50 protein-coding genes and 1 pseudogene (2 of these 51 running past the window's edge) are annotated in these 57,671 nt (G+C 61.4%); 20 read left to right on the top strand and 31 right to left on the bottom strand.

Features of this window, described 5'->3' with window-relative positions; all coding sequences use genetic code 11:
- Window positions 1-191, top strand: the 3' end of a protein-coding gene (locus ACYVNQ_RS31665) for a DSD1 family PLP-dependent enzyme (protein WP_460908451.1). It extends 952 nt beyond the left edge of the window; 191 of the gene's 1,143 nt are visible here — the last part of the coding sequence; the start codon falls outside the window, past its left edge; it ends in the stop codon at window positions 189-191.
- A 40-nt stretch (window positions 192-231) separates the two neighbouring features.
- Here the strand turns inward: ACYVNQ_RS31665 and ACYVNQ_RS31660 are convergent, their stop codons facing one another.
- A complete protein-coding gene (locus tag ACYVNQ_RS31660) occupies window positions 232-1,722 on the bottom strand; it encodes a hypothetical protein (protein WP_460908449.1) in 1,491 nt (496 codons plus the stop codon).
- A gap of 206 nt (window positions 1,723-1,928) precedes the next feature.
- Between ACYVNQ_RS31660 and ACYVNQ_RS31655 the strand changes: the two genes are divergently transcribed.
- From ACYVNQ_RS31655 to ACYVNQ_RS31620, 8 genes and pseudogenes are all read left to right on the top strand, one after another.
- The gene (locus ACYVNQ_RS31655) at window positions 1,929-2,528 is read left to right on the top strand and encodes a TMEM175 family protein (protein WP_460908447.1); all 600 of its coding nucleotides are present in this window, start codon (window positions 1,929-1,931) and stop codon (window positions 2,526-2,528) included.
- 316 nt (window positions 2,529-2,844) lie between these two features.
- Window positions 2,845-3,972: a sugar ABC transporter substrate-binding protein gene (locus ACYVNQ_RS31650; protein WP_460908445.1), complete on the top strand. Its 1,128-nt coding sequence runs from the start codon at window positions 2,845-2,847 to the stop codon at window positions 3,970-3,972.
- A 36-nt stretch (window positions 3,973-4,008) separates the two neighbouring features.
- Window positions 4,009-5,583 (top strand): sugar ABC transporter ATP-binding protein, encoded by a 1,575-nt coding sequence (locus ACYVNQ_RS31645; protein ID WP_460908443.1) that lies wholly within the window; start codon window positions 4,009-4,011, stop codon window positions 5,581-5,583.
- Window positions 5,580-6,560 (top strand): ABC transporter permease, encoded by a 981-nt coding sequence (locus tag ACYVNQ_RS31640; protein ID WP_460908441.1) that lies wholly within the window; start codon window positions 5,580-5,582, stop codon window positions 6,558-6,560. Before ACYVNQ_RS31645 ends, ACYVNQ_RS31640 begins: the two co-directional genes overlap by 4 nt.
- The gene (locus ACYVNQ_RS31635) at window positions 6,557-7,543 is read left to right on the top strand and encodes an ABC transporter permease (protein ID WP_460908439.1); all 987 of its coding nucleotides are present in this window, start codon (window positions 6,557-6,559) and stop codon (window positions 7,541-7,543) included. Before ACYVNQ_RS31640 ends, ACYVNQ_RS31635 begins: the two co-directional genes overlap by 4 nt.
- Before the next feature lie 299 nt (window positions 7,544-7,842).
- A pseudogene (gene cysC, locus ACYVNQ_RS31630) lies at window positions 7,843-8,400 on the top strand (adenylyl-sulfate kinase); the annotation flags it as partial.
- 26 nt (window positions 8,401-8,426) lie between these two features.
- Window positions 8,427-9,329: a sulfotransferase domain-containing protein gene (locus tag ACYVNQ_RS31625; RefSeq protein WP_460908437.1), complete on the top strand. Its 903-nt coding sequence runs from the start codon at window positions 8,427-8,429 to the stop codon at window positions 9,327-9,329.
- Window positions 9,330-9,412: 83 nt separating this feature from the next.
- Window positions 9,413-10,720 (top strand): glycosyltransferase, encoded by a 1,308-nt coding sequence (locus ACYVNQ_RS31620; RefSeq protein WP_460908435.1) that lies wholly within the window; start codon window positions 9,413-9,415, stop codon window positions 10,718-10,720.
- A gap of 54 nt (window positions 10,721-10,774) precedes the next feature.
- Here the strand turns inward: ACYVNQ_RS31620 and acpA are convergent, their stop codons facing one another.
- The 7 genes from acpA to ACYVNQ_RS31585 form a co-directional block, all read right to left on the bottom strand.
- Window positions 10,775-12,424, bottom strand: coding sequence for an acid phosphatase (gene acpA, locus ACYVNQ_RS31615; RefSeq protein WP_460908524.1), 1,650 nt, complete (start codon window positions 12,422-12,424; stop codon window positions 10,775-10,777).
- A gap of 280 nt (window positions 12,425-12,704) precedes the next feature.
- Window positions 12,705-13,835, bottom strand: coding sequence for a phosphatidylinositol-specific phospholipase C1-like protein (locus ACYVNQ_RS31610; RefSeq protein WP_460908433.1), 1,131 nt, complete (start codon window positions 13,833-13,835; stop codon window positions 12,705-12,707).
- Between the two features lie 91 nt (window positions 13,836-13,926).
- Window positions 13,927-16,230 (bottom strand): GH92 family glycosyl hydrolase, encoded by a 2,304-nt coding sequence (locus ACYVNQ_RS31605; protein ID WP_460908430.1) that lies wholly within the window; start codon window positions 16,228-16,230, stop codon window positions 13,927-13,929.
- Between the two features lie 98 nt (window positions 16,231-16,328).
- Window positions 16,329-18,533: a TonB-dependent receptor gene (locus ACYVNQ_RS31600; protein WP_460908428.1), complete on the bottom strand. Its 2,205-nt coding sequence runs from the start codon at window positions 18,531-18,533 to the stop codon at window positions 16,329-16,331.
- 94 nt (window positions 18,534-18,627) lie between these two features.
- Window positions 18,628-19,380, bottom strand: a complete 753-nt coding sequence (locus tag ACYVNQ_RS31595; RefSeq protein WP_460908426.1) for an energy transducer TonB — start codon at window positions 19,378-19,380, stop codon at window positions 18,628-18,630.
- 25 nt (window positions 19,381-19,405) lie between these two features.
- Window positions 19,406-19,801, bottom strand: coding sequence for an ExbD/TolR family protein (locus ACYVNQ_RS31590; RefSeq protein ID WP_460908425.1), 396 nt, complete (start codon window positions 19,799-19,801; stop codon window positions 19,406-19,408).
- Window positions 19,798-20,433, bottom strand: coding sequence for a MotA/TolQ/ExbB proton channel family protein (locus tag ACYVNQ_RS31585; protein ID WP_460908423.1), 636 nt, complete (start codon window positions 20,431-20,433; stop codon window positions 19,798-19,800). Before ACYVNQ_RS31585 ends, ACYVNQ_RS31590 begins: the two co-directional genes overlap by 4 nt.
- A 500-nt stretch (window positions 20,434-20,933) precedes the next feature.
- On the opposite strand from ACYVNQ_RS31585, the gene ACYVNQ_RS31580 reads away from it, so the two are divergent.
- Window positions 20,934-21,182: a hypothetical protein gene (locus tag ACYVNQ_RS31580; RefSeq protein WP_460908421.1), complete on the top strand. Its 249-nt coding sequence runs from the start codon at window positions 20,934-20,936 to the stop codon at window positions 21,180-21,182.
- A gap of 88 nt (window positions 21,183-21,270) precedes the next feature.
- On the opposite strand, the gene ACYVNQ_RS31575 is transcribed toward ACYVNQ_RS31580, so the two are convergent.
- The 3 genes from ACYVNQ_RS31575 to ACYVNQ_RS31565 all read right to left on the bottom strand — a co-directional run bounded on the left by ACYVNQ_RS31575 (window position 21,271) and on the right by ACYVNQ_RS31565 (window position 24,833).
- On the bottom strand, window positions 21,271-21,759 hold the full coding sequence (locus ACYVNQ_RS31575) for an NUDIX domain-containing protein (RefSeq protein WP_460908419.1): 489 nt from the start codon (window positions 21,757-21,759) through the stop codon (window positions 21,271-21,273).
- A gap of 196 nt (window positions 21,760-21,955) precedes the next feature.
- Window positions 21,956-24,331, bottom strand: a complete 2,376-nt coding sequence (locus tag ACYVNQ_RS31570) for a DNA polymerase II (protein ID WP_460908417.1) — start codon at window positions 24,329-24,331, stop codon at window positions 21,956-21,958.
- A gap of 106 nt (window positions 24,332-24,437) precedes the next feature.
- Window positions 24,438-24,833, bottom strand: coding sequence for an aldo/keto reductase (locus ACYVNQ_RS31565; protein WP_460908415.1), 396 nt, complete (start codon window positions 24,831-24,833; stop codon window positions 24,438-24,440).
- A 91-nt stretch (window positions 24,834-24,924) separates the two neighbouring features.
- Here ACYVNQ_RS31565 and ACYVNQ_RS31560 point away from each other — a divergent pair, with 91 nt between their 5' ends.
- The 7 genes from ACYVNQ_RS31560 to ACYVNQ_RS31530 all read left to right on the top strand — a co-directional run bounded on the left by ACYVNQ_RS31560 (window position 24,925) and on the right by ACYVNQ_RS31530 (window position 38,658).
- Window positions 24,925-32,514: a two-partner secretion domain-containing protein gene (locus ACYVNQ_RS31560; RefSeq protein ID WP_460908412.1), complete on the top strand. Its 7,590-nt coding sequence runs from the start codon at window positions 24,925-24,927 to the stop codon at window positions 32,512-32,514.
- Window positions 32,515-32,531: 17 nt separating this feature from the next.
- A complete protein-coding gene (locus ACYVNQ_RS31555; protein ID WP_460908410.1) occupies window positions 32,532-32,981 on the top strand; it encodes a hypothetical protein in 450 nt (149 codons plus the stop codon).
- Window positions 32,982-33,016: 35 nt separating this feature from the next.
- A complete protein-coding gene (locus ACYVNQ_RS31550; protein WP_460908407.1) occupies window positions 33,017-33,376 on the top strand; it encodes a colicin immunity protein in 360 nt (119 codons plus the stop codon).
- Window positions 33,377-33,589 carry a DUF6572 domain-containing protein gene (locus tag ACYVNQ_RS31545; RefSeq protein WP_460908405.1) on the top strand — a complete coding sequence of 71 codons (213 nt, stop codon included), beginning with the start codon at window positions 33,377-33,379 and terminating at the stop codon, window positions 33,587-33,589.
- A 203-nt stretch (window positions 33,590-33,792) separates the two neighbouring features.
- Window positions 33,793-35,520, top strand: coding sequence for a ShlB/FhaC/HecB family hemolysin secretion/activation protein (locus tag ACYVNQ_RS31540; protein ID WP_460908403.1), 1,728 nt, complete (start codon window positions 33,793-33,795; stop codon window positions 35,518-35,520).
- Window positions 35,521-35,810: 290 nt separating this feature from the next.
- A complete protein-coding gene (locus tag ACYVNQ_RS31535; RefSeq protein ID WP_460908401.1) occupies window positions 35,811-36,320 on the top strand; it encodes a (2Fe-2S)-binding protein in 510 nt (169 codons plus the stop codon).
- Window positions 36,321-36,345: 25 nt separating this feature from the next.
- Entirely contained in the window at window positions 36,346-38,658 is a 2,313-nt protein-coding gene (locus ACYVNQ_RS31530; RefSeq protein WP_460908398.1) for a xanthine dehydrogenase family protein molybdopterin-binding subunit, read from the top strand.
- A gap of 61 nt (window positions 38,659-38,719) precedes the next feature.
- Here ACYVNQ_RS31530 and ACYVNQ_RS31525 read toward each other — a convergent pair whose 3' ends face one another.
- The 4 genes from ACYVNQ_RS31525 to ACYVNQ_RS31510 are packed head-to-tail and all read right to left on the bottom strand — an operon-like array spanning window position 38,720 to window position 42,883.
- On the bottom strand, window positions 38,720-39,094 hold the full coding sequence (locus ACYVNQ_RS31525; RefSeq protein ID WP_460908396.1) for a VOC family protein: 375 nt from the start codon (window positions 39,092-39,094) through the stop codon (window positions 38,720-38,722).
- A gap of 55 nt (window positions 39,095-39,149) precedes the next feature.
- Window positions 39,150-41,390: a xanthine dehydrogenase family protein molybdopterin-binding subunit gene (locus ACYVNQ_RS31520; protein WP_460908394.1), complete on the bottom strand. Its 2,241-nt coding sequence runs from the start codon at window positions 41,388-41,390 to the stop codon at window positions 39,150-39,152.
- A gap of 19 nt (window positions 41,391-41,409) precedes the next feature.
- Window positions 41,410-42,414 carry an FAD binding domain-containing protein gene (locus ACYVNQ_RS31515; protein WP_460908392.1) on the bottom strand — a complete coding sequence of 335 codons (1,005 nt, stop codon included), beginning with the start codon at window positions 42,412-42,414 and terminating at the stop codon, window positions 41,410-41,412.
- A gap of 10 nt (window positions 42,415-42,424) precedes the next feature.
- Entirely contained in the window at window positions 42,425-42,883 is a 459-nt protein-coding gene (locus tag ACYVNQ_RS31510) for a (2Fe-2S)-binding protein (RefSeq protein ID WP_460908522.1), read from the bottom strand.
- A gap of 524 nt (window positions 42,884-43,407) precedes the next feature.
- Between ACYVNQ_RS31510 and ACYVNQ_RS31505 the strand changes: the two genes are divergently transcribed.
- Entirely contained in the window at window positions 43,408-43,713 is a 306-nt protein-coding gene (locus ACYVNQ_RS31505) for a LysR substrate-binding domain-containing protein (protein WP_460908390.1), read from the top strand.
- Between the two features lie 76 nt (window positions 43,714-43,789).
- Here the strand turns inward: ACYVNQ_RS31505 and ACYVNQ_RS31500 are convergent, their stop codons facing one another.
- Window positions 43,790-44,104: a hypothetical protein gene (locus ACYVNQ_RS31500; protein WP_460908388.1), complete on the bottom strand. Its 315-nt coding sequence runs from the start codon at window positions 44,102-44,104 to the stop codon at window positions 43,790-43,792.
- On the opposite strand from ACYVNQ_RS31500, the gene ACYVNQ_RS31495 reads away from it, so the two are divergent.
- On the top strand, window positions 44,103-44,231 hold the full coding sequence (locus tag ACYVNQ_RS31495) for a hypothetical protein (RefSeq protein WP_460908386.1): 129 nt from the start codon (window positions 44,103-44,105) through the stop codon (window positions 44,229-44,231). The genes ACYVNQ_RS31500 and ACYVNQ_RS31495 overlap by 2 nt on opposite strands.
- Window positions 44,232-44,378: 147 nt before the next feature.
- Window positions 44,379-44,660 (top strand): hypothetical protein, encoded by a 282-nt coding sequence (locus ACYVNQ_RS31490; RefSeq protein ID WP_460908384.1) that lies wholly within the window; start codon window positions 44,379-44,381, stop codon window positions 44,658-44,660.
- Between the two features lie 123 nt (window positions 44,661-44,783).
- Here the strand turns inward: ACYVNQ_RS31490 and ACYVNQ_RS31485 are convergent, their stop codons facing one another.
- The 15 genes from ACYVNQ_RS31485 to ACYVNQ_RS31415 form a co-directional block, all read right to left on the bottom strand.
- A complete protein-coding gene (locus ACYVNQ_RS31485) occupies window positions 44,784-45,398 on the bottom strand; it encodes a hypothetical protein (protein ID WP_460908381.1) in 615 nt (204 codons plus the stop codon).
- Between the two features lie 46 nt (window positions 45,399-45,444).
- Window positions 45,445-46,236: a molybdopterin-dependent oxidoreductase gene (locus tag ACYVNQ_RS31480; RefSeq protein ID WP_460908379.1), complete on the bottom strand. Its 792-nt coding sequence runs from the start codon at window positions 46,234-46,236 to the stop codon at window positions 45,445-45,447.
- 2 nt (window positions 46,237-46,238) lie between these two features.
- The gene (locus ACYVNQ_RS31475) at window positions 46,239-46,832 is read right to left on the bottom strand and encodes a cytochrome b/b6 domain-containing protein (protein ID WP_460908377.1); all 594 of its coding nucleotides are present in this window, start codon (window positions 46,830-46,832) and stop codon (window positions 46,239-46,241) included.
- 123 nt (window positions 46,833-46,955) lie between these two features.
- Window positions 46,956-47,678, bottom strand: coding sequence for a sulfite exporter TauE/SafE family protein (locus ACYVNQ_RS31470; protein WP_460908375.1), 723 nt, complete (start codon window positions 47,676-47,678; stop codon window positions 46,956-46,958).
- Between the two features lie 78 nt (window positions 47,679-47,756).
- Window positions 47,757-48,203, bottom strand: coding sequence for an SRPBCC family protein (locus ACYVNQ_RS31465; protein ID WP_460908373.1), 447 nt, complete (start codon window positions 48,201-48,203; stop codon window positions 47,757-47,759).
- 204 nt (window positions 48,204-48,407) lie between these two features.
- Entirely contained in the window at window positions 48,408-49,397 is a 990-nt protein-coding gene (dhaK, locus tag ACYVNQ_RS31460; RefSeq protein ID WP_460908371.1) for a dihydroxyacetone kinase subunit DhaK, read from the bottom strand.
- Between the two features lie 14 nt (window positions 49,398-49,411).
- A complete protein-coding gene (gene dhaL / locus ACYVNQ_RS31455; protein WP_460908369.1) occupies window positions 49,412-50,050 on the bottom strand; it encodes a dihydroxyacetone kinase subunit DhaL in 639 nt (212 codons plus the stop codon).
- Entirely contained in the window at window positions 50,047-51,066 is a 1,020-nt protein-coding gene (locus ACYVNQ_RS31450) for an ABC transporter ATP-binding protein (protein ID WP_460908367.1), read from the bottom strand. Before ACYVNQ_RS31450 ends, dhaL begins: the two co-directional genes overlap by 4 nt.
- Window positions 51,059-52,174 (bottom strand): ABC transporter ATP-binding protein, encoded by a 1,116-nt coding sequence (locus ACYVNQ_RS31445; protein WP_460908364.1) that lies wholly within the window; start codon window positions 52,172-52,174, stop codon window positions 51,059-51,061. Before ACYVNQ_RS31445 ends, ACYVNQ_RS31450 begins: the two co-directional genes overlap by 8 nt.
- Before the next feature lie 3 nt (window positions 52,175-52,177).
- Window positions 52,178-52,372, bottom strand: coding sequence for a hypothetical protein (locus tag ACYVNQ_RS31440; protein WP_460908362.1), 195 nt, complete (start codon window positions 52,370-52,372; stop codon window positions 52,178-52,180).
- Complete coding sequence (locus ACYVNQ_RS31435; RefSeq protein ID WP_460908360.1) at window positions 52,369-53,322, bottom strand: carbohydrate ABC transporter permease; 954 nt, start codon at window positions 53,320-53,322, stop codon at window positions 52,369-52,371. The genes ACYVNQ_RS31440 and ACYVNQ_RS31435 overlap by 4 nt, the downstream gene beginning before the upstream one ends.
- Window positions 53,319-54,275 carry a carbohydrate ABC transporter permease gene (locus tag ACYVNQ_RS31430; protein ID WP_460908358.1) on the bottom strand — a complete coding sequence of 319 codons (957 nt, stop codon included), beginning with the start codon at window positions 54,273-54,275 and terminating at the stop codon, window positions 53,319-53,321. The genes ACYVNQ_RS31435 and ACYVNQ_RS31430 overlap by 4 nt, the downstream gene beginning before the upstream one ends.
- Window positions 54,276-54,297: 22 nt before the next feature.
- Complete coding sequence (locus tag ACYVNQ_RS31425; RefSeq protein WP_460908356.1) at window positions 54,298-55,629, bottom strand: ABC transporter substrate-binding protein; 1,332 nt, start codon at window positions 55,627-55,629, stop codon at window positions 54,298-54,300.
- A 113-nt stretch (window positions 55,630-55,742) separates the two neighbouring features.
- A complete protein-coding gene (locus ACYVNQ_RS31420) occupies window positions 55,743-56,762 on the bottom strand; it encodes a LacI family DNA-binding transcriptional regulator (RefSeq protein WP_460908354.1) in 1,020 nt (339 codons plus the stop codon).
- A 205-nt stretch (window positions 56,763-56,967) separates the two neighbouring features.
- A protein-coding gene (locus ACYVNQ_RS31415) for an MBL fold metallo-hydrolase (RefSeq protein WP_460908352.1) crosses the window boundary here: on the bottom strand, window positions 56,968-57,671 show its 3' portion. Its footprint extends 70 nt past the window's final position; 704 of the gene's 774 nt are visible here — the last part of the coding sequence; its start codon lies beyond the right edge, outside the window; the stop codon is at window positions 56,968-56,970.

Genomic DNA, 57,671 nt, shown 5'->3' with positions numbered 1-57,671 from the left:
ACGGTATTCTGGCGCGCGCCGATGCCGACTCCGCAACCCGCGACGTCGACCTCGAAGCCCGCTTTCCGGTCGGCACGCGGCTGCGCATTCTCCCCAATCATGCTTGCGCGACAGGCGCGCAGTTCCCCGAGTATCACGCGCAGGAAGCGAGCGGGGAACTTGCTGTATGGGCCCGCTTTCACGGCTGGTGAACAGCGGTCGCAGCGTCAGGCGGTTTGAAACTGCCTGCCATCAAGCCAGCGCACTCTCAACGCTGCGAACGATCAGTTCCACGTCTTCAGCGAGGTAAGTGGATCGCTGTCTGCCAGACGCGCCGGGTACTCTCCTTGGCGTAGGCGCTCGCGCGGACAGCTCTTTGACAGGAATTCGCTGGTACAACGCATTGCTGTTGTCATCGCCGGTCCATTTCGTGGTTCGCGCGATCTGCCTGTTTCCCACATCTTCGATGAAGCGCGTTCGCATACCCAGTAGCGCAGCAGCGTCCATGGCACCGCTACGCATGCCGAGGTGAACGATGCCGCAATTCCACACTTCGCCGCACATGCGAAGAAAGATCGCATACTCGGCAGCCCGGTTCGGCCCGATGATCTTCTTGTTGGGGCTGCCGTTTTCGAGCTTCCAGTACTCGCCCCAGATATCAAAGGTGCCTACAGCCCCTGCACCGACTGCACGCATGCACTCTGCAACCGGAACGCCAAGCTCGCGCTCGATGGTGGTATTGGAGCGGGGACGTCCCACTACGATCACGTTGAGCCGCTTCTTCAACAAGGCATCGCAGACCTGAATCAAACCCGTCCACGTGTCATCCAGTTCTGGGTGAGCGCCACCGTCTGCTCCGCTGAAGCGGGTCCACACAATTACATATTTCTGGTCTTTCTCGACACCTTTCCGATTGAGAAATTTGTCGATGCGGTATCCCCAGTAGCGATTTTTGTTCGGATCGACGTTGGCCCATTTGGCGATGTTTTCTTTGCCGTCCCCCACGAGCACTGACGCCGCGACCGTGGTGGTAGCGCCACCCACCGGACAGAGCATCGCGAGCTTTCGTGGAATCGAGGTCAGGAACTGGAGCTTTGCATCCGCAATGGTCGGGTAGGCTAACGAATTGATGCGTGCATCGACGACCCCTTCGCAGGTGTCGCAAGCCGCTCTTGAGCTGTCGACCTGAACGGGCAGCAAGCGGCTAGCCGGAACCCCGCAGGACGCCGCGTAGAACGTCACGAGGCGCTTCGCCGCGGCGATCTCGTTCTCGCTGAAAAAGAGGATCAGACGCGAGGTCGCGTCGTGCGCAAGCGCCGCGCCGACTGCAAACTGATCGCCGGACATAAACGCCGCCTGATAGAAGAACACGCATGTCACTGCTGCGAAGCTTGCCTTATTGTTTTTGAGTGCAGCGGTGAATACGCTTGCACCTTTGGCATCGGCCGCGGTCAATATTTCGTTATAGGCACTCTTCGACACCGCGTGCTCGACCGCGTTGACGCATTGGGCGATGCTCATCGTGACTGGCGCGAGCGGCTTGCCTTCCCTCTCAAACCTGAACGCAACCAGCGCAGCTTGATCGGCTAGCGCTGTCACCGCGTTCTGGACCGTGTCGAATTGTACGATTACCTTCGGCGTCAGAAACTTGTCGATGGTGGCCACATACGGCTTCAGCGCGGCATAGGTGGCGGTATTTAACGACCATGCGGTCAGAGCGACATTCCCGATCTTGAAAGTCATGTTATTCCGCTATCAGATATTTTCTTGGAAAACGGATCCGCGGTAACAGACATCGACCAGCCTTGCCCGACCGGCGGAGGGTCAAAAGCATCGGCGCCGATTGTCGCATGCGTTTGCGCGGCCCGCTAGCGCGGCTGTCGGGCGCATTTGCCCGTACCGTCACCGGATGTTGAATAATAGGAGCACGCCCCTGGACTGGTGACGCCATGATTAAAACTGACGACGGATTAGCGCGCTTTTATGCCCTCTCCGACGGCATTTTTGCCGTCATCATCACCATTATGGTTCTGGCTTTTAAGCCGCCAGGCGGTCACGATTTACCGGCGTTAATGAGTCTATGGCCCGATCTGCTCAGCTACGCGGTGAGTTACGCATTCGTCGCCGTGGTCTGGCTGAATCACCACGCCGTGCTCCGGCACGCACAACGCCTGACCGCCACACTGGCGCTCGCGAACTTCGCTAACCTGTTCGCCATTTCTTTCATTCCATTTACAACCGCATGGCTTGCCGAGACCGAATTGGCGAGCTTTCCGCTGACTTTTTATGCGTTGGTCTTTCTGCTGGTGCAGGCCACGTATATGGTCCTGATGCGGGAAAGTTACTCGCACGTCCGGACCAGCGGCGACGATGCGCATGCCCGTCACTGGCAGTGGGTCAGAGCGTGGATCATGCTGGCGGTCTTCCTTGTCGCCGCGGTTGTCGTGGTCATCCCGCCGTTCTTGCGGCTCGCCCTGCTTGCCTCGTTTCTCATCCTGTACTGCCGTCCCGATCCATTTCTGCGCGCCCGCTCGGGTCAGCACAACTGAAGCCGAGGGTTCAGCTAGCAGCGCGCGTTTCAGCCCGATCGGGCGCGCACCGGCCGCACTGGTAAACCACTATCGCGCGCCGCCTGGTATGCCAGTAACAATCCATTCTGTCAGATGGGGCGGTATTCACGCATGCCCTCCGTTTCGCTTCGAAGGGCGCCTTTGATGAGGCCGTTCCGCTGATTCGGCCAGTCCGGTCCAGTTCCGCTTTCGCATATCCGCAAGATTCCCTGCATCACGCACACCGTGTCGGTAATTCACGACGAGCCGTGTGCGCCGGCAGTCGGTAAGTTCAATCCAACAAGACGGAGACAACATGCTTTCAGGAATCCAGGTGTTTCGGGCGGCGTCGACCGCGGCATTGGCGCTGTGCGCAAGCGCAGCTTTCGCACAGGCATCGATCGTGGCGGGCCCACCCAGCGATCCCGCATGCATGGTTCCATGGAAGAGCGACACGAAGTTCGTCAAATACCCGAAGAAGAACGGCCCCTATCGCGTCGCGCTCGTGAACGGCTATATCGCGAACACCTGGCGCATCCAGATGATCAAGACCGCCAAGGCGTATACGGCACAACCGGCCGTCGCCGCCAAGCTCAAGGAATTCAAGGTCGTGTCGACCGGCGAGGACGTGCCGGCGCAGATCTCGGCCGTCAACAACTTCATCGATGCCGGCTATGACGCGATCATCGTCGATGCGCAGAATCCCGCGTCGTTCGGACCCGCGATCCGCCGCGCGAAAAAAGCCGGCGTCGTGCTGATCGCGTTCGACAACACGCTCGACAGCGAAGATGCGATCAATGTCGACGTCGACCAGTACGGCCTGGGCGTGCTGTGGGCCAAGTGGCTCGCGACCCATGTGCCGAACGGCGGCAAGGTGCTCGAGGTCCGCGGGGTGGCCGGCACGTCGGTCGACACCGATCGCCACAACGGCTTCCAGAACACCCTGAACGCGACCGGCAAGAAGTGGAACGTGGTGCAGGTCTACGGCAAGTGGGATGACGGCGTCGCACAGAAGGCCACCGCCGACGCGATTGCCGTGCAGGGCCATTTCGATGGCATGTCGGCGCAGGGCGGTGACACCGGTGTGGTGCGCGCGATGATCGATGCGAAACATCCTTTCGTGCCGTTCGGCGGCGAAACCGAGAACGGCTTTCGCAAGTTCTGCGCACAGTATGGGAGCCAGGGGCTGAAGTGCACGTCGGCGGGCAGCGGTCCCGCGCAGGTCGCCGTGGCGATCAAGACGGCGCTTGCCGCGCTGGATGGCCAGACGATCCCGGTCGCGATCAAGCTGCCGCTCGACGTCACCGACGATTCGCAGCTGAAGGCAGGCGTCAACTATTTCCCCAACGAGTCGGACAACTTCTTCGTCGGCAACTCGTTTCCGACTTGCGGCATCAATTTCTCCGCGCAGGAAATCATGAAGCAGAGCCAGGGCAACCAGTGATCGTGTGATGGCTGGCGACGTGACGGGAGGCGAAGCATGCGGCAGGACCAGCAGCAGCCGTTCTTTCAGATGTCTGGTGTGTCGAAGAGCTATGGCGGCGCGGTTGCGCTCGATCACGCGGAACTCGCGGTGCGTAGCGGCCGCATCCACGCGATCCTCGGCGAGAACGGCGCGGGCAAGTCCACGCTGCTGAAGGTGATGTCCGGCGTCGTACAGCCGGACGACGGCATCATGCACCTCGATGGCCGGCAGGTCGCGTTCGCTTCGCCCGCTGTAGCGAATGCAGCGGGCATCGTCTGCGTGTATCAGGAACTGTCGCTGATCCCTGACCTGAGCGTGGCCGACAACATCTTCGCTGCGAACCCGCCGCTGCGCTTCGGCATGATCGACCGCCGGGCACAGCGCCGCCAGGCCGAGGCTGCGCTCGCCCGCGCGGGCGCGGCCGACATCAATCCGCTCGCGAAAGTCCGCGACCTGCCACTGTCGCGCCAGCAGATGGTTGAACTCGCCAAGGGGCTCGCGCGCGAGCCGCGCATTCTGATTCTCGACGAAGCTACCTCGGCGCTAACCGCGGCCGATGTGGCGCGCGTGATCGAAGTGCTCAAACGTCTGCGCGACGAAGGGCTCGCGCTGCTGTTCATCTCGCACCGGATGCACGAGGTGAAGGCGCTCGCGGATGAATGCACGGTCTACCGGAACGGTCGTCACGTGATGAGCTTCGAGGCGGGCACGCGCTCCGACAACGAGGTGATCGAAATGATGATCGGCCGGACGTATCAGCATGCTTTCCCGGACAAACCCGCGGACAAACGCGCGGACCAGTCCGGGCACCGCGTTGCCGCTGAACCGGTGCTCGCCTGTCGCGATCTCACGTGGAACGACACGCTGCAGGGCATCAGCTTTTCGTTGAAGCCCGGTGAGATTCTCGGGCTTGGCGGTCTCGACGGGCAAGGCCAGCGCGAACTGCTGCTCGCGTTGTTTGGCGTGTTGCGCGCGTGCTCGGGCAAGATCGAGATCGACGGCAAACCTGTGTCGATCCGCAGCCCAGTGGCCGCGCGTGCCAACCCGATCGGCATGGCGCTAATTCCCGAGGACCGCAAGACCGAAGGCCTGATGCTGCCGATGTCGGTACGCGAGAACCTGTCGTTTGCCGCGCTCGATCGCATGTCCACCGGCGGTGTGATCGATCGCGACCGTCAGCAGTCGCTGGTCGACCGGATGATGGCGCTTCTCGCGATCAAGTCGTTCGGCGTCGACGCGGCGGTGGGCTCGCTATCGGGCGGCAACCAGCAGAAGGTGGTGATCGCGAAATGGCTGATCCGGCAGCCGAGAATCCTGCTGCTCAGCGACCCGACGCGCGGCATCGACGTCGGCACCAAGCAGGAAATCTATCAGTTGCTCAGGCGCCTCGCCGACGAAGGCGCCGCGATCGTTTTCTATTCGACCGACTATGACGAGCTGATCGGCTGCTGCGACCGCGTGCTGGTGCTGTACGAAGGCCGGATCAAGAAGGAACTGGTCGGGCCGGAGATCACCGAGCAAAACCTGATCGCCAGTGCACTCGACCTGCCGGTCGGACAGATTTCGCCTTCCACGGGAGTCGCGCTATGAACGGGTTGCGTTACTGGTACGCGGAAAATCGCGGCACGAGCTTCGCGTTCGGCCTGTTCGTGCTGATGTTCGCGATCTATCTTTTCAACTACCCGTCGGCGTTGTCGTCGAACGTGTTTCAGACGGCGGCGAACAAGGCGGTACTGCTCGCGCTGGTGTCGATGGGTCAGGCGCTCGTCGTGCTGACAGCCGGCATCGACCTGTCGATCGGCATGACGCTCGTGCTGACCAATTGCGTCGGATCGTGGATCGTCACGGGCGACGCGCTGCACAGCGCGCTCGGCATCGTCGGCGTACTCGCGGCCGGCGCACTGTGCGGCGCGCTCAACGGCGTCATCATCATTTACGGCCGGCTGCAGCCGATCGTCACGACGATCGCGACGGGCGCCGTCTACTACGGGCTGGCGCTGCTGCTGCGCCCGGTTCCCGGCGGCGCGATCAACGAGGACCTCGCCGACGCACTGACCGGCAAGGTCGCCGGCGTCGTTCCGGCAAGCCTGCTGATCCTGCTGGCGGCGGTGGTGATCGTGTGGGTTTCTTTCAAACGTTCGGCGATCGGGCGTGCCGCGTACGCGACCGGCTCGTCCGAATCCGCGGCCTTCCTGTCCGGCATGCCGATCCGGCGCGCGAAGTTCGCAAGCTATACGCTGGCCGGCCTGCTCGCCGCGATCGGCGGCCTGTTTCTGACGTTCTTCACGGACACGGGAGAAGCGAGCCTTGGCAGCGCCAACTCCTACACGTTGTTTTCGATCGCTGCCGTGGTGATCGGTGGCGTGTCGCTACTCGGCGGCAGAGGCAGCGCAATCGGCGCGATCTTCGGCGCATTCGCGTTCCGCTCGATCGGCGACCTGCTGTTCGTGTTCAACGTCGATGCGTTGTGGCAGCCGCTGTTCCAGGGTGTGATCCTGCTGCTGGCTGTGTCGATCGGCGCGTGCGGGCTGTTCAGGGTGCGCAATCGTCTGGAGTGGTTCCAATGAGCGAGGTTTCCGCCACCGGCTGGACCGCGTTGATGTCGAAGCTCACGCGCAAGGTCGACCGGCCGATCGTTATCGCGTTCGCGTGTATCGTCGCGCTGCTGCTGGTGGGCGGGATGTTTTCGCGTAGCTTCCTGTCGCCGGAATACATTCTGCTGCAACTGAAGGTCGGCGCATTCCTCGGCATCATCGCGACCGGCCTGATGATGGTGATCCTGCTCGGCCACATCGACCTGTCGTTACCGTGGACCATCACCGTCGGCGCAATGATGGCATGTGCCGTCGGCGGGCATGGCCCGCTTGGGAACGTGCTCGCAATTCCCGCTGGAATCGGCTGCGGCGTGCTGATCGGCATCGTCAACGGCATCCTCGTCGCGCTGCTGCGCATTCCGTCGATGATCGCGACGCTCGCAACCAATGCGGTCGCGCAGGGCATCATGATCGTCTACACCGGCGGATCCTCGCCGCAGGATTCCGCCCCCCCGGTGATGCGATGGCTCGCGGCAGGCTGGCTCGTGCCGGGCGTGCCGAATGCCGTCGCGCTGTGGGTGTTGATCGGCGGCGCGACGATGTTCCTGCTGTCGCGCACGACCTTCGGCCGCACGCTGTACGCGATCGGCAACACCGAGCGCGCCGCGTATCTCTCCGGTATCGATACGCGGCTCGTCACCGTCGCCGCATTCGCCGTGTGCAGCGGGTTCGCGGCATTCGGCGGCGTGCTGCTCGCGGGTTATGCATCGAAGGCGGCGCAGTCGATGGGCGATGCTTACCTGCTGCCGGCGATCGCCGCGGTCGTGCTCGGCGGCACGTCGATTCTGGGCGGCCGCGGCTCGTACCTCGGCACCGTAGCCGGCGCGATTCTCATCACGCTGCTGCAGTCGATCCTGTCCGTCGCACAGATGCCGGAGGCAGGACGCCAGATCATCTACGGCGTGGTGATCGCGGCGATGCTGCTGCTGTATGGGCGCAGCAAGCGCGACGCGTAGGTTTCGTGATTGAACCGCTGATTTCCAGCGATCAGAGCGGGCACATTGTCAGGAATCGAAACTGTCATTCAACAACGAGTAACCAGATCGTCGACGACTCTTCATCCATTAGTCGACGGTGACATTGTTGATACGGATTCCCAACTTCAACCTGATCTTCGGGACGTGACGTCCCTTTTATCCCCTCGTGGAATAGGATCTCGCGCTTAGTTGTTCTGCATGGAAGAGATGACGTTGCACCTTGCGTGTGATCGGCAAGGTTCGGGCGTCACCCTTCCAACCATCGATGGTTACCCGGCAGAACAATGAAATCCGATCGTCAATCTGTTTCCGCATCGGGCGTCGTGATATGGCTCACCGGTCTTCCCGGTGCTGGCAAAAGCACGATTGCCAACGCGTTGAGTCGCGAACTGCACGAGAGAGGTAACGCGTGTTTCGTGCTCGACGGCGACGACATCCGCGGCGGATTGAATTCGGATCTCGGCTTCAGCGCCAAAGACCGCCTGGAGAATGTGCGCCGGATTGCGCACGTCGCGAAGCTCATCGCTTCCCGCGGACAGGTGGTCATCGTTGCGGCGATTACGCCAACTCACGTCGCACGTGCGCTGGCACGACAAATCGTCGGTGCGACGTTCCGTGAGGTATTCGTCAATACACCCGCGGCGGTTTGTGAACAGCGCGATCCCAAAGGACATTATCGAAAGGCTCGCGCCGGCAACCTGAAGGCTTTTACAGGTGTATCGGACATCTATGAGCGCCCTGTCTCGCCCGATCTCGTCCTGTCCACCGAGACTTCGTCGCTTGCCGAGGAAACGCAAAGTTTGATCGCGTTGATTCACGCCACCGCAAAATCGTAACCCCTGCCAGCCAGGAGGCTGACTCTATGAATTCGACCAGTATTTCATGGCCGCAAAAGACGCACGACCTTCACAACCATCACTTCGATTCCACCGTCTGGGACGACTTCAAGTTCCGTGCTGACGACGTGGTCGTCGCGACCTACGCCAAGGCCGGTACCACGTGGACTCAACAGATCGTCACGCAGCTGCTGCACAACGGTGCAGAAAACGTCGATCTGTCTACATCGTGTCCGTGGGTTGATCTTCGACTTCCGCCCAAGGAAGAAAAGCTCGCGATGATCGAAGCCCAGACGCACCGGCGATGCCTGAAGACTCACTTGCCGGCGGATGCGCTGGTCTATTCGCCCAAGGCCAAGTACATCTACGTTGGCCGCGATGGCCGCGACGTGCTGTGGAGCTGGTTCCACCATCACTCGAGCGGCAACGACGCGTTCTACCAGATGATCAACGATACGCCGGGCCGGGTCGGGCCGCCGCTCCAGCGGCCGCAGCAACCGATTCGCGACTACTTCCTGACATGGCTCGATCAGGATGGCTATCCGCTTTGGCCATGGTGGTCTCACGTGCAGAGCTGGTGGGAGATCCGCAACCTGCCGAATCTGCTGCTCGTGCACTACGCCAATCTGAAGGCTGACATGCCCGGCGAAATTCGCCGGATAGCGGAATTCATTGGGACGCCGATCGACGAAGATCGTTGGCCCGCGATCCTCGAGCATTGCAGCTTCGAATACATGAAGGCGCACGCTGCACAGGGTTTTTCACTTGCTGAGGGCGTTTTTGACGGCGGCGCCCGTTCATTTTTCAACAAGGGCACGAATGGCCGCTGGCGTGACGTGCTGACGGCAGAGGACGTCGCCCGATATGAGGAAGCTGCACGCCGTGAGCTCGGCGAGGAATGTGCACGCTGGCTCGCGACCGGCAAGTAGGCACGTCGCGAGGCCAAAGCCGACCGTCTTCGCTACGAACAGCAAGACGGTCTTTTCGTTGCTCCTGAACACCGTGGAATTAAATGAAAGTCCTTCTCGTCGCTAGCCCGCTGGCCGGGCACTTCAATCCAATACTGGTCGCCGCGCGATTGTTAAAGCGTGCGGGACACGAAACGGCAATCTACTCGGGCTCGCTGTTCCGCGACAAAGTCGAGGCCGCAAACATCGCATTCTTCCCACTGCCCGCCGACGTCGATTTCGACCTGCGCGATCTGGGTGCAGCCTTTCCAGAATGGAAGCAGTACACCCCCGGCCCGCAGCAACTTCTCTTCACGTTGAGAAACGTGTTCGCGAATTCGATCCCTTCCCAGTTCGAAGGACTCAAGGCCGTTCTGAAACGATTCGAAGCCGACCTGGTGGTATACGAAACGGCCTTTTACGGTGTGCTTCCGCTACTGCTCGGAGCCGATGGGCAGCGACGCCCTGCTTGCGCCTGTCTGAGTGTCACCACCATTCCGCTACCGCGCGAAGACGGGGCGCCGCTCGGTCCGGGGCTGATGCCTGCGGTGGACGCGGCGCAACGCGAGCAGCACCGCGCGGCTGCGCAGCGCATGGCTACCGTGCTGAACAATCCAGTCCGCGAGCATACCGACCAGATCCTCGACAAGCTGGGTGCGCAGAGGCTGCCTGGTACGCTGTTCGAATCGACGGGCCTGCTTTCAGATCTGATTCTTCAACCTTGTGCCCCGTCTTTCGAGTTTCCGTTTCTTAAGCCGCCTGCCAACAAGGTGGGGTTCATCGGATGCCTGTTTCCGGAGGGTTCGGGCGAGGTGCCGGCACAGGTGATGCAGGCCAGCAAAGCCGGCAAGCAGATCGTCCTCGTCAGCCAGGGAACGGTCGTCAACAACGATCTGGGGCGGCTTGTGACACCTGTCATCGAGGCATTCGGCGAGGATGACGACAAGCTGATCCTTGTCACGACCGGCGGTAAATCCATCGATCAGATTCCCGGTCCGATCAGCGCGAACACGGTGGCCGTGCCGTTCCTCAACTTCCGCGAGGTTTTTCCGCATGTCGACGTGCTGGTCGCGTTAGGCGGCTACGGTACCGTTACACAGGCGTTGAGTTGCGGCGTACCTATGGTGCTCGCCGGTCACGGGCAGGATAAGCCGGAGATCGCCGCGCGCATCGAGTGGACCGGCTGCGGGATCCGGCTCGACGCGGACAATCCGACCGTCAGCCAGTTGCGTCACGCTGTCGACGAGGTTCTGTCGGATCCGGATTATCGGACTTGCGCGAAGCGGCTTGCAGCGGAATTCACTTCTCTCGATGCGGCGCACGAACTGCCGCATCTGCTCGAGACGCTGGTCGCGGACCGGCGAGCGGCGTAACGGATAGACGGAGCCGAATCTGGACGCGGGGAAGATAACCGATGCCGTTTGAGCTTATGCGTTGAATCCAAGCGTGTTAGTCAAATCGCCCATCGGCGTTTGCCCCCGCGCGCGCATCGCATCGTCGCGCTCCTTGACGCCATCGAGGGGCTCCAGCCGGAACACTCTTGTGACGAAGCGCAGGATCGACGCGGTGTCGTAGACGGTATGGTCGACGTACCCCTTCTTCGCAAACGGCGAGATCACCAATGCCGGCACGCGCGTACCCGGCCCCCAGCGATCCCCTTTGGGCGGTGCCACGTGATCCCACCAACCGCCGTTTTCGTCGACTGTGACGATCACAACCATGTTCTCCCACTGCGGACTGCTGCGCAGCACCTTTACCGCGTGCATGATATGCCGGTCCCCCGATGCGACGTCGGCGTAACCGGCATGCATGGTCAAGTTGCCTTGTGGTTTGTAAAACGTGACCTGTGGCAGCTTGCCTGCTAGCGCGTCGGCAAGAAAGCGATTGGTGCGCTCGTCGTCGCCCAGCCCGCCGTCGCGCAACCGCCGGGTTCGCGCGGGGGTGCCGGGCGCGAGATTGCGGAAGTAGTTGAACGGCTGATGGTGGTACTGGAAGTTGGGAATCACCGGCACGCCATTTGACAGATTCGCGCCATGCTGCTCCAGCGTTTCGCGAAACGCGCCGGCATACCAGGCCCAATCGATGCCGCGTTTGTCGAGTTTGTCGCCAATGTGTTCGTGCGTCTGCGCAGGCACCGCCATCGCATTCGCATCGAGCCTGAAGTCGACGACCGTGCCGCTCGGGTCCATCGTCATCGGCGTCGGCGCGTAGGGCGGCAACATCGTGTTGACCGCGTAGCTGAGCACGGTGCCGTCGGTTAGCGTCTCCGGCGGTGTCAGCGCGCTGGGTCCGAACTTCGGAATGCCGTCTTTCGCGCTGGCCGGCGACACCGCCAGCGGCTTGAGATTGGGATCGTCCGGCTTGCCGCTCACGGTCTCGGCAATCTGAAACCTCGCGATGCTGTTGACCGGATCGAGATAACGCGGCGGCGTCGCCGAGATCAGATACTGGTGGTTAAGGAACGAACCGCCGAACGTGCCCTGGAAGAAGTTGTCGCACAGTACGTAGTCGGCTGCCAGATCCCAAAGCCGCAGATCGTAGCGCGCGTTTGCGTAGTGGCCCATCGTGAAGCCGGCGGAATCGGCCCACGCGACGAACATGTTGTTCCTGCCACCGTTGATCTGCATCTGGTTCTGATAGAACACGTGCCACAGGTCGCGCGTGACCAGCGACAGCGGCAGATTCTCGCCACCGGGGCCGCGCAACGGAAACGGCGCGTTCGGCAGATGGGTCTGGTACGGCATACCGGCCCGGTAGGCGACGCCATCGGCAACCTGGTCCTTCCGCAGCCAACCGCCTGGCACGTCGGGCAGTTGATCGAGCACGGTCTTGCCGTCCCGGTCCAGTTGCAGATAGTCCGCCGGCTTGAGCGATGACAACGGCTTCTCGACGCCCGGATAGTTGCCGAACAGATTATTGAAGCTGCGGTTTTCCGAGTAAATCACGACTACCGTCTTGACGTTGTCGCGCAACGCCGCGTCGAGATCGTGATGCAGCGCGCGGTTAGCCTGATCGCTGCCGGCACGCTCCGGTGCGATGCAGCCGCCCAGTCCACCGGCGGCCGCGACCGTCGCCATGCCGGTGAGAAAGCTGCGGCGGCTGGTACCCGGCTTGCCGACCGGTTCGGGAGTGTCGTCGGTTTGACCCGGCTTTGGGTTGGCGGGCGATGAGGATGAGGGATTCTTCAAGTCGGTTTCCTGGTATCGTGATCGATCGGGAAGCCTCCCGATCGCTGTCCCGCTGGCGCGTCGGCAACACACGCGTGCACCGCTCGCGCCGGTTGAGAGCCTCGCTGTGCCCCCTGAGCGGCGAATGTCGGACGTATGAACGCCCGGCACGAGCGGCGTCGTGGTCGATTCAATGCTCGACGATCTGCGAGTCGCGGCAGGCAGGCGGCGCATTGATCAGGTCGCACCGCGCCGGCCGCCCCTGCGGCAACTCGACCTTGAACCCCGTGCGCGCAGGTTCGGCGCCCGGATAGTCGGTGCTGATGATCTGCGCGCCACTGGCCAGCGCCGTATCCCGACGCGTCGTATCGTTATGCATCGCCTCGAGCGTGCCGTCGTCGGACCGGGTGCGGATCAGGTAGCCGGCACGCACCAGTTGTCCAATCTGCGCGACGTCGGGCGTGTTGACCTCCACGAACGCCGCGTCCGCCGCACCGGGCGTCGAATTCGTGAACAGCACGCGGCCCGCCAGCGACGGATGACCATCGCGATAGACGGCCGCCAGCTTAGGCGGATCCAGCAGGAACACGACTTTGCCGCGCGCCTGCTCGAGGGTCGGCCAGCCGCGCTGCGTCACCGCGTCGTTCAGCGTCGCAGCGGTACCGCGGACGTCGTCTGGTGTCACGATTTCATCGCGCGGAAACACCGCGAGAATCTCGCGATCGAGTGCGTCGAAGGCCGCGCGGTCGAACGGCTCCGGCACCACGGTGGGCAGCGGCCATTGGCTCTTCAGCGGGTTCTGCTTCGGCTCGATCAGGATGAACAGCGGCACGTGTCGCGGATGGGCGCTCGACCAGCTGCGGATTTCCTGCAGGCACGCACGCAACGGCTGGCACACGCTGCGGTAGTCGACGTCCTGGATGTGCATGACCTTGAAGCCCGGTTTGCGCATTTGCTGCGTGGGATCGAACGGCGGGTCGGCGGGCAGCCCCGCGTCCTTGACCATGCGCGGGCCGGCCGGGTCCGCATAGCGGCCGCCGGCCTTGTCGCCGTATACATCGATTTCGAGCTGCCTCACGCCACTCGATAACTGGCTCGTCAGCGACGGGTGCTGGTACTCCAGCAGCGGCAGCAGGTCGGCATGGTGCATTTGCCACACCTGCTTGTCGCCTGGGGCGATACCGGCGTGGTAACTGTTGTGCGTGCCGATCACCTGGATCTGGTTCATATGGACGGTGCTGGGGTCGCCTTGCGCGTGGCACAGCATCGACACGAGCGCCAGCGCGCCGGGTATCAGTCGGTTGATAAACGGTGATTTCATGAACTTCCTCTGCAGAATGAACGGACCTCGAAGAGGTAAAGGCAGCGGCTGAGCGAGGACACGCGTAAAGCCGCTGCCGCGCATCGACGCCTCAGTGCGCTGCGGCGGCTGCAACACAAAGCGGCGACACCGGATCGGACTGCGACGGCGGCGGCACGCGCGTGCCCCAGTCGGTCGGGGTCGACCCCATCGTCAATTCGAGGGTGCCGCCGTCGGCGATCTGCGCATGGCGGAACCACGCGTTATCGAGCGGCTTGCCGTTGAGCGTCGCCGACTGGACATAGCGATTCAGCCGCTCGCCGTCCAGATTCTTCGCGACGATGCGAAACACCTTGCCGGACGGCATGTCGATCTCCGCTTCGGGAAAGCTCGGCGTGCTGATCAGATAGACGTCCTGGCCCGCGTTCGGATAGATGCCGAGCATCTGGAAGATCAACCACGACGACATCGCACCGGAGTCGTCGTTGCCGGGCAGCCCAGCGCGCGTATCGCTGAACTGTCGCTCGAGCTGGTCGACAATCACGTCGTCCGACTTGTCGGGCCGGCCAGCCCACAGGTAAAGCATCGGCAGCAGGAAGCCCGGTTCGTTCGACATGTCGAAATGCTTGCGGTAAAAGAGCGTGTCGAGCCGATGAATAAAGGCCTCTTTGCCGCCGGACAGACGCATCAGGCCGCGTGCGTCTTGCGGCGCGTAAAGCGAGTAGGTCCAGATATCGCCTTCATATTCGAAGTTCGGCCAGGTGCCGCGTATCGTCAGGTCGGCGGGTGCCCAGCTGCCGTCCCGGTTGCGAGGCCGGATGAAGCCGCTGACACCACCGGTGGACAGACTGCTGTCCCACAGGTTGGCCCAGTTGCCCGCGCGCACCGCATAGCGCTGGGCGTCGGCGTCGTGGCCCAGGCCGCAGGCGAGTTCGGCAATCGCGAAATCGTCGTACGCGTACTCGACGGTGCGCGACCCCGAGCGGGGGTCGGCCGTGCTCACATAACCGTTGCGGATGTAGTCGGCAAGGCCGCCGCGGCCCACCATGCGCGGGTCGGGTGGCGGCACTTCAGCGTCCTTTTGCATCGCGGCGTAGGCAGTGGCGTAGTCGATACCGGTCATGCCCTTCACGTACGCGTCGGCCACCATCACGTCCGCGTTGCTGCCGCCCTGCGTGCGCCCGCTGGTATTGCCGCTGCGCGCGTCGGGCATATAGCCTTCGTGCCGGTAGATGTCGATCAGCGAGCGAATCGCGTCGCGCTCGCGATCCGGCGCGATCAGCGTAAGCAGCGGCCCCTGGCTGCGAAACGTATCCCAGATCGCGTAATAGTCGTCGTAGTAGGGCTCGTTCGACTTCCACAGCGGATTCTCGCCAGTGCGGTCGGACGGCACCAGCAGCGCGTGATACATCGCGGTATAGAACTGGCGGCGTTGCGAATCGCTCGCGCCGCTGATGCGAAGCGGCGACAACGCTGCGTTCCACGCAACGGTCGCGGCGTCGCGCACGCTGTCGAAACGCCATCCCGGCGCTTCGGCGACGACGTTGCGGCGAGCCTGTTCCTCGCTGACGAACGAAATGCCCACCTTGAGCTGGATGACCTGGCCCGCGGTGGTCGCGTAGTCGAGCGACGCACCGAGCGGTGCATCGCCGTCGATTTCGGCATGCTTCGACGACGATAGCGACGCCCCCGCCCAGCTCTGCGCACCGGTGGCCCGCGTATCGGCCACGGCGTAGAAATACACGCGGTATTCGCCGCCTTCGTTCCATCCGCCTCGATAGCGGCCCACCCCGGCCATTTCATGGTCGGACAGCACCTTGATCTTGCCGCCGACAAACTGTTGCGATTCGTCGCCATTGCCGTGGTTCAGCAGATGCGCGACGTTGAGTGTCACGTGCGCCTGCTCGCTGCGGGGAAAGGTATAGCGATGAAAGCCGACGCGGCGGGTGGCGGTCAGCTCCACCAGCGTGTCGTAACGCGTGAGCTGGGTGCGGTAATAGCCGGCGCTCGCCTGTTCGTCCGCACGGGCGGATTTGATGTCGGCGGGGTTCAGCGGGCCCGTGACGGGAGCCACCAGAATGTTGCCGTACTTGCCGGAGCCGCCGCTCAGATGCAGATGGCTGAAACCGTCGACCAGACCGGTGCTCGCATAGCCGCCGCCCGCCGGCACGCCATCGATGCTCTCGACGTCGGGGCCGAGCTTGACCATCCCGAACGGCATGGTGGCGCCCAGAAATACCTTGCCGCCCGCGTCGACGCCAAGAAACGGATAGACCGCACTGGCGTGCCCAGTCGCGCTGTGCGACGCTGCGACTGCCCCCGTGTTACCCGCGTCGGTCGACGCGGCCGCTGCTTTTGCCGCATACGGACAGAGCGCAACCAGCAGCGCCGCAAGCGCACTGCCCGCGGTTTTCATCCGCGCGGATCTGAATGATGATGACGAGTGATTCATTGAGCGAAAACCTCGAAGCCGGCGTGCCCGGCGAAAGCATCTGAAAGTGCGTACCGTCGGCATCAGAAGTACACGGTTGCCTGCAGCGTGAAATTGCGCTCAGGAAGGAAGTAGAAGGTCGGGTCGATGGCCGCGCCATTGCCCTCGGTCGCGGTGCGCCGGTTCAGCAGGTTGTCGATCAGCAACTGCACTTTCAGGCGCTTCTGGTATCGAAAACCGAGCACGAGATCGGTGTAGTAATACGCGGGCAGCTTCGCATTCGGGTTGTTCGGATCTTCGCCCGAAGCGGTAAAGCGCGGCCCCACGTACTTCGTCAACAGCGAACCGAAGAACGGGCCCCGGTCATAGAGCACCCCGAACAACGCGGTCGAACTCGGCGCATTGGCGATCGTCAGAAGCGTTTGCTTGGACTTCGCGCTGTTCAGGCTGCCGTTGACCGTCACGGCAAAACCATGGCCGAGTTCGTAGGTCGCTTCGGCCTCGAGCCCCTTGTAGATCACGCCGCCCTGGTTGAAGAACACCGGCTGGTTCGTGACCCCATCGACGGTCTCGAGCTGGCTGTTGATCTCGTTGCCGAAATTGATGTAATAGGCGTCGAAGTCCGCCGCCAGCGTGTCGCTTTTATAGACGATGCCGGTCTGGTAGTTCAGCGTCTTTTGCGGGTCGAGCGGAGCCTGTTGCGGTGCGAGGCTTTGCAGCACGCTGACCGGAGGCGCCTGGAAACCCATCGCCCACGATGCGTACACGGATACCGGCTGTGTGATCCGGTAGTTCGCGGTGACGGAGCCGAGGTCCGCGCTATACGACGCGCTGTCGTTCAACCCCACGAAGTTCTGCGTACCCTCGAAGCTGCGGTTGAAATTGATGTGCTTGTAACCCGGCGTGATCGTCAGCCCCGGCAGCGGCTTCCACTCGAACTCGATAAAGGTCTGCGCGGTGTTGGTGATGGCCGTGTTGTTGTTGACGAGCGAGCCCATGCCCGGGTTCGTCAGAAACTGCACCGGCGTGTTGGTCCTCAGATCGACGTCCTGCTCGAACTGGCTGATCCGCGCGTGCTCAAGCCAGGTGCCGGCGCGAATCGTGGTGCGCGTCCAGCCGTGGCCGACATCGCCCTCGATCTTGAAGATGTCCCCCCAGGAGCGGTATTGACTGAGCGATTGCGTGCCGGGCACGCCGCCATCCGCGAGATTCACCGAGTTGGGGGTGCGTAGCGTGGTATCCAGGCCGCCCAGACCCTCATCGGAAAGCGCGTACGTGTACACCTTGTTGTCGATCCGCACGACACCCAGATCGCTTTGTACGCCGATGTATTCGAAATCGGCCCGCCGGTGATCGGTGTTGTAGCCCTGGAACGCCTGGCTGGTCGGATCGCTGTTCAGGTTGCCGAAGCCTTTGCCGAAACGGTTGGCTGTTTCCGCCGTGATTGCCGAAAAGGTATTCCAGATGGTGTCGCTGACGCTGGAGAACAGCGTCACCACCGTGTTGTCGCCGATCGGCTGATCGACCTTGAAGGCGAAATTGTTGCGCCTGAATCCGGCGTTCTCGAGCAGGCCGTTGGTGCGGGTGTGATCGAAATTGAGCTGGGCGGTGGTGCCGCCGGTCTGCGAAATCACGCCGGAGTTGAGCGTGCCGCCCTCTTCCCACGATGCGCCGGTGCCGATGGCGCTGAACAGGCTACCGCCCGGCGTCTGTGGCGGGGTTGCCGAGAACAGCGAGATGGTGCCGCCGAAGGTTGCGTTGCCCACCGTGCTGGCCGTGCCGGGCCCGCGATCGATGATCACGTGGTCAAGCACGGCAGCCGGAAAGAACGACACCGTTGCGTGGCCGAACGCGCTCGGGTCGCCGAACGGAATGCCGTCGAAGGTGACGTTGTACTGGCCATCCTGGAAGCCGCGGATGGTGCCGCTTTTGCTCGAATAACCTGCGCCGTTCGGCGTCGCGTTGACAACCGAAGGCGCATATTGCGCGATCGCCAGATAGTCGGAATTGGGTTGCGCGACGTTCTTGATGAAGTGCGAGTTCAACACCGATTGCGGCTGCGTGGCCGTCAGTGCGCTTTGGGTCGGCGCGATTGCCGAAGCGGTGCGCGCCGGCGCGTTCGGGGCATTCGGATCGGAATCCGCATCGGCCGCACCCGTAGCGCCGACCTGACCGAGATCGATGGGTTGGCCTGGGGGACTTGACGGGGCACTCGACGAAGCAGGCTTGTCCTGCGCATTCGCATTGAGTGCGAATGCCAGAACCGCGAGCGAAGCAGTGAAGCGCATGACTACTCCTTGCCGATCAGCAATAGGAAGTGGGTGCCGCTGCGAAGCGGCGAATGGAAATGAATGGAAGCCGCGCGACCTGTGTCGCGCGTGCTCAGGACGACGGCGCGAAGGTCACGACGATCTCGAGGTTGAGCAGATGTCCCTTGAGCTCCGGAGGCGGTGCCGGAAAGGAGGTGCTACTCAATGCGGCGAGTGCGGCGTCGTCGAGCATTTTTTGCCCCGACGATTGCACCACGCGGGGATTCGATATCGAACCGTCCTGATATGCAAAACCGAGCCTGACGTGGCCGGTGAGCCGCATGATCCGCGCTGCGGACGGGTAACGAACGGCCGCCTGCACGGCATCGCGCAGACTCGCCTGAAATAGCGCGGACGGTTTGGCCTCCGGCTGCGCGGTGGCCGACGGCCGGGGTGGCTGCGCTTCGGGTGGCGGCGGCGACGGCCTGGCGGGCGGCGTAGGCGCGTCCTGTGCCGGTGCCTGGTCATGCGCCGGCACCGGCAGTTCGGACGGCGCGGCGGCCTTCGGCAGTTCGGGCTTCGGTACGCTCGCTTTCTCGCTGTGCCTCACGACTGCCGGCTGTCTGGGCTCGTGCGCGGGAGACGGTTTCAAAGGTACAGGCGGCTTCACTGGCGGCGGCGGCGCGGGAGCGGGAGCGGCCAGCGTCGGTGCCGCGATCGTCAGCTTGATCGGCTCGGGCGGTTTGGGCTGCGGCTTCGACGTCTGACGCGTGAACCCTCCCGCCAGGGCGACGACCAGCACCGCCTCGATGACGAGCGAGACGACAAACGCTTCGCCAAGCACCGTCCTCGGCGCGACCGGTCGCGGGTGGTACAGGGTGGTCATCTCGGGATTCCGTTCGGCAACAGGTTCATTGCTGCACCCTGGCAGCCAATGCAAGTTGGGTGACACCCGCCTTGCGGCAAGCGTCCATGACGCTCATCAGGCTTTGCACGGAGGTGCGTTGGTCGCTGGCGATCGTGACGGCGGTCTGTGCCGGGTCGCCGCTCGCGAGCCGACGGGACAACTCAGGCAACGTGAGCGACGTGCCGTCGACCTGCACGCTGCCATCGTTCAACAGCGTCACGAGCACCTTCGGATGCGGCACTTCCGCGGCAGTCGAGCTATGCGGCAACTGGGACACGATGCCGCTGTTCGGGATCATCTTCAGCATCGCGATCACGAAAAAGACCAGCAGGAAAAACATGATGTCGATCATCGGCACGATCTCGATGCGTGCCTTGCGTGGCTCGAGATATCGCATCATGTGTTGCCCTTTGCGACCGATCCGTCCAGACGGTTGATCAACATCGTCTTGAGCGTTTCCATGTCGTGCACGAGCAGGCGCACACGGGTCTGCAACGCATTCAGGAAAACCAGCCCGACGATCGCGACGAGCAGGCCGGACGCGGTCGCAATCAGTGCTTCCGCGATACCGCCCGTGATTTGCGTAGGCGCCGTGCCGGGCTGGCCCAGCACCTGGAACGAGTTGAACATGCCGATGATGGTGCCGAGCAGCCCGAGTAGCGGCGACAGCGTGACCGCGGTGTCGAGCAGCCACAGCGAGCGGTCCATTCTCGGCACCTCGAGAAGGATGGCCTCCTCCAGCCGGTCGCCAAGACGAACGTGATCGCGCAATTCCGGAAAGTTCAGCGGGACGCGCAGGACGCTCGCAAGCGGCTGGCGCTGCACGCTTCGCAGCAGGTCATCGAGCTCCCGCAAGTCGAGGTGAGTGAGCGATTCGACCCGCCTGATGACAAGGCGGCCCTTTTCCTTGAGCCGGGCAAGAAACCAGACGCGCTCCAGGCTGACCGTGAGCGTCATTAAAAACAATAGCGGCATTACAAACAAAATCCCACCAGAAGATGCTGCAACGTTAATTAAATTATTTAAAGACAATTGATTACTCCGGCTTAATTAATTACTTTCCAATTGCTAACACAAACGGTTGCGAACAAATTAAATGCTCGCTGTAACGCGCCACCACAATAGGGTTGACGTGTTTCATGTTTGTGACTGCTTTAGTGAATTAATTTTAGTGTAATTTGTATTGTTTTATTTTTAAACCGGGCAATTTAACCGGCTTTCGCAAAGGGCCGCATCAGCCAATGCGTGGTATTGCAGCGGGATGGATATATGAAGAATGGTTCTTTGAACAGCGCGAACCTGACCTGCGAGAAACGAACGGAGGCTGGCGTGACAATTTTTGCAACGGCTTTGCGTATCAGGCGAAGATCAGACGGCACAGAGTCACCGGCCGGGCTGCCAGCTATCTCACGATGGAAGAACCTTCATCGGTATCAGTATCGGTATCGGTACAATGCGGGCTGGACACAAATTGTCAGTACGTCTAGCACATTGACAAGATCCACCTTCGCTCATCCAATCGACTCTAAGGCATGGATAAGAAAATACGCGTGCGGATTGCCCTGGTCATCTCTGCGGTTGCATGCTACCGGGTATTCACGCATGTTCATCAGATTGCGACCGAGTGCATCCAGATCGGGCAAAGCCAGCGATGTAGCTTTGAAAATGCGGCCAACTTCGAGGGCTTGCAAAATGTCGATCTGCTTTTTACGTGTGGCTGGGTGTCAGGCGCGGTGATGTGCTGGTTCTTTGTCATGCAAGCCAGAAACGAGCCTCGCTGATCCGCTGAGTCGACGTGTCGATGCTGTCGTTCTTCACCCTTCCAGCAGCGAGTCCGGTCGAGACGTCCTGACAGGAATAGCGCAGCAACTAGGCGCGAAGATCTCCACGCAGATATGCGGCGACCGCCTCTGTCAGCGCGATGCCGCGCAATTCCTCGGGCGACACCAGGCGCGCGGCGACAATCTCGCGATTATCCAGCCGCAGTTCAGGCATGCTATCGAGGTGCAGTTCAAAGAAATGCACCCGGTCTCGTCGACCATCCCATATGCCGCTAGCGCTGCCCGCAGCGCGCAGCGTGTACGACGACAGACCAATCTCTTCCTCCATTTCGCGCCGCGCCGCCGCATCGGGCGTCTCACCGGGCCCGATACCGCCTCCCGGAAAATTCCACTCGGCCCGGTACGACGACTTCACGAGCAACAGCGCCTGCCCGACGTAGATTGCGATCAGCGCGCCTTCGTGGTGAGGCCGCCGAAGGTGCCACCAGACGCGAGCGCAGCGAAATGCTAGCCAGAACGCCATGCGCCAGGCGGCGTCGATAAGCCTGGCGGGTCCTGCTCGCTCGAGGCTCGGCATCAGGTTTACTCCTTTTCTTTTCGTGGGCAGAGGATGTTCCGCGGCGCTGCGTTAGTGCGGCTTCGATGCTTCGATCGTTCAGCACGTGTCACAGCAGCGCCCGGAAGCCGTAGTGTAACGGGCTGCCGCGGCTGCCTTCGATTGAGTCGTTCCTCGCACGAGGTCGATCAAGCCGATTCCGCATTGCCGAACCAGTTCAGAACAGCGTCTGCTGACCACTCGTCAGCGTCTCGAAGTCGTCATTCAACAAAGGCAGTATTGCGTCCGCCACCGGCTGCAACTGACTGCTCAGGTAGTGCTGGTAATCGAGCCCGGATCGCCAGGTTTCAAGCGGTTCCGGCCCGGCGCTGGTCATCACGTAACTGATCCAGCCGCCGCTCTGATACTGCAGCGGCCGCCCCTGCTGCCGATTGAATTCATCCGCCATACGGGCCGCGCGCACGTGCGGCGGCACGTTGCGCTGGTAGGCGGCAAGCGGACGGCGCAGCCGCTTGCGGTAAACGAGCAGGTCGTCGAACTCGCCGCTCAAGGTCCGGCGCACATAGTCACGCACGTAGTCCTGATACGGTTCCCGCCTGAACACGCGCAGATAGAGTTCCTGCTGGAACCGCTGGGCCAGCGGCGTCCAGTCGGTACGTACCGTCTCCAGACCCTTGTAGACCACTTCCTCGTTGCCGTCCTCACCCAGGGTGAGACCGGCGTAGCGCTTCTTGCTGCCTTCTTCAGTACCACGGATAGTGGGCATGAAAAAACGCTGATAGTGCCTCTCGAACTGCAATTCCAATGCGCTCTCCAGGCCGAAGCGCTCGCGCAGGTCCTGCTGCCACCAGTCGTTGATATACGCGACGAGTGTGCGGCCGGTCTGCGCGGCCTCTTCTTCGGTGCGCGCATGGTTCAGCCAGACGAAGGTCGAATCCGTGTCCCCGTAGATGACTTCGTAGCCCTGTGATTCGATCAGCTCGCGCGTCTTGCGCATGATCTCGTGACCCCGCATCGTGATCGACGACGCGAGGCGCGGGTCGAAGAACCGGCATCCGGTCGAACCCAGCACGCCATAGAACGAGTTCATGATGATCTTCAACGCCTGGGATAGCGGCTTGTCGCGATCGCGCTTGGCCGCCTCGCGCGCTTCCCAGATGTGCGCGACGACCGACGGCAGGCCATGCCGGGTACGTGAGAAGCGCGCGCCCAGAAAGCCGGGTACGGAGTCCGCATCACCGGGATTGCGCATGCCTTCCACGAGTCCGACCGGATCGATCAGGAAGGTGCGGATAATCGATGGGTACAGGCTCTTGTAGTCGAGCACCAGCACCGAGTCGTACAGCCCCGGCCGGGAGTTCATCACGAAGCCCCCCGGGCTCGGCGCTCCCGCGACGTCCCCAAGGTTCGGGGCGACATAGCCGAGCCGATGCATCAGCGGCATGTAGCGATGCGTGAAGGCGGCCACCGAGCCGCCGCTCCGGTCTGCCGGCAGGCCCGTCACGCTCGCGCGTTCAAGCAGGAACGCCAGCAATTCGGTTTTCGCAAAGATGCGCGTGACCAGCTCGCAGTCTTTCAGGTTGTAGCGCGCGAGCGCGGGCTTGTCTTCATCGAAGCGGCGCTGGATTTCATCCATGCGCTGGTATGCGTTGTCGATCGCCTTGCCCTCGCCCAGCACCGCCTGCGAAACGGACTCGAGGCTGAACGATGGAAAGCTCCAGGTCGCCGATCGCAGCGCTTCGATGCCGTCGATGATCAGCCGGCCAGCGGCGCCCGCGAAGAAATGCCCCTGCGTGAGGCCGTGTTCCCGCCATTCCATCACACTGCCGTCGCGGCCCAGACACAACGGAACGCGATATTGCTCCGCGTGCTGATGGAGGATGCGCAGATCGAACTGCACCAGATTCCAGCCGATGATCGCATCGGGATCGTGCTGCGCGATCCATTCGTTCAAACGCTCGAGCAACTGGGGGCGGCTCTCACAGTATTCGAAGTCGAAATCCACCGCGCTGCTGTCGCCGTTTGCCGGGCCGAGCATGTAGACCTGACGCTGCCCACAGCCTTCGAGTGCGATCGAATACAGCTCCCCGGTGGCGCTGGTCTCGATGTCCAGCGATACCAGCCGCAACTGCGGCCGATAGCCGGATGCGGGCTTCATGTCGCCGTCCAGCAATGGACCATTGCCGTTGGGTTTGCCGCTGAACCAGACGGGCGCGGTGATGAAGCGCTCCATCATGTACCGGTCAGGCGGAAAGACGTCGGCCTCGTAGACGTCGACACCAGCCTGTTTCAGGCGCTTTTCGACACGGGTCAGTTGCCGGTATTGCTGGCTGTACAGCCCCAGCACCGGACGATGCTGAAAATCGCGCAGTTCGAGCGGACGCAGTTCGATCCCCGCAGACGACGCTTCGCGACGCAGCGTCAGTTCGACGTGCTCGCGCTGCGCGACGGGGATGAACGCGACGGATTCCTGCGGGCGCAGGCGGATCTGGCGCGGCCCGTCGTCGGTCGCCAGCCAGAACACTACCTCCGTACCAGCCGGCGAGTCTCGCCAGTGACGGGTCAAAATGAAGCCCTGCTTCTGCGCTGTCAAACACCTACTCCAACACGACGGTATATGCACTGGATTTTACCGTCCGCACCGGGTGCGTGTTCCACGCGCGTTTGGCGGGTGTTGCATGCAGGGCCGCCCAAAACCATCAGGACTTTGCAGGTTTGATTCCAAACTCGGCCGACAGGCACGCCAACACTGCATCGTCGGAGACACCCTGGACGTCTTGGCGCGGCGTGTACGGTGTCTCAAGTACGGCTAGCTCATCGGCAGTGAGTTGCAGAACCAGCGAAGCAATCGCATCGTCGATATGAGACCGCTTCGTTGCATCCCCCAGCGGCGCGGCGACGACCGGGTTGCGTCTCAACCAGGCGAGCGCAATCTGCGCACCGCTTACGACCCAGCGGTCGGCAATGCGCCATGGAGCAGCGATACTCGCGCGCTCGCTGGGACAGTTCCACGCACCGGCCCGCTCTCGTGCGGGTTCTCTGTGTGGGACAGACGCAACATTTATATGCCTATTGCATAGACATAGGTAAGACAACTCTCAAAGCCACGAGTCTTGACAAGATATGACGCATTTTTCTACCCCGCGCCCCAAGAATTGACAGCTTGTCTCCGGCGGGGTTGGGTTGATGAATCGTTATTACCGGTTAGTCTATAGTCGCTCACGCGACATGCTGGTGGCCGTTGAGGAGACGGCTGCGGCTGCGAGCAAAGCTGGTGAGACGCGTACTACAGGGCGAGTGTCAGGTAGGCGGGGAATTTATCTGCCATTGCGGCGCCTCTTGCCCGCTGCGCTTTTGGCAATCGCGCCCATGCTCACGTTCGCGCAAGTCGTTGCAGGTGGCGCACACGCGCCGAACGTCATCCAGACACCCAACGGGCTTGATCAGGTCAACATCAACCGGCCTTCCGGCGCGGGCGTTTCGGACAACACGTACAACCAGTTCGACGTGCAGCAGAAAGGCGCGATCCTGAACAACTCACCGGTGATCGTGCAGACGCAGCAGGCGGGGATGATCAACGGCAACCCGAACTTCGCGGCGGGACAGTCGGCGAAGATCATCGTCAACCAGGTCAACAGCCCGACCGCCTCGCAGCTGAACGGGTATCTCGAAGTAGCGGGAAAACGGGCAGAAGTCATTCTTGCGAATCCGTCAGGCATTTCCGTCAACGGCGGCGGATTCATCAACACGAGCCGCGCAATCCTGGCAACGGGCGCGCCGAACTATGCGGCGGACGGCTCAATCTCCGGCTTTAACGTCACAAGCGGCAACATCACCGTCAACGGCGCCGGGCTGAACGCGTCGAATGTAGACCAGGTCGATTTACTGTCGCGTGCCGTGCAAGCGAATGCGGCGATCCATGCGAAGAACCTGAACGTCGTCACGGGCGCCAACCGCATCGACCATGACACGCTCAATGCGACACCCATTGCAGGTGACGGTCCTGCTCCGTATGTTTCGATCGACGTCAGCCAGCTCGGCGGCATGTACGCGAATCGCATTTTCCTCGTGGGCACAGAGGCGGGCGTAGGTGTTTCGCTCAAGGGCGTTGTGGCGGCAAATGCAGGCGACCTCGTACTGACCGCACAGGGCAAGCTGGAACTCGCGAGCCAGTCGAGTGCGAGCGGCAACGTCAATGCGTCGGCGCGCGACGGCATCGACAACAGCGGGACGACCTACGCACAGCAGAGCGTCAGCCTGAACACGTCCGGCACGCTGGCGAACAGCGGTATGGTTGCTGCGCAGCAGAACACGGCAATCAGCGCTGCCTCGGTGGATTCAACCGGCACGCTCGCGTCAGGCGTGAACGGCGACGGCTTGCTGGCGCAGTCCGGCGACCTGAACGTGAGTGCTTCCGGCGCGGTCACGACGACCGGCAGCAACGTGGCGGGCGGCAATGCGAACGTGAGCGGCGCGACGCTCAATCTCTCCGGCAGCACTACGTCAGCCGGCGGCACGATAGCGCTCGCGGCGAACAGTGGAGACCTGAACCTGTCGGGCGCAACCACGACCGCAGGCGGTACGCTTGAAATGCGCGCGAACGGCACGCTCACGAACGACAACGGCGTGCTGTCCTCGGGCAGCGGGCAAACCGTCACGGCGGGCGCACTGTCCAATCGTGGCGGCCGGATTGCCGCCGGCGCGAGCGCAACGATCCAGAGCGGATCGCTGGCCAACAACGGCGGCTCGATTGTTGCGCCGGACCTCGCCGTCGCAACCGGCAGTACGCTCGACAACAGCGGCGGCGACATCGAGGCGAATCAGCTCGCGCTAAATGCGACAGACCTGCTGAACCACGCCGGGACAATTACACAATACGGCGTGTCGCCGATGGGCTTCACCGTCAGCGGCACGTTCGACAATTCGAACGGCGGCACATTTCAGACCAACAGCACCGACCTGACACTTGCCCCAGGGACACTCATCAACGATGGCGGCACGATCCTCGATGCGGGCACGGGCACGCTGACGATTGCACCGGGCAATGGTGTGGGTTTCTTCTCGAACGTTGGCGGTCAGATCAACACTGCGGGACAACTCGCCGCGCGAGCCGGCAGCCTGAACAACACCAGCGGTGTGCTTGCCGCGCAGGGCAATATCGTGGCGAACGTCGCGGGCGACGTGAACAACACACAGGGCGCGATTCGGTCGCTCTCGTCGCTGTCGCTCGCGAGCGACAGCACGCTGACGAACACGAACGGCCAGATTGCCGCGGCACATGACCTGTCTGTCAATGCCGCAGCGCTCACGGGTGGCGGTGCCTACAGCGCGGCCAATGACGTAGCGATACGCGTACAGGGTGATTTCGCGCCCACGCCCGATTTGCGGTTCGCAGCGGGTCACGACCTGAGCTTTACCCTGCCGGGCACATTCAGCAACGGTGCGACGCTGGAGGCGGTGAACAACCTGGGCATCAACGCGGGCGATATCGCCAACAGAGGCCTGATGATGGCGGGCGGCACGCTCACGACGCATTCGAACACGCTGGAGAACACGGGTGCGATGGTTGGCGGCAGCGTCTCGCTCAACGCGAACCGCGCGATATCCAACGTTGGGCCGACCGCGCTCATTGGCGCGACGGACAGCGACGGCACGCTCGAACTGCTTGCGCATGACATCGAGAACCGCGACGGCGATACGACGACCGACACGCAGGCAACAACCGCGATATACGGTCTCGGCAAGGTCGTACTGGCGGGTGGCAAGAATACGGACGGCAGTTACACCCACGCGAGCCTGATCCGCAACCAGTCAGGGCTGATCGAATCGGCGGCCGATATGGAACTGCACGCCAGCCAGGTCACGAACACGCGCACGACGATGACGACGACCGGCCTGAACCAGCCGGTGGACCCAACGCTACTGGACGAGCTCGACATCAGTCTCTCGGGCCGCACAGGACAGGTCGGCGTCCAGGACCCGAACAGCATCGGCGGCGTCTATACCGAGCCTCCGCACGGAGGCCAATGGAATTCGACCTACCAGTACACGACCTACACAGGCGTGGTGGTCGCGAATCTGATCGCGTCTATCAGCCCGCAGGCGCAGATCATCGCCGGGGGTAATCTGGACGCGTCGAATGTGGGCCTGTTCCAGAACTATTGGAGTGCGGTCGCGGCAGCCGGCAACATCGCCGCGCCGGTCTCGCTCGACCAGAATAGCTGGCAGGGCCAGACAGCGCCGAATGTTCGGGTCACGTACTCCGGCGAATATCACTACAACAACTACGACAACACCGAACACGACTGGCGATTGCCATTTGGCGATGCGCCATTCGTTGGCGCAAGGCCTGGCGGCTACACGCAGGCCGCGCCGGCCGACATCCGCTATTACGCGCTCCCGAGCTACGAATCGAGCTTTGTCGCGGGCGGCGCACTGTCGGGCTCGGGCATCAGTATCGACAACACGGCCGGTAATGCTGGCATTCCGTCTATCGGACTTGCTCCGGGGCAGGCAATGTCGGGGGTGAATGTCAATGGCCTGAGCGGCAATGCGAACGCGACGGCGCAGAACGTACTGCAAAACCTGACAGTTCCCCAGGGCGGGCTGTTCGGTCCGGCGACCGCGCCAGGTGCGAGCTGGCTGGTTGAAACGAACCCGGCCTTCACGAACCAGAAGACGTTCGTCTCCAGCGACTACTACCTGCGACAGCTTGGCCTCAATCCGCAGACCACCGAAAAGCGTCTCGGCGATGGCTTCTACGAGCAGCAGCTCGTACGCAACCAGATTACCGCGCTCACCGGCAAGGCCGTGCTCGGTCCGTACACCGATCTTCAGTCGATGTACGAGGCGCTACTTGCAGCAGGTGCATCGCTCGCGCAGTCGCTGAACCTGCCGCTCGGCATGAGTCTGTCGGCTGAACAGGTGGCGGCTCTTACCAGCAACATCGTCATCATGCAGACCGAAGTTGTTGATGGTCAGTCCGTGCTCGTGCCGGTCATTTATCTCGCCAGAGCGAGCCAGCAGAACATGAACGGTCCGCTGATTGCCGCCACCGACATCGATTTTCAGAACGCGCGGACCTTCACGAACAGCGGCACGGTGCAGGCGGGCAACACGCTATCGATCCAGGGCAACCAGATCAGCAACGCATTCGGCACGCTGCAAAGCGGCGGGCTGATGTCGCTGACGACGAAGGGCAACGTCGACCTCACTTCAGCGACCGTGAAAGCCGGCAGCCTGGCGCTGAAGGCTGGTGGCGACCTGCTGCTGAATACGGCAGTGAAGACTGTTGACCAGGTCAGCGCGACGGGCGCCACGCGCACCACGAGCACGCTCGGCCCCATCGCCAACGTGAACGTCAAGGGCGACGCGGTCATCAGCACTGGCGGCGATGTCGAGCAGAACGCGGGCAACCTGAATGTCGGTGGCAACCTCGGCATGGCCGTGGGTGGCAACTACGACATCGGCTCGGTGCAGACCGGCGAGCACAAGGTGGTTGAGCGCGCGAACGGCGTGTCGAATACCAGTTTCAACCAGACGACCGGCAGTTCCGTGAACGTCGGCGGCGTGTCGCAGATTGGTGTCGGGGGTGACCTGACGGCGACGGGCGCGAGCCTGAACCTTGCTGGTGGAGGCACGCTCGCGGCAAACGGCAACGTGACGCTTCAGGCGGCGAAAGCAACTTCGACTACCGATAGCAATAGTTCTGGCAGCGACAGTCACGGGAGCTACTCGGAATCGCTGCACAGGTCCGACGATACCCTCACGGCAACGACGCTCAACGCGGGCAATTCCCTGACCGTGGTATCCGGCAAGGACATCAACGTCACCGGCAGCGCGATCGGTCTCGACAAGGGGACGGCGACCCTTGCGGCAGCGGGGAACGTCAACATCGGCGCGACGATGGAAACGCACGTCGAAAACTCCCAGGAACAGCACAAGCACAGCAATGTCGTGAGCGGCAAGGAAGTGCATAGTTCACGCGAAATCACGACGACGCTTTCGCAGGGCAGCATGGTTTCCGCCGATGCCGTAGCCATCGCGAGCGGCAAGGATATCAACGTCACGGGCAGCACCATTGTCGGCACAAACGACGTTGCGCTCAGTGCCGCGCATGACGTGAACATCGTCACGTCGCGGGACACCATGCAGTCGTCGGGCTCCTATCAGGAGAAGCGCACGGGCCTTGGCACAAGCGGCCTGACCCTTACGGTCGGCACCAACACGCTTGCGACGACCGACCAGAAATCAAGCGTCACCAGCAATGCGAGCACGGTCGGGTCGATCAACGGCAACCTCTCGATCCAGGCGGGCAATACCTTGCACGTCACGGGCAGCGACCTCGTCGCTGGCCAGAACCTGACGGGCACTGCAGCCAATGTGCTGATCGATGCTGCGACCGATACCGCGCATCAGGCCCAGACGCAGAAAACGAGCAGCAGCGGCCTGACGATCGGACTGGCGGGTTCGGTGGGTGACGCGATCAATAACGCGTATTCGGAAACGCGGGCGGCCAGTCATTCGAGCAGCAGCGGCAACGACCGCGCGGCGGTACTGCACAGTATCGCGGCGGCTGGCGATGTTGCGATAGTCGGCGCGGGAGCGGCATCGTTGGCTGCGGGTGGCAAGCCTGATATCGGCATCAAGGTCAGCATCGGATCGAGCAAGAGCCAAAGCCAGTCGTCGGAGGATCAGGCAACCCAGCGGGCTTCCAGTGTGCAGGCAGGGGGCACCGCTGCATTCCTCGCGACGGGCGGCGACGTAACCATCGCCGGCTCGAACGTGAGCGCAAATGATGTTGTGCTCGCCGCGAAGGACAAGGTCAATGTCATCAATACGACGGACACCGATTCGACTCGTAGCTCGAACAGCTCCAGTAGCGCGAGCATTGGCGTGCAGTACACGGTCGGTGGCGGCTTTGGTGTTTCCGCGGCGATGGCGAATGCGCACGGCGATGCGAATAGTGATGCGTCGATCCAGAACGCGTCGCATGTCGCGGGCACGAACAGCGTCACGGTGATCTCGGGCGGCGATACGAACATCATCGGCTCGCAGATTAATGGCAAGCAGATTGTCGCTGACGTTGGCGGCAATCTGAGTGTCGCAAGCGTGCAGGACGTGACGAACAGCGCCGCGCATCAGAGCAGCGCGGGCGGTGGCTTCACGATCAGTCAGGGCGGCGGCAGCGCGAGCTTCAGTGCGCAGAATGGTCACGCGGATGGCAACTATGCGGGCGTGAATGAACAGGCCGGCATCCGGTCGGGCGATGGTGGGTTTGCGATCAGCGTCAAGGGCAACACGGACCTTAAAGGTGCGGTGATCGCGAGCGAGGCGGACGCGTCGAAGAACACGCTTGCCACGGGCACGCTGACGTTCAGCGATGTCGAAAACCACTCGCACTACAGCGCGACGAGCAACGGTCTTAGCGTGGGCGGCGGTATCGGTTCCACGGGGAAAGCGAGCGGGCCCGGCTCGGTCGGTGGTTCGGGCGGCCTGATTCCGATGATGACGCAGAACGAAAGCGGAGATACGAGCGCGACGACGCGCAGCGCCGTTAGTGCGGGAACGATCAACGTAACGAATGCTTCGAGCCAGACGCAGGATGTCGCAGGCCTTAGCCGTGACACGGCCGACACGAACGACAAGGTGGCGAACACGCCAGATGTGAATAGCATTCTGAACCAGCAGGCCGATACGATGCAGGCCGCGCAAGCTGCTGCTCAATCGGTCGCTCAAGGCATCGGTGCGTATGCCGACACGCAGCAGAAGGCGGCACAAGATCAGGCCGACGCAGCAAAGGCGACGGGCAATACCGACCTTGCTGCGCAATACCAGGCCGTGGCTGATTCGTGGAATGAAGGCGGGACGAATCGCGTCGGCCTTCACGTAGCGGGCGGTGCGCTCGTCGCAGGGCTGGGTGGTGGAGGCATTGGTAGCGCCGCCCAAGGGGCGGTCGGCGCAGGCACGGCTGCAATTCTTGCCGGCAAGATCAACGGAGTTGCGGACTCGGTTGGCGATGCGACCGGCTCGATGACTGCGGGCAATATTGCGGCCAACGTACTGGCGGGTCTCGGTGGCGCGATCATGGGTGCAGGCACGGCAGGCGCGTTTGCTGCGTCGAATGCTGACCTGTACAACCGGAGCACGGGAAATGAAAAAGGTATGGGTGGTACGGGAAGCGAATTTATTGACAATGCCAAGAACACTGGTGCCGGTGTCTGGAATGGGCTCGTTACTCTCGCGGAAATGGGCATCAATTTGCCGAATGGTGGCCCATTTGCTGCTCCGAACGATCCCGGTTATGTCACGCTGGATTCGGCCCGTTTACCCTACACATCTGGTGATCAAATCGGTCCTGCGGTCGAGTTCTTTGCCGCCGCGCTTGTCACTAAGGGCGTTGGCAAAGGCGCGGTGGCCGACGCAGAGGCGGCGGCAATGGGAGACGCTGCAGCATTCAAAAAGGGCATTGATGCGACCAGCTATCAAGGTACGATGTTAGGTACGGATGGAGCACGGGTTGCAAGTAAGACTGTGTGGAAAGGCACAGGTCAAGAGCGTATTGACGTTGAAAATCCAGCGCCGGGTGTTCGTCCGGGGCAGATTCATTACCAAGACAACGGCGGATCGAAATACTATTACGATCCCAACACGCAGGTATTTTTCGATCAAAGAACCGGCGATCTTGCGCCTCGAAACGTACAAAATCTCTTGCAAGATCCGTCTTTTTCGAAGGCTATCAGCAAAGCGTTGAACGGATACCTTGGAGCAAAATAATGCTACTAAATTCATCAATGAAAAATCTTATCAAACAGCATTCAAACTCTGTTTGTATATTGCCAGAAAAGCTCGACGCGTTGCTGAGCGCTGGATTCAAACGCATAGATGACTGCATTTTCTTCTCATCTCTTTTTCCCGAGCAAAATATTCCTGCAATCGAGTTCGTTCAGCACGCATATGGTGATCTGACCGGCTATGAATGCATGATCAACAAGCTTCATCTGGAAGATTATTGCGAAAGTCAGATTTTTATAAATTCTCACTTGTTTGTGCTGCGATTTATTGAGGCATGGAAGACCAGTTTCAAAACTCAGGCTGTCGCAATCTTGAGTTACGAAGAAAATGGCGAATTTGGTGATATTAGTGTTTTTCGTTTTCACCTAAAAAGGCCAGGCGAATTTTTTATTGACACGACTGCAATCGAAAAATATCCAGATCCGATCCTGGTCGTCGATATTCACTAAACATATTGCACTGGCGTTCAATTGAATGCAGGAACATGAATTCGAACAGAGAGCGAAATATGGCCGTTGATTGGTCAAAGCGTTATGCGGATGCCGACGACTACTTCTCCCTGCATGGAAACGTGGTTATGAAGTTGACCACGCAAGCTGCAATAGCTGTATGTGAGCAAGCAGCGAAGCGTGGGCTTCTCGTTGTTCGAATAGAAGGTGGAATCTGGCATAGTCATGGGTTTGAAGCCCGCGTAGATTGTATTTGGGATGGCGCCGATCCACCGATTGATATCGACGCCGCGCATAAAAACAACCTGGAAGCCATTCAGTTCATTCTGTCAGAGCCATCAGAGTACGATACGTTTATCGTTACCTCCCCACCCATCACGGGTTGGGAAAAATGAATGTCTATTCTCGACACAAACGTCATTGACGTGGTCGGCATCGATACCCCCAACGGCATCGTGCGATCAGCGATTTCCGATCACCTTGGATGGGATGAGGCAGAACACGACCATCTTGTTCTGCTCCAGGACAAGATCAACACCTATTTGGTCTATCTGGAGAGCGGCCAAGTCTACGAAAACAATCCCAATTCAAAGGGTTGTAGATTTTAAATTGAACTTGTCGCCAAATATCCTTTGTCCGTCGCCGGCGTTCGCTTTTTTGAGCAGGCAAAGACGATCGTTCAGGCCGCAGGTTTCGAATTGTTGTACAGGGTATTCACGCCTCGATAAATCCAACCTGACTGTTGACTGCGCGCGAACCTGGTAAATGGGTTTGCGCCGCAGCGACTTGGTCATCATAAAACGCACTCGCAATGAAAGTAAGTATGAGGCTGGCGGCTCTGCCGCTCACAGCCCTGGTCACTCTCGCGCCCAATGTTCCGGCGCAAATCTTGGGCGGCATAGAAACCGAACAAAACCAGCAGCAGCGGCGCGACGCGCAGCAACGGGAGGCGGCGGTATCGGCTCCTGTCGTGCGTTCGGACCTGCCAAAAACCGAAGCGTATCCCGAACTCCCACACGAGTCGCCATGCTATCGCATCGACACGTTCTCGCTTAACGTGCTTGAATCCCTGCCGGCAGCAACGAAGGTTAAAGGCGCATCGGCTCTGCCGCTTGACCCATTCTCGTTCGCACGCGAGTGGCTCGACCACTACGAGGGGCAATGTGTTGGCAAGAAAGGCATTGATGCGCTCACTAAAAGTTTGCAGCGCGCGATTCTAAGCCGCGGCTATCTCACCACCCGCGTGCTCGTGCAGCCACAAGACGTGACGCGCGGAAATCTGACGCTCACGCTCGTGCCCGGCATCGTGCGCAATATCAGCTTCATCGACCCGTCGATTTGGGGAACATGGAAGACTGCCTACCGTGCACGCGGCGGCGATCTGCTGAACCTGCGCGACCTTGAGCAGGGCCTTGAGCAGATGAAGCGCGTCAACAGTCAGGACGTAAGCATGGAAATCCAGCCCACGGACATACCGGGTGAAAGCGACGTTATCCTGACCGTCAAACGTGCAAAGCCGTGGACCTTCGTCGCGTCTGTCGATAACTCGGGCACGGAGTCGACGGGAAGATGGCAAGGCAACGTCAGTCTCGGTATCGACAACCCGCTTGGCCTGAACGACATCCTCACAGCGGGTGCGAACCAGGACTTGTCTTTCGGCAACAAGTCGCTTGGCTCGCACGGCTTCAACGGTTCGTATTCAATTCCCTGGGGTTACTGGACCGCGACGCTCTCGGGCAACACGAACACGTACTACCAGAACATCGCGGGGGTGAACCAGACCTTCGTCTTCAGCGGTAACTCGCAGACGGCAGCGCTGAAGCTCGCGCGCATCGTCTCGCGTAACGACAATGACGTGCTTGGCGCCTATGTTCAACTATCGAAGCGCTTCGGCGACAGCTTCCTCGACGACACGAACATCCCCACCCAGGCGCGCAACAACACGTTCCTGGAATTGGGCGCAACGGACCGCCATTATTTCGGTGCGGCGCAGTTCGACGGCACGCTCGCCTATCGTCAAGGCATCGGCGGATTTGGCGCGACCGCCGACCCGTATCGAGACGGCCCAACCTACCGCTATCACATGGCGGTACTCGACACAAACCTGTCAGTGCCGTTCGCGATTTCCGGCCAGGGCTTTCAGTACGTTGGAACGGTACACGGCCAGTTCACCAAAGACACGCTGTTCTATATCGACGACCTGACTATCGGCAGCCGGTACACGGTGCGCGGCTTCGACGGCGAAACGATGCTTGCTGCCGAGCGCGGTTTCTACTGGCGCAACGAACTGCAATGGCCAGTGTTCCACACGGGACAGACGCTGTATGCGGGGATCGACTACGGGCGCGTGTTCGGGCCGAACACGGCCGCACTGGCAGGAACGCAACTGGCGGGTGCGTTCATCGGCATTCGCGGCGGCATACCGGTGAAGTACACCGATGTGACATATGACCTGTTTGCCGGCACGCCGATCTATAAGCCGACAGGTTTTGTGACATCACGAATGACAGTCGGCGTTCAGGTAGCGGCCAGATTCTGACGCGCGAAAAGCAAATCATCCCGACTATTGACGGACTGATCCAGTCGACTGGCGCCTCCATTTCCGCCTGAATGCGGCCCCCACTACGTGTGTCGACACTTGACACTGCCAACACGCTTGGGTGCATACTTCCCGTCTGGTAAATATCGCTTGAGGGGCTTACGGGAGGCTTAGAGCCACGAAACCCGGGGCCGAGACACCCTTTTGGCGAGAGGCTGTACGCGAACAGCCCGCCGTTAGCAAACAGAAAGCACCTTGTTATAAATAGAACGATTCAAGGAGAGCCTCACATGTCAGCACATTCCTCGCAAAGTGCATCCGCGCTCACGATCGCGGTGGATGGCAAAGCGCACGTTGTAGAAGCGTCGCCGGATACGCCGCTGCTATACGTGTTGCGAAACGAGTTGAATCTCACAGGCCCGCGATTTGGTTGCGGCCTCGCGCAATGTGGCGCGTGCACCGTTCATCTGGATGGAGCCGCGGTGCGCTCATGTGTGTTGCCGGTCTCCGTGGTGGCAGGCCATCAGGTAACCACCTTGCAAGGCCTCGCGCAAACCGTGCCGGCCGAACAGCGTATCGACGGACTGCACCCCGTACAGCACGCGTTTATCGAAGAGCAGGCCGCGCAGTGCGGGTACTGCATGAATAGCTGGATCATGAACAGCGCGGCGTTCCTCAAACAGAATCCGCATGCGTCCGATGCCGAGATTCGCGCCGGGCTGACCGGACTCAAATGCCGCTGCGGAACCCATATCGCGATCCTGCGCGCCGTTAAACGTGCCGCCAAGGCGATGGCGTAATGCCCACCCGGACCTGGAGATCGATATGTCGGATATTTCGCTAAAGGTTTCGCGGCGCCAGTTCCTCGGCACGGGCGGCGCATTGATTGTGTCCTTCGCCTGGCCCACGCTCACCCGTGCGGCCACCGCGCCGGAGCGGGCAAACGTCGTGGCAAACGGCGTACCGCCCGATGCACCGCTCGAGCCGCACAGCGCGCCCTGGCCTGCTACCCTGCCGCCCAATCAGCTCGATTCGTGGATTGCGGTGACCCAGGACGGCGACGTCATTGCCAGCGTCGGCAAGATCGAAGCGGGCATGGGTATCAGCACGGCCTTCACGCAAATTGTGGCGGAAGAACTGGACGTATCGCTGTCGCGCGTCACGCTGAATATGGGCGACACCGCCACTACGGTCGATCAGCGTGGCACGGGCGGCAGCAACGGTATCGAAGATGGCGGCAAGGCGCTGCGGCGCGCGGGCGCGCGAGCCCGGCAAGCGCTGGTACGCATGGCGGCGCAACACCTGCAGACAGATGAAGCACAGCTCACGGTGCGCGACGGCGTCGTACAGTCGAAGGCTGATGCGACGAAACGTGTCAGCTATGGGGAACTCGTCGGCGGCGACCAGTTTCACGTGACGGTCGACGAACACGTGCCGCTCAAGGACCCTGCTACCTACAGCGTAGTCGGGCAGCCGGTGCCGCGCATGGATATCCCCGCCAAGGCGCGCGGCGAATATCACTACCTGGTCGATCTCAAACTGCCTGGCATGCTGCATGGCCGGGTGATCCGGCCACCCCAGGCCGGCGCGCAACTGGTCGAAGTGCCGCGCGGCCAAAACTTTCCCGGCCTCGTGGCGGTCGTCACGCAAGGCAACTTCGTGGGCGTGGTATGCGAGCGCGAAGAGCAAGCCATCAAGGTTTCCCGCGATTTGCAGATCAAGTGGACAGAGCCTGCCGCTGCATTCGATCCCGACTACGATGCGCTGTATGCGCGTTTGCGCAGCGAACGCGAAGTGGTATCGAAGACCGCACAGAGCGTAGGCGATGTCGATGCGGCGATTGCCGGCGCGCACACGAAGCTTGCCGTCGACTACGACTTTCCGTTCCATTCGCATGCGAGCATGGGACCGGGATGCGCGGTCGCCGACGTCAACGCCGAGCGAGCGATGGTCTGGGCCGCGGGTCAGAAGCCCTACCCGTTGCGCCGGGCCTTGGCGCAAATGGCCAATATGCCTTTAGAGAAGGTGCGCGTCACGTGGATGCCCGGCCCCGGTTCGTATGGGATGAACGATGCCGACGACGCGGCCATGGATGCGATGCTGCTTTCCAAAGCCGTGGGCCAGCCCGTGCGCGTGCAATACATGCGCGCCGATGCGGTAGGCTGGGACCCTAAGGGTTCGCCGACCAGTTTCCGTATGCAGGGTGCGCTCGATCGCGACGGAAAGGTGGTGGCGTTTTCATATCTGGCGCGTGGGTATTCAAGCCAGATTCGCCCAGCCGGTACCGAAGTGGCCGGCGATACGTTGTCCGCGCAGTTGATCGGCGGTTTCCGCAACAGCGGTGCGGAGGCATTCCAGTTAGCCGACGAGCACTATCAATTCGACAACAAGCGGCGGCGCAGCGACCTGCTGGACTGGGAACGCTCGCTGAGCACGGGGCTGCGTACCGCTCACCTGCGCGATCCGGACGGCATGGCGACCTGCTTTGCCAGCGAATGCTTTATCGATGAACTTGCCGCTGCCGCGAAAGCCGACCCTGTGGAGTTTCGCCTGCGCTACCTGAAGGACGAACGCGATAAAGGCGTGATCCGCGCCGCCGCTGAAAAGGCCGGCTGGCAATCACGGCCTTCTCCGAGGCCGCCACAATCCGGCAATGTGGTGACCGGCCGCGGCATTGCCTATGCACCACGCGGCAAGACCACAGTGGCACTTATCGCCGAGATAGAGGTGCATCGCGATACCGGGGAGTTTCATGTGACGCGCTTCGTCGTCGCACACGACTGCGGCTATGTGATCAATCCGCGCAACCTGACCGGCACGATCGAAGGCAATCTGATGATGGGCATGAGCCGGGCCAAGTACGAGAGCGTGCGCTTCGACAGTCATCGCGTCGGTAGCGTCGACTGGCTCACTTACCCGATCGCCGAAATCTCGGATGTCCCCGATGCGGTGGAAATCGTGATGGTCAACAACCATCCGAGCCATCCGTCTTCGGGGGCAGGCGAGCCCGCCAGCAGACCGATGGCGGCGGCCTTGTCGAATGCGCTATTCGATGCGACGGGTATTCGATTCCGGCGCGTGCCGTTTACGGCTGAAGTGCTGAAGGCAGCGTTCGCCAGGCAGGCGATGACGGTGTAGGCAAGCCTTCCCTGTGCCGTTGCCGTTATCCACACGGCACAGGGCTGCCTGTATCCGGCATTCAGATGTAAGGGCGAGTCATCACCTCGAGAAAATGCCCATCGGGATCGTCGAAATACAGCCCCCGGCCGCCGTTGTGCGTATAAGTTTCGCCAGCGCGGTGTTTGGACGGATCGGCCCAGTACTGCAGCCCTCGATCGCGAATACGAGCGAACACGCGATCGAACTCGTCCTCACTAATCAGAAACGCGTAATGCTGCATCGAGATCGCGCCGTCTTTCTCGTAGAAGTCGAGCGAGACATCGTTGTCGAGTTGAACGACCAGCATCGGCCCGAATTCAATAGGGCTGGGAAGCTCAAGGATGTCCATGAGGAATTTCGTGGATCTCTGCTTGTCGCTGCACCAGACGATCGTATGGTTTAGCTGCACGCCCATGTTGCGCTCCTCACTAAACGTGGCGACGCCGGGCCCAAGCCCGGCGCCGCACGCTTTAAACGCCCTGCTTCGCGCCTAGCAGATCTTCAATCATCACCGGCAGTTTGCGCACGCGCACACCCGTCGCATGATGAACCGCATCAGTGATCGCCGAAGCAATACCCGCCAGCCCGATCTCCGCGATCCCTCGCGCGCCGAGTTCGTTGAACACGGTGTCGGGGTAATCGAGAAACGTCACATCGAGCTTAGGGCTATCCGCATGCGAAGGAATGATGTAATCGGCAAGATTGCTATTGATCGGCGCGCCGTTCCTCGAGTCGTACATCGTGTGCTCGAACAGCGCCATGCCAACGCCCATCACCACCGCACCTTCGATCTGGTTGCGCCCGGCGAACGGATTGAGGATACGTCCCGCATCGATCACCGAAACCACCCGGCTCACCTGCAGCCGCGCGATCTCCGGCTGCCAGGTCACCTCAGCGAAGTGCGCGCCGTATGAGTAGATCGAATACTCCTTCTTTAGCGGATCATCGAAGCCACCCTGCGCGCTGCCATTACCCGACGCCGAATACATCTTCGCCGCTTCGAGTATCGTGCCATACGGCACGCCCGTCGCAGCAGCCGCATCCTTGCGATGCACGCGGCCCGACGTGAACGCAAGCTCCTCGGGTTTCGCGCCCTTGAACGGTGATTCCGCAACGGCCCCTGCACGCGCAAGCACGATATCGACGGCCGCGCGCGCCGCTTGCAGCACCGCAGGAATCACCGAAGCCGTCACCGCCGAGCCACCCGAGATCGGTCCCAGCGGCTGCATCGTGTCGCCGAGTTCGACGTCGATGCGATCGAGCGGCAAGCCCGTTTGTGACGCAACGAGTTGTGCAAGGATGGTGTACGTACCCGTACCGATGTCCTGCGTGCCGCACACCACGCGCGCGGTGCCATCCGCACGCAGATCCACCGAAGCCTGCGCCGAAAAGCGTACGCCCGGCCACCCACACGCGCCCACGCCCCAACCTAGCGTCAGCCCATCGCGCTTCATCGATCCGACTTCCGGCGTGCGTTGCCCCCAGCCAAATTTTTCGGCACCAGTCTGCAAACACTCAGCGAGATGGCGTGACGAAAACGGCAAGCCGGTGCTTTCGTCGACGCGCGGTTCGTTCTTCAACCGCAATTCGACAGGATCGATGTTGAGCTCACGCGCCAGCTCATTCATCGCCGATTCGAGCGCGTAGAGCCCAGGAACCGCACCCGGCCCGCGCATCGCGGTCGGCGAGCCGACATGGCGCTTCACGAGCCCCGAACTGACACGCAGATTCGGCACGCTGTACAAAAACGGCGTGATTTCACCGCAGGTTTCCTGGTAGTCGTCGGCGATGGCGGTGTGGTTCAGATACTCGTGACGAATCGAAGTCAGCTTGCCGTCCCGATCCGCCGAGAGCCGCATGCGCTGCTGCGTCACCGGACGGTGCCCCACGTTCTGAAACATCATCTTCCGGTTGATCACGAGCTTGACGGGCCGCCCCGTATGCCGCGTAGCCGCGGCAGCAAGCAGCGAGTGCGGCCACATCCACAGCTTGCCGCCGAAGCCCGAGCCCAGAAAACGCGAGATCACGCGCACTTTCTCTTTCGGCAAGCCGAGCATCTGCATCAACGTGCCTTGGTGGTTCGATACCGCCTGGCTCGTTTCGTAAAACGTGTAGCCTTCGCCGTCCCACTGCGCGACGGTTGCGTGCAGTTCGATCGGGTTATGCGTTTCGACCGGCGTCACATACGTCGCATCCAGCTTGACGGGCGCGCCGTCGAATGCGCGTGCGGGGTCGCCGCGTTCGCTTTCGACATGCGTGTTCTCATAGCTGCCGAGTTCGTCGCTGACGTCATGCGGTGCGATGTCATAGCCGACCTTTACAGCGGCTGCGGCGGCACTCGCGGATTCAAACGTATCGGCGATCACCAGCGCGACGTACTGGCCGTAATAGCGGATCACATCGTCGTCAAAGGGTGGGCGCGCCTCGTCGACGAAGCCCGTATCCATCGAATTGCCCGAGATCCGGTAGAAGCGGCCAATATTGCCGCGATGAAGCACGGCATGGACGCCGGGCATGCTCTGCGCAGCCGCGAATTCAAGCGATGTAATGCGGCCGCTCGCAATCGTGCTGCATACGGGCACCGCATGCAGCAGATCCGGCAGATCGACATCCGACGTATACGTCGCGGCGCCGCTGACTTTCAACGGGCCGTCGACGCGCGCTTGCGGCTGTCCGATTACGGACAGCAAGGTGTCAGTCACGGTGGACATGAGTGAGGTCCTATTGAAGTCAATCGGTGAGGGTGGCTTGCGTCAATGCGTGGACTAGGCAGCGGCGCGCCAGCTCGACCTTGAAGCCGTTCTGGCTCTGTGGCTGCGCATTGGCGAGCGCGGCATCCGCGGCACGGGCAAACGTCGCGGCATCGGGGGGCGCGCCGGCCAGCGCTGCCTCAGCTTCCGTTGAATGCCACGGTTTCGTGCCGACGCCGCCCAGCGCGACGCGTGCATGCGCAATGCGTCCATCGACTACCTTCACCACAACTGCCGCCGACACCAGCGCGAACTCGTACGACGCGCGGTCGCGCAGCTTCAGATAGAGCGAACGGCTGCCCTCGGGCTGCGGCGGCAAGGTGACGTGCGTGATCAGATCGCCGGCTTCGATCACGGTCTCGCGTTGCGGCGTGGCGCCGGGCAGCAGGAAGAACGCGTCGATCGGGACACTGCGCGGGCCTTTCGTGCCTTCGATGTGGATCGTTGCATCGAGTGCGGTCAGCGCGACGTTCATGTCTGAAGGATTGCTGGCGATGCACGCATCGCTGACGCCGAGTATCGCCATCGTCCGGTTGAAGCCGCCGATCGCCGCGCAGCCTGCTCCGGGCGTGCGCTTGTTGCACGGCATCGTGGTGTCGCGAAAGTATACGCAGCGCGTGCGCTGCAGCAGATTGCCGCCGGTCGTGGCCATATTGCGCAGTTGCGCGGATGCGCCCGCGAGCAAGGCCTGCGACAGCACCGCGTAACGCTCGCGGATCAGCGGGTGCGTGGCGAGCTCCGCGTTGCGTACCGTTGCACCGATTTTCACTCCGCCGTCGGCGGTGGCTTCTACCTGGTTCAACGGCAGGCGGCTGATGTCGATCACGCGGCCCGGGCGCTCCACGTTCAGTTTCATCAGATCAAGCAGCGTCGTGCCGCCGGCCAGAAAGCGCACCTGAGCGCCTTCCGGGGCACCCGATGACGCCGCACTGGACGCAATGGCGTCGCGCACATCGTTCGCGCGTGAGAGCTGGAAGAGTTCCATGGCGGCGTCCTCAGGCTTTCTCGCGCACGCGCTGGATCGCGGTGACGATGTTCTGATAGGCGCCGCAGCGGCACAGGTTACCGCTCATCGCTTCGCGCACGTCCGCGTCCGCGGGGCCGATCGGCTCACCGAGCAGCGCCACGGCCGACATGATTTGCCCCGACGTACAGTAACCGCACTGGTAACCGTCGCATTCGACGAACGACTGCTGCATCGGATGCAACTCGGCCACACTGCCGATTCCTTCGATCGTCGTGATTTCGTCGCCTTCGTGCGTGCCTGCCAGCGACAGGCATGCGTTCACGCGACGGCCATTCACGTGTACGGTGCACGCACCGCATTGGCCGTGATCGCAGCCTTTTTTGGTGCCGGTTAAGTGCAGGTGCTCGCGTAGCGCGTCTAGTAGTGTGGTGCGGGGGTCGAGGGCGAGTGAGTAGGTTTTGCCATTCACCGATAATTCGACCGACATGGTGGGCGGCGGCGTCGGGCTTGTGCCGCGGGATTCGCTGTCGCGGCGGTCAGAAACGGTTTGATTCGCTGGGGCGTCGGGACGGCTGGCGGTATGTTGCATCGAGCTGGCTCCTTTAACGGGACGACGCGGAAACGACTGGGCGCTCGACGTGCTGCGCCCGTATTGGCAGTGCGGACAGCCTTCGTCGCAGATCGTGTGACAACGGTCTGCGGCGTCAGGCTGCGGGTGACATGGTGCGAGTTGGCGCTGGTCGAGACAAGGGAAAAGTATAGGTCGCGGTTTGCCGTCGTGCCGGTTGTCTGCTGATTGCTTGTGCGCTGTGGCCGGTGCGGCGTGCCTTCGCGTCGAAGGCGAGCAAACAGGATGCCTGATTTGATGCTTGATTGTTTATTTTTCTGTGGCATTGGTCAGGTGTCTTTATGCACAAACCCGGATCAGAGCGGTTGCTCCGTACGCCCCGCTCTGGTCCGCCTCATTACGCGCGCAGCAACTCAACCTGCCGGCCCGACAACAACGGGATAATGCGCTCGACAACCACTACGGTTGTGCGTGCCGATGGAAAGGACACCGAGGTTGCGGTGCAGGGCGACGTTGTAACGGATAGTGCCGCGTCGCGGCTTGCATTTGTGCTCGCTGGCGATGGCATTGCGAGACTGCCTGCTTACGATGCGGCGTCGCTCCTCGCAGCGGGTGATCTTGTGCGCGTATTGCCCGATGTCGAGACGGCGCCGCTGGAGATATTCCTGGTGCATTCGAAACGCATCGGGCCTAGCGCGAAGCTGTTGCGGGATTTTCTGCTTGAGACGGCGCGCGAGGATAACTGGTAAGTCGCGTTATCCATGGATCAGCTGAAAGAACAGACCGCTATCGGTGAAGACAGCGGCCTGTCATCCCTAACCACTCTTATTGACCTGCGGCCGGAGACACCGTGCTAGGAGTCGCCAGCGTGTTGTTGCTCTTGGGAGCACTGGTGCCGGACGTCGAGTTATTGTTCGTGCTGCTCGGCAGGCCCGAACTCCGTGCCCCTGCGCTCATGCCGCTGTCCGAGTTGGCGCCGCCGGGCGTGCCATAGCTGTCGTTCGTCTGGTTCGCGGGGCTGGCCGTGCTGCCATTCGAACCGCCGCTGGCCGTGCCGCCACCGGCTGCCTGTGCATAAGCGCCGCCCGACAGCGCGAGGGTGGCGACGGCCGCGATTAGGGCGCTGGTTGCCTTGTTCATGATCCGTTCCTCCTTGATTGAATGGAATGTCAACGCAGACGATCGCCGCCTGCTTGATCATGAATCGAGCAATCACTGTGCCGCGGGGGATTTTGTCTCCGGTCAGATCGTGATGATCGCCGCGTAACCGCAATGCACGCGAACCAAAGCCCACACGGACAGCATGCACAGCCAGATTTCACGCGATGATGCGTTTTTTGCAATTGCAATGTATGGTCGGCCCTGCCCCAAATCGTACCTTGCGCGCAGGTTACATATTCCGGACTACTGCACCATGGCTAACTCTGACGTTGTCGAAGCGACAATCGAATTCGTGGACTGGCACGAGCCTTGGCTATTCCATCGCTTTCTGCTGAAGCGCTTCGACGATAATGCGGATGACCGAACGACTGTCGATCTGGTTTGGGCCGAGGCGTGCCGTTCGGATCATTGGCGGCACGCTACGATCTCGCAGTGTTGCGATGCCTCCGATCGAGGTCTCGAAGATGCATTTCCCTGGTTGCCTGAAGACGCACGTCGGCAGTTTGTACGAGCCGCGTCGTTTCAGTGGAAATGATGCTGTCGTGGCCGGCTCGAGAACTGGAACGAGGACAGACCCAAACACTGGCACCCGTCGCCGACGGGCGCCCTCGTCCGGAAACCCGCTTGCGGGCAGATGACTGATCCGCCCGCCCATCGATTACATCGGCGGAGCGACGCCATCCTTTTCGACCACTACGCGCTGCGCTTCAAATGCGCCCTGCGCCGCGGGCGTTGCGACCACAAACACCTTCTTGCCCGCAGTCAGGTCCGTACGTGCCGCCGGAATGAAAGTCACGATGGGTACGTTAGGCGGTACCGTCACTTCATTGTTGCCGCCTTTATACGACAGCTTCAGATTCCGGCCGCTGGTGCCCTGAACCACGGTGTCGACGTTCGCGTTCGTCATCGTGCTGTTCGGGGAAAGATCCCATGCGTAGTGACCTTCACCCGTGCCGCGCGCGGATTCGGGGAATACGACCACTTCGGTGGCCGTCAGCTTTCCGTCGGTGCCCGTCGTTGCGGCGGTGCCGACGAACGAGCCCGGCTTGATGTCCGACAGCTGCATGGCCTTGACCGCCGACACGGCAACGGTCGATTTCACGTCGATCGACACGGTGTCGCCGCTGCGGCGGTGCACCTTCAGGGTATCGCCGTCGAGCGAGACAATCTCGCCGCGAATGCGCGACGGCTTGGCGGCGGGCGCCTGCGCGAGCGCAACACCGGCAAAAGTCAGCGTGACGAGGGTGACGCCAAGTTTCAAGCGGATAGACATGGATGCTCCGTAAAGGACTGTTGAGCTGCAAGTGAACTAATGCACATCAGGAACCGCCGAACCAGTTGTAGCCCTGATTCTCCCAGTAACCACCGGGAAATTCGTTCGTCACCGTGATTGCGACGATATGCTTCGGATTCTTGTAGCCGAGCTTGGTCGGCATGCGCAGCTTCATCGGGAAGCCGTATTTCGGCGGCAGCACTGCGCCGTCGTACGTGAGCGTGAGCAGCGTCTGCGCGTGCAACGCAGTCGGCATGTCGATGCTGGTCCAGTAGTTGTCCGCACAGTGCAGCGACACGTACTTCGCCGTCGTGTCCGCACCGGTGCGTTTCAGGAAATCGGAGAAGCGCACGCCACCCCAGCGGCCGATCGCACTCCACCCTTCAATGCAGATATGGCGTGTGATCTGGTCTTCCTGCGGCAACGCGCGCAGCTCGTCGAGTGTCCAGACGCGCTTGCCCGTCGCGCGGCCGCCTACCTGTAGCCGGTAGGTCGCGGCGTCGACTTCGGGCACGTCGTCGATATCGTAGAACGCATTGAACGGAAACGGCCGCGTGATCATCGACTCCGGATAGGTCGGCGCCATCTCGTTCGGATTGAACAACAGCGCCTGCACCTCGTCGTTGAAGAACGACATCCTGCGCAGCGCTGTGTTTACCGACTTGTCGTTGGACAAGTCGCAGCCGGACAGCATCGCAATGCCGCCGAGCGTGAGAACGCGCTTTCCAAGCAGCCGGCGGGCCGGATTTTTCAGTTCGCGGCGCGCATCGTCGACGATCGATTCAGCGTGAGACTGAAGAAACGCGTTGGGCTTCACTGCCTTCTTTCGCAAGCTCATGGTTACCGTCCGCGGATCATCAGAAGCAGCGAGCGCGGCACCAGCGCGACCATCACGACGTGCACGACGAAAAACCCTACCAGCACGCTCATGGCGACGAAATGCACGATACGTGCGTTGTCGTATCCGCCCATCAGCGTGCGCAGCAGCGGGAACTGCACCGACTTCCAAACCGCCAGTCCCGACATGATTACGAGCGCGATGTCGACGATGACGACCAGATAGGCGAATTTCTGTACCGCGTTGTAACGTGTGAGGTCCGCATGCCCGAGCTTGCCGCGCACTGCGGCGACAAGGTCGGCTGCAAGCGACCTGAAGCTGATCGGCAGCAGTTTCCGGCGCAGACGCCCCGAGGCGAGATTCAGCCCGACATAGATGACGAAGTTCGCCACCAGCATCCACATGATCGCGAAGTGCCATTGCAAAGCCCCGCCGAGCCAGCCGCCCAGCGTGATGGCGGAAGGAAACTGTAAGGCGGGAAAGATCGGCGACGCGTTATAGATCTGCCAGCCGCTTGTCGCCATCAGCACGACGGCGAGCGCGTTAATCCAGTGTGTGATGCGGACCCAGGCGGGTTGAACCGTTGTGTGAGCCAAAGCGATCTCGTGATGGGTGAAGGGCGCGGGTGGACTGCAGGCCGGCCGCGACCAGACTGCGTTGCCATGTGCAAACGGAACCTGCGTGCGACTATTCCACCGGGCGGCAAATATTTTTTTTGACTATCGTGCTGCGGCCCACAAAAGAGATAGCCCGGACGACAGCATTAACCCGTCCACAACCAGTTTGAACGCGCCGGGGCTCATGCGAGCGACAATACGGCGGGCGACAAACGTTCCAGCCATCAACGCCGAACCGGTAATCAAGCCGTTGAGCACGATGCGCAACGGCAGTGCGCCAAAATGATTGAAGACCGCGATCTTGGCTCCGTAAACGGCAAGGGAACCCGCGGCCTCCGTGCCAAGAAATGCGCCTTTGACCAGACCGTACCCCATGAACACAGGCACCGTAATCGGACCGGTTGAAACGACGATACCGGTAAGATAGCCGACCGCCGCGCCGATCGCGGCCAGTTGTAGCAGCGAGAAGCGGATTGCGTGGCGCGACAGCCAGCGCCGCGCTGGAATCATTGCGATAAAGAACATGCCGAGCGCCAGCTCAACCAGATGAGGCGGCAAGGCCAGCAGCGTGCGCACACCCAGAGCGGCTCCCGGCACTGCCGTCGCGGAATAGGCAAAGCACGCACGCCAGTCGATCTCACGCCACCACGAGAGCACCTTGCCGAGGTTGCCCATGAAGGCAGCAATCGCCATGATGGGGACGGCATGTTGAGGGCCATAGAGGAAGACGAGCACAGGCATCAGCAGCATCGCCGAGCCGGTACCGATTACGCCACTTAGTGTTCCTGCAAACAAACCGACGCAAAGCACCAACAGATACCCCATCTCAGGCTCTCCGCCACGGGCAAAGGGGTGATTCTATCGTTTTGCTGCATGTGCCGAAGCTGGCTTCGTAGCAGTCCGTTAGTCAGGAATTTCCGGCTCGACCAATCTGGCCAGTTGAACCAGCGACTCCTGCCAGCCGAGGTAGCACATCTCAGCCGGAATCACTTCGGGAATGCCCTCTTGCGTAATGACGACCTCCGCTCCACACGACACCTGTCGCAAAGAAACGGTCACGGTCATCTCACCGGGCAGGTTCGGATCGTCGAAGCGGTCGGTGTATCGGATCTTCTCAAACGGCACCAGTTCGAGGTACTCGCCGCCGAACGAGTGGCTGTGCCCGGTGCTGAAGTTGCGGAACGACATCTTATGGGATCCGCCCGTCTGCGGATCCATGTGATGGACCTGACACGTGAAGCCATAAGGCGGCAGCCACTTCGCAATAGCATCGGGCTCAAGGAACGCGCGATAGACACGCTCGGGCGTCGCGCGCAAGACGCGGTGGAACTTGACGGTTCCGGTTGGCATGATGAACTCCCCTTTGAGTGGACAAGCTGGACACATCTCGACGACGCTTCAGTGCGGCGGCACAGAACCATCCGGCGCCTGCCGCAAGACCGGTTGCTGCGCATGCTGCGGCTCAAAACAAGCCTGCCCCTGCAGCCAGGTCCGCCTCGAAGGAGGTAAAGAAGTCGCAGGTTAGTCTCTCGACGCTCGACGCTTTGCCCTTCCCTACATCCCCCACCTCAACGACGGCGTATGCACCGGGCTATCCCAATGCCGTTTCATCTCGTCATCCAGCACACATAACGTAATCGACGCACCGGCCATTTCCAGCGAGGTCGTCAACGAACCCACCTGCACACGAGCGATTTTCAGAGCCCGTTGTTGCAGCCATAAGCGCGTCGAATTGAACAGCAGATAGAGTTCACCGAGCGGTGTGCCGCCAAGGCCATTGATCAGCACCAGCAATTGCGCGTCAGCCTTCGGCTTCAGATCGGCGACAATTCCTGTCAGCAGTTCTCCCGCGATCACATCGGCCGCGGCAAAGCGGGCGCGCCGCCGCCCCGGCTCGCCATGAATTCCAACGCCGACTTCGATTTCATCGTCGCCGATCTTGAACGTCGGGGTGCCCGCCGCAGGCACCGTGCAACTCGAAAACGCGACGCCCATGGTCGCCGTATGCTGGTTGATCCGGTCGCCGAAAGCCTTGCATTGTTCGAGATCGGCGCCGGCTTCGGCGAGACTCCCCACCAGTTTCTCCACGATCACCGCGCCCGCTACGCCGCGCCGCCCCGTCGTATAGCTGGAGTTTTCAACGGCAACGTCGTCGTTGATCAACACCGTCGCATTCGGCAGATCCGACATCTCCGAGGCCATCTCGAAGTTCATCAGATCGCCCGAATAGTTCTTCACGATGAAGAGCGTTCCCGCGCCCGTATCGACGGCCTTTGCCGCCGCCATCATCTGATCGGGCGTCGGCGACGTGAACACCTGGCCGGGGCATGCGGCATCGAGCATCCCGTAGCCGACAAAGCCGCTGTGCAGCGGCTCGTGTCCCGACCCGCCGCCCGAGATCAATGCGACTTTGCCCGGCTTCAGTGTCTTGCGCCGCACGAATACCTGCTCCTGATCGAGGACGACAAGATCGCTGTGCGCAGCGGCGAACCCGGCGAGGCTTTCGGACAGAAAGTCGTCGACCTGATTGATGAATTTCTTCATGGCTTACGCTCCTTTCACGCTCTGTCCTGTGCGAGCCGCGCACATATCGCACCGATCATCAACTGGCTCGAGCGCGCCCCCGGATCGATGTGGCCGCGCGAGCGCTCGCCGAGAAAGGACGCGCGCCCTTTGGTCGCGAGCATGTCGCGGGTGGCGAGCATGCTTGCTTCAGCGACCTGCGGCAAGGTGTCGAGCACGGCTTCCGGCGATGCGTTGCTATCGGCCAGTTCCGCGAAGCGCGACGCAACCGGAATCAGTACGTCCATCATCGTCTTGCTGCCGAGACCCGCCTTGCCGCGTTGCGCGACGGCGTCCACGCCCGCGGCGAAGATCCGCGCGGCATCATCCAGGCTCGGCGCATCCGCGCTGTCAGCCGATGCTTTCGCCATCCCATGCAACAGCGAAAAGAGCAGCGGCCCCGACGACCCGCCCACCGTCGACAGCAGTTTGGATGCGGCAAGATCTAACGCAGGGGCTAACGCCGCGGCCTCGATATCGGCACGCATACCAAGCAGCGCATCGAAGCCGCGTAACAGGTTGAAGATATGGTCGCCGTCGCCGATCTGCTGATCGAGGACGGTGATTTCGTCGGTGTGTTCCTTCAACGTGGCATGCGCAGCCTCGATGCATGCCATGACCGTTATGCCGTTCATGCCGGAATCCTCCTGCCGTCGGAGCGGAAATAGAGAAGGCTGCGCGGCGGCAGCGATGCGCCGACCGTTTGCCCAGGCACGAAATTGCGCTCGGTCATGGTCGTCGCGACGATCGCGGTGCCTTCGCGATCCAGGATGAGCAGATGCCGAAGCGGCGAATATTCGAGCACGCGCAGGTTGAGGACGTCGCGCGCATCCGGCGCATGCAGAACAATGTCTTCCGGACGGATCGCGACCGTCGACGTGCCCTGCGGCAACGCGCCGGAATCGAATAGCGCAGCCGGCAGCACGTTGATCGGCGGAGAGCCAAGACGCTGCGCCGCGCTGAGGGAAGCCGGATTGCCATACACTTCGCGCGGCGTGCCCATCTGCACGATACGGCCATGCTCCAGTATGCCGATGCGGTCGGCCAGCGTCGTCGCCTCGACCTGGTCGTGCGTCACGTAGACGATCGTCGCGCCGATCGTGCGATGCAGCCGCTTCAGTTCGATCCGCAGTTCCTCGCGCAGCTTCGCGTCGAGCGACGACAACGGCTCGTCCATCAGAAAGACCTTGGGCTGCCGCACCAGCGCGCGCCCGATCGCTACCCGCTGCATTTCGCCGCCCGACAGATGCGTCGCCATATTGCCGAGCTTGGATTCCATATGCAGCAGCTGCGCCACCTCGTGCACGCGCGCGGTCACCTCCACTTTGCCCAGACGCCGCCGCGGCGAACGCAATGGAAAGGCGAGATTTCCGAACACAGTCAGATGCGGATACAGCGAGTATTGCTGGAAGATAAACGCGACGTCGCGATCCGCGGGGTGCGTGTGCGTCGCCGCTGCGCCATCGATGAAGATTTCGCCTTCGTCGGGCCGCTCGAGCCCGGCGATCAGCCGCAATGTCGTCGTTTTGCCTGCGCCGCTCGGCCCGAGCAGCACAACGAACTCGCCCTCCTTCACGTCGATCGATACCTTATCCACCGCGACGATATCGCCGAAGCGCTTTGTCACGTGTTCCAGGCGGATCTCAGACATAGGCGCCCCCTGTGCCGTTTCCATTGACCACCATCTGGCGCGCCGAGCCTGGTAGCAGCTTGCCGCTGGCCGCGTCGTACAGCAGCGTGCGTTCCTTGCGAAACGACAAGCCGACCGGCGAGCCGGCCGCGCGCCCATCGTCTTTGCCGACCCTCACGCGCACAATGCCAAGCGACGTATCGACGACAAGCACCTGATGCGAACCGAGATACTCGTCGGCGATTACGCGGCCGCGCAACGCGCCTTGTTCGTCAAGCAGGATATGTTCCGGCCGGATGCCCAACAACGCCTTCGCGGCAGAGGCCTCACTGCGCGGTACCGGCACCGGTGCGCCCCCAAGCGACACCTGTTCCGCGCCCGCCTCGACACCTGTATCGACAGGCAGAAAGTTCATCGGCGGACTGCCGATGAAATTGCCGACGAAAACGGTGGCGGGAAAGTGATAGATCTCGTGCGGCGACGCCGACTGCAGCACTTCGCCCTGGTTCATCACCACGACGTCGTCGGCCATCGCCATCGCTTCGCTCTGATCGTGCGTCACGTAAACGGTGGTGGCGTTGAGTGCGTTATGCAGTTTGCGCAGTTCAAGACACATCAGTTCGCGGAAATCGGCATCGAGCGTGCCGAGCGGCTCGTCCATCAGAAAGGCCTTCGGATGCCGCACGATCGCGCGTCCCAACGCAACACGTTGACGATCGCCGCCGGAGAGCCCGCCGGTTTTACGGTCGAGGATCGTTTCGATGCGCAGCAGACGCGCGGCGGATTGAACGCGCGTGGCAATCTCGCGGCGCGAAATGCCCTCGTTTTTCAGCGGAAAAGCGATGTTGTTCCGCACGCTCATATGCGGATAGAGCGCGAACATCTGGAACACGAACGCGATGTCGCGCTGACGCGCGCGCAGCGCCGTGACGTCGTCGCCATCGATAAGGATCTGACCGGACGTCGGTAGCTCAAGCCCCGCGATCATGCGCAGCGTGGTTGTCTTGCCGCAGCCGGACGGTCCGAGCAGTACGACAAAGCGCCCTGCGCTTACCGTCAGGTTCGTATTGCGCACGGCGGTAAAGTCGCCGAAGCGCTTGTGAAGATTCGAAAGAACGATGGTCGACATGGCTCAGTCCGGAAAATGACTGGTTACGACGAATGCCAGCGTGCCCGCCAGGAGAACGGGAAACGACCACGTGTAGAGACCGACGAAGAACGGTTGAACGAGCATCGCGATGCCGATACCGATGAGCACCGTCGAAGCGCCTTCGCAGTTGCGCCGGCGAAACAGACGCCGACGCGGCATGGCAGGTTGCACTTTCATTTGCGCACTGCTCCGAAAGTAATGCCGCGCAACAGGTGCTTGCGCAGCACGACGGTGAAAAACAGGATCGGCAGCACGAACAAGGTCGTAGCGGCCGCGACGGCCGGCCAGTCCTGACCGCCCTCGCCGATGATGAACGGAATGAACGGCGGCATCGTCTGCGCGTCGCCGCTCGTCAGCAACAACGCAAACGCGTACTCGTTCCACGCGAAGATCAGACAGAAAATAGCGGTGGCGGCAATGCCGGTGATCGCTTGCGGCAGCACCACCTTGATAAACGCCTGCAGGCGCGTGTACCCGTCGACCAGCGCGGCCTCTTCGTATTCGCGCGGAATCTCGTCGATAAAGCCCTTGAGCAACCACACGGCCAGCGAGACGTTGACTGCCGTGTACAACACGATCATGCCGACGTAGCTATCCGACAGACCGAGCGCGCGGTACATCAGATAGATGGGAATCGCGACGGCAATCGGCGGCATCATCCGCGTCGACAGAATGAAGAACAGCAGATCGTCGGCCATCGGCACCTTGAAGCGCGAGAATGCATACGCTGCGAGCGTGCCGAGAAATACCGCGAGAAAGGTCGAGCCGAAGCCGATCACCAGTGAATTGATGAAACGCGGCACCACCTTCGACGGCCCGGCGATCACCATATTGCGCTTGCGAACATCGCGGTCATACCAGGTCTGCGCGGGCGGCAGGCTCGCGATGAACTCGGGCGTCTGCCTCGAACGGATGGTGAACAGATTGACGTAGCCTTCCATCGAAGGCTGGAACATCACGACCGGCGGGTACGCAATCGCGTCCTCCTGCGTCTTGAAGCTCGTCAGGATGATCCATACGATCGGCAATGCCGCAATCAGCGCATACGCGATCACGACCACCGCGGCGAAGGTCTTGCCGCGCGTCGAAGCGGCCACGACGGACCGTTGAAGGGCAAGGTCGGTCATCGCTGTTTCACCTTGTTGAGTGCCTTCACATAGATGTTCGCGGCGCCGAACACGACGACAAACAGAATGATGGCCAGCGCGGATGAATAACCGGTTTGCCACTTTTCGAACGCTGCGCGTTTGAGTGTGATCGACACGGTTTCCGTCACGGAACCCGGGCCGCCCGACGTCAGCAGATTCACCATGTCGAACATCTTGAAGTTCTCGATGCCGCGAAACAGAATGGCGAGCATCAGGAACGGCAGCGTCATCGGCAGCGTGATCGACCAGAACTGGCGCCACGGCGAAGCGCGATCCACTTCGGCAGCTTCGTAGATGTAGTCGGGAATCGAACGCAGGCCCGCAAGGCAGATCAGCATCACGTACGGCGTCCACATCCACGTATCGACCATCACGATGGTCCACGGGGCGAGCGGCACGTCGCCGATCATCTGGAACGAACCCGGCGGAATGCCCGTGAAAAAGCTGACGATGTCGTTGAACAGGCCCGTTTGAGGTTGCAGCAGGAACGTCCAGAAGTTGCCGACCACCGCGGGGGACAGCATCATCGGCAGCAGGATCAGCGTGGTCCAGAAACTATGGCCGCGAAACTGCCGGTTGATCAACAGCGCAAGCCCAAACCCCAATAGCACTTCGAGCCCGACCGACCAGAACACGAAGCGCGCGGTGACCTGCATCGCGTACCAGATGTCTTCGTCAGTCAGGATGTCGGTGTAGTTGTCGATGCCGACAGAGCGTGCCGGTACGCTCGGCATATTCGACTTGAAGTTCGTAAACGACAACCGCAACGCCCAGATCAGCGGAAAGATGTTGATCGCCAGCAGCAGCACGATAGTCGGAAGGATGAACAGCCAGGCGATGGTCCGGTCAGACAGACCGCGCAGGCGCGCCGCCGCGCGCGCCTGCGTTTTCGCCTGCAACCCTTCTGGAGGAAAAGGCTTGTCTACCAACATGCCCGACTCCTTTAATCAAGCTTCAGTTCTTCCCTTCTGCCTTGAAGACCTTGTTCCAGTCCTTGACCAGCAGATCGAGCGCTTCTTTCGCAGTGCCTTTGTCGGCCACCACGTAGTCGTGTACGCGCTTTTGCATGTCGAGCAGCAACTCGGCGTACGACGGCTCCGCCCAGAAATCCTTGACGATCGACATCGACTTCAGGAAGGCCGGCGCGAACGGTGCGCTCTTCGGAAAGTCGGGAGCATCGACGACCGACTTTGCCGCTGAGTAGCCGCCCAGCTGCCACCATTTCTTCTGCACGTCGCCTTGCGCAAACCACTTGATGTACTCGAGCGCGTCGGCTTTATGGTCCGAATACGAGACGACTGAAATGCCTTGCCCGCCCAGCTGCGTAAACTGCTTCACTTCCTTCGGATTGACGAAGAATCCGATCTTGTCGCCACCGACATTCGGATCCTTATAGAGCCCCGGGAAGAACGCGAACCAGTTCATCTGCATCGCGACCTGACCGGACTTGAACGCATCGAGACCTTCCTGCATGTAGGCGTTCGTCATACCCGGCGCCGTGCAGCACTTGTAAAGCGACTTATAGAACTCCAGCCCCTTGATTGCGCCGGGCGAATTCACGAAGCCTTCGAGGTGATACGGTTTCTTTGGATCCTGATACTCGAAGCCGTAGTTATAGAGCATGTTGGTCACGCCCATCGTGATGCCCTCTGAACCGCGCTCTGTGAAGATATAGACGCCGTACACGGTCTTTCCGTCGATCTTGCGCCCCTGGAAGAATTCGGCGGTTTGCTTGAGCTCATCCATCGTGGCTGGCGGTTCGAGTTCGCGGTTGTATTTCTGCTTGAACTCGGCGCGCAGCTCGGGTCTTGCAAACCAGTCTTTCCGATACGTCCATCCCACCGCGTCCGCCATCGCGGGCAAGGCCCAGTAGTTCGGCGTGTTCTTCGGCCACTCCGCATAGCCGACCACGGTTGCCGGCACGAAATCGTTCATCGAGATCTTGTTCTTCGCGAAGAAGTCGTTGAGCTTCACGTAGTGCCCATTGACGGCCGCGCCGCCAATCCACTGGCTATCGCCGATGATCAGATCGCACAGCTTGCCGTGCGAATTGAGCTCGTTCAGGAAGCGATCGGCGTAACTCGTCCACGGCACGAACTCGAACTTCATCGCAATGCCGGTTTTGGCGGTGAAGTCTTTCGACAATTCGACGAGTGCGTTGGCGGGATCCCACGCGGCCCAACACAACGTCAATTGCTTACCCTGCGCGTGCGCCGCCGATCCTAAGCAAAGCCCCATCGACGCTAGAACCGCCGCCATTACCCTTGCTGACGTAAGACGTAACATTTGTCTTCTCCTTGTCTCTCTCGGGTCTCCAACCTGGTAACAGACAGCGCCCATGCGCCGGGCGTTGTATTCGGCTTCGGCGGATTCAGCACGGCATCCGCGCGTCGCGAGTGTCAGGCACGCGCATTCTCACGAAGATAAATTCGGGTTTCGGGGGTCGGGATGCCTGGCACCCCGCGCACGTCGTTCAGGAAATTGACGGCCGCAAGGCCCGCCCAATGGACGATGCCGCGCACGTCCTGATCGAGCATCACGTCGATCGCACGCGCGGCAAGCTGTGCGCGCGTGTCGCTGGTACATTCGTGGCCGATCAGCACGACGCGCGCCTTGTTGCCTAACTCCTGCAACGCGGAAGCAATGCCGGAAATGCCGCCGCCCGTCACGTAGACGCCGACCAGATCGCGGTGTCCGGCAAGCAGCCCTTGCACCGCGAGGCCGGCGCTGTCGTCGTCTTCAGTGAAATCGGGTTCGGCGACCCAGCGCAGGTTGCGGAAATCCTCTTCGAGAACCTGTGAGAAGCCGATGCGACGCTCGAGTTGATCGTGCAACCGCGACGATGCCGACAACAGCGCCACGGTGCCGATGCGCGAGCCGACGAAGCGCCCCATCAGCAACGCGGCCGTGCGTCCCGCGACGCGGTTATCGACGCCGACATACGCGGCGCGCGCACTCGATGGCAAGTCGGAAAACACCGTGACGACCGGCACGTTCGCATCGGTCATGTCCTGAATCATCCGCTCGACCCACGGGTAATCGAGCGGCACGAGTACGAGCGCGTCGTAGTCGATCAGCTGCCCGCCAAGTGACGCAGCGTCTTGCTGGCTCGACAGGTCGCAACGATAAAACGACGGGACGATACGATGTTCGCGAAAGAAACTGGCCGACAGCGCGATATCACGCTCGACCTGATTGAGAAAGCGGGAGTTGATATGCGGCAGAACAAAAGCGACGCGGAACGAAGTGGCCTTCGACGGTCGGCCGCGGCTTGCGCGTTCGTCGCGCAGCGTCGCCAGTGCGAGATGAACGCGCTCAGCTGTTTCGGGGCGAACGCCGTGGTCGTCGCGAAGCACACGGTCTACCGTGGCAACGCTAACGCCGGCGCGACGCGCAATCATCATACGGGTAGCCGGCATGGGTCTCCTCCGGTGCCGAGCCTGGAGTCGTTTTGTTAACCCAAGATAGTTTTCCGTACGGGGAATGCAAGCTTTTTTATCGCGTTAAATGCGTCATTGATGGTGACGCAGGTGCAGCAGATTTCCCTGTATGTGCTTACCTTTGCGGTGATCTTGGAGTGCGTGGCTCTCTTGAAGCAGCTTGAATCGCTAAAGCGGTTAGCAATCAGGTGCGCTTAGCCAGATACGCATCGACCAACTCGACTAGCCGTTCTCGCCCAAAGCTTCCATCGTGCCCGGCGTGAACCACTTGCACGGGCAATTCACGCAAGCGCTTCATCGTGCGCACATAAGTTGGGATGTCCGCGCCGCCGATCTCATCCAATAGCGGGCCATCGTAGATCGCATCGCCCGAGAACAGCGTACCGGATGCGGCTTCCCACAGGCCGATGCTTCCCGGTGAATGACCAGGCAGATGCAGGACTTCAAAATGCCGGTTGCCGAGATCGACGATGTTCCCTTCGTTGACGATTTCCGTGACCGTTGCAGCTCGCACGCGGTAGTCGGACATCGCGTAATCGGCGCTGGGAAGCGCCGTGATCAGATCGCCGTCGAACGGATAACCTGCCTTGTGATATCGACGAATGGCTTCTTCGCCCAATACCGAAGCGAGGAGCGTGCCTCGTTCGCGCGGCGAACGCAGGTTCTCCGCCTCCAGTTCGTGGACCAGCGTGTGCTCGAACTCGTAATGCCCGCCGATATGATCCGCGTGCGTATGCGTCGCAACGGCGGTGATGTCCTTCTGCAACAAGTGCCTGGCCGCATCGCGCAGGCTGGCGATACCCATCCCCGTGTCGATCATCAGGTCCCGGTCTCGACCGCGCACATGCCAGATATTGCAACGCATGAGCGGCACGACGTGAGGCTCCC

This window comes from Paraburkholderia jirisanensis (assembly GCF_054782355.1).
The sequence above is the reverse complement of the archived record's forward strand: the minus strand, read 5'-3'. Positions and strand labels throughout refer to the sequence as shown.

Excerpts from the sequence above, each read along its gene's own strand:
- ACYVNQ_RS31660 (WP_460908449.1), bottom strand. The coding sequence starts at position 1,722 with ATGACTTTCAAGATCGGGAATGTCGCTCTGACCGCATGGTCGTTAAAT.
- ACYVNQ_RS31655 (WP_460908447.1), top strand. The coding sequence starts at position 1,929 with ATGATTAAAACTGACGACGGATTAGCGCGCTTTTATGCCCTCTCCGAC.
- ACYVNQ_RS31650 (WP_460908445.1), top strand. The coding sequence starts at position 2,845 with ATGCTTTCAGGAATCCAGGTGTTTCGGGCGGCGTCGACCGCGGCATTG.
- ACYVNQ_RS31645 (WP_460908443.1), top strand. The coding sequence starts at position 4,009 with ATGCGGCAGGACCAGCAGCAGCCGTTCTTTCAGATGTCTGGTGTGTCG.
- ACYVNQ_RS31640 (WP_460908441.1), top strand. The coding sequence starts at position 5,580 with ATGAACGGGTTGCGTTACTGGTACGCGGAAAATCGCGGCACGAGCTTC.
- ACYVNQ_RS31635 (WP_460908439.1), top strand. The coding sequence starts at position 6,557 with ATGAGCGAGGTTTCCGCCACCGGCTGGACCGCGTTGATGTCGAAGCTC.
- ACYVNQ_RS31625 (WP_460908437.1), top strand. The coding sequence starts at position 8,427 with ATGAATTCGACCAGTATTTCATGGCCGCAAAAGACGCACGACCTTCAC.
- ACYVNQ_RS31620 (WP_460908435.1), top strand. The coding sequence starts at position 9,413 with ATGAAAGTCCTTCTCGTCGCTAGCCCGCTGGCCGGGCACTTCAATCCA.
- acpA (WP_460908524.1), bottom strand. The coding sequence starts at position 12,424 with ATGGCGACGGTCGCGGCCGCCGGTGGACTGGGCGGCTGCATCGCACCG.
- ACYVNQ_RS31610 (WP_460908433.1), bottom strand. The coding sequence starts at position 13,835 with ATGAAATCACCGTTTATCAACCGACTGATACCCGGCGCGCTGGCGCTC.
- ACYVNQ_RS31605 (WP_460908430.1), bottom strand. The coding sequence starts at position 16,230 with ATGAAAACCGCGGGCAGTGCGCTTGCGGCGCTGCTGGTTGCGCTCTGT.
- ACYVNQ_RS31600 (WP_460908428.1), bottom strand. The coding sequence starts at position 18,533 with ATGCGCTTCACTGCTTCGCTCGCGGTTCTGGCATTCGCACTCAATGCG.
- ACYVNQ_RS31595 (WP_460908426.1), bottom strand. The coding sequence starts at position 19,380 with ATGACCACCCTGTACCACCCGCGACCGGTCGCGCCGAGGACGGTGCTT.
- ACYVNQ_RS31590 (WP_460908425.1), bottom strand. The coding sequence starts at position 19,801 with ATGATGCGATATCTCGAGCCACGCAAGGCACGCATCGAGATCGTGCCG.
- ACYVNQ_RS31580 (WP_460908421.1), top strand. The coding sequence starts at position 20,934 with ATGGATAAGAAAATACGCGTGCGGATTGCCCTGGTCATCTCTGCGGTT.
- ACYVNQ_RS31575 (WP_460908419.1), bottom strand. The coding sequence starts at position 21,759 with ATGCCGAGCCTCGAGCGAGCAGGACCCGCCAGGCTTATCGACGCCGCC.
- ACYVNQ_RS31560 (WP_460908412.1), top strand. The coding sequence starts at position 24,925 with ATGAATCGTTATTACCGGTTAGTCTATAGTCGCTCACGCGACATGCTG.
- ACYVNQ_RS31555 (WP_460908410.1), top strand. The coding sequence starts at position 32,532 with ATGAAAAATCTTATCAAACAGCATTCAAACTCTGTTTGTATATTGCCA.
- ACYVNQ_RS31550 (WP_460908407.1), top strand. The coding sequence starts at position 33,017 with ATGAATTCGAACAGAGAGCGAAATATGGCCGTTGATTGGTCAAAGCGT.
- ACYVNQ_RS31545 (WP_460908405.1), top strand. The coding sequence starts at position 33,377 with ATGTCTATTCTCGACACAAACGTCATTGACGTGGTCGGCATCGATACC.
- ACYVNQ_RS31540 (WP_460908403.1), top strand. The coding sequence starts at position 33,793 with ATGAAAGTAAGTATGAGGCTGGCGGCTCTGCCGCTCACAGCCCTGGTC.
- ACYVNQ_RS31535 (WP_460908401.1), top strand. The coding sequence starts at position 35,811 with ATGTCAGCACATTCCTCGCAAAGTGCATCCGCGCTCACGATCGCGGTG.
- ACYVNQ_RS31530 (WP_460908398.1), top strand. The coding sequence starts at position 36,346 with ATGTCGGATATTTCGCTAAAGGTTTCGCGGCGCCAGTTCCTCGGCACG.
- ACYVNQ_RS31525 (WP_460908396.1), bottom strand. The coding sequence starts at position 39,094 with ATGGGCGTGCAGCTAAACCATACGATCGTCTGGTGCAGCGACAAGCAG.
- ACYVNQ_RS31520 (WP_460908394.1), bottom strand. The coding sequence starts at position 41,390 with ATGTCCACCGTGACTGACACCTTGCTGTCCGTAATCGGACAGCCGCAA.
- ACYVNQ_RS31515 (WP_460908392.1), bottom strand. The coding sequence starts at position 42,414 with ATGGAACTCTTCCAGCTCTCACGCGCGAACGATGTGCGCGACGCCATT.
- ACYVNQ_RS31510 (WP_460908522.1), bottom strand. The coding sequence starts at position 42,883 with ATGTCGGTCGAATTATCGGTGAATGGCAAAACCTACTCACTCGCCCTC.
- ACYVNQ_RS31505 (WP_460908390.1), top strand. The coding sequence starts at position 43,408 with ATGCGCTCGACAACCACTACGGTTGTGCGTGCCGATGGAAAGGACACC.
- ACYVNQ_RS31495 (WP_460908386.1), top strand. The coding sequence starts at position 44,103 with ATGATCCGTTCCTCCTTGATTGAATGGAATGTCAACGCAGACGATCGC.
- ACYVNQ_RS31500 (WP_460908388.1), bottom strand. The coding sequence starts at position 44,104 with ATGAACAAGGCAACCAGCGCCCTAATCGCGGCCGTCGCCACCCTCGCG.
- ACYVNQ_RS31490 (WP_460908384.1), top strand. The coding sequence starts at position 44,379 with ATGGCTAACTCTGACGTTGTCGAAGCGACAATCGAATTCGTGGACTGG.
- ACYVNQ_RS31485 (WP_460908381.1), bottom strand. The coding sequence starts at position 45,398 with ATGTCTATCCGCTTGAAACTTGGCGTCACCCTCGTCACGCTGACTTTT.
- ACYVNQ_RS31480 (WP_460908379.1), bottom strand. The coding sequence starts at position 46,236 with ATGAGCTTGCGAAAGAAGGCAGTGAAGCCCAACGCGTTTCTTCAGTCT.
- ACYVNQ_RS31470 (WP_460908375.1), bottom strand. The coding sequence starts at position 47,678 with ATGGGGTATCTGTTGGTGCTTTGCGTCGGTTTGTTTGCAGGAACACTA.
- ACYVNQ_RS31465 (WP_460908373.1), bottom strand. The coding sequence starts at position 48,203 with ATGCCAACCGGAACCGTCAAGTTCCACCGCGTCTTGCGCGCGACGCCC.
- dhaK (WP_460908371.1), bottom strand. The coding sequence starts at position 49,397 with ATGAAGAAATTCATCAATCAGGTCGACGACTTTCTGTCCGAAAGCCTC.
- dhaL (WP_460908369.1), bottom strand. The coding sequence starts at position 50,050 with ATGAACGGCATAACGGTCATGGCATGCATCGAGGCTGCGCATGCCACG.
- ACYVNQ_RS31450 (WP_460908367.1), bottom strand. The coding sequence starts at position 51,066 with ATGTCTGAGATCCGCCTGGAACACGTGACAAAGCGCTTCGGCGATATC.
- ACYVNQ_RS31445 (WP_460908364.1), bottom strand. The coding sequence starts at position 52,174 with ATGTCGACCATCGTTCTTTCGAATCTTCACAAGCGCTTCGGCGACTTT.
- ACYVNQ_RS31440 (WP_460908362.1), bottom strand. The coding sequence starts at position 52,372 with ATGAAAGTGCAACCTGCCATGCCGCGTCGGCGTCTGTTTCGCCGGCGC.
- ACYVNQ_RS31435 (WP_460908360.1), bottom strand. The coding sequence starts at position 53,322 with ATGACCGACCTTGCCCTTCAACGGTCCGTCGTGGCCGCTTCGACGCGC.
- ACYVNQ_RS31430 (WP_460908358.1), bottom strand. The coding sequence starts at position 54,275 with ATGTTGGTAGACAAGCCTTTTCCTCCAGAAGGGTTGCAGGCGAAAACG.
- ACYVNQ_RS31425 (WP_460908356.1), bottom strand. The coding sequence starts at position 55,629 with ATGTTACGTCTTACGTCAGCAAGGGTAATGGCGGCGGTTCTAGCGTCG.
- ACYVNQ_RS31420 (WP_460908354.1), bottom strand. The coding sequence starts at position 56,762 with ATGCCGGCTACCCGTATGATGATTGCGCGTCGCGCCGGCGTTAGCGTT.